This is a genomic window from Micromonospora sp. NPDC053740, assembly GCF_040677775.1.
Lineage (GTDB): Bacteria > Actinomycetota > Actinomycetes > Mycobacteriales > Micromonosporaceae > Micromonospora > Micromonospora alfalfae.
The window spans coordinates 1-57,671 of the sequence record NZ_JBFASO010000008.1 but is presented as its reverse complement, the minus strand read 5'-3'; the positions used below and the strand labels follow the sequence as shown (position 1 = coordinate 57,671).

The following is a 57,671-nucleotide window of genomic DNA, read 5'->3' as shown; positions in this document are numbered from 1 at the left end:
GCCAGGGCCAGGGTGTGGAGCCGGACGGGAACGGCCGGCACGGCGTGCCGGGCGAAGCCGAGCGGACTGCCGACGTACCCCTTGTCGCGTCGGCCGAGGTGCGCGGCGGTGACGGGGCGGCGCTGCCCACCGGCGCCCCGGCCGAGGGTGCGCTGCCCACCGCGGCGTCGGACCGGTCCGCGCCAGCGACGGACCCGGCGCCGACGCTCGCCCCGGCGCCACCGGGAGCGACAAGGTGGTGGCCACGGCGTCGGCGCACCGACGCGGAGCTGGTGCACTCCGATGAGCTGATCAACCGGATCGCCACCGGAGCCGACCCCATCCGGGGCCGCAACGCCCGTGCCACTGTCGCCGGCACCCGTTCCGGCTCGGCCCGGGAGCGGCGCGCCGGCGGCGGGGTCGGTCGGCGGTCCCCGAACGGGAGCGCTGTGGGCAGGGGCCGGACCGGGGGACGGCGGGACGTCGGGCCGGCACTGGAACCGACCGGGTGGGCGCACGCGGACGATGAGCCGGCCGACGACGCCGGGGAAATCACCATGTACTACCAGCCGCAGATCGCCATCGCGACCGGCGAGGTGGTCGGCGTCGAGGCGCTGCTGCGGTGGCGGCACCCCCGGCGGGGCATGGTCGACCCGGAGGAACTCATCCGGGTCGCCGAGCAGAGCGCCGTGATGCGACTGCTCACCCGTCGTGTCGTCGACGACGTGGTGGAACAGCTCGCCAAGTGGTCGGCGGCCGGCATCGGCCTGCGCGCCGCGCTGAACGTGAGCGTGCGCGACCTGCACACCGGCGAGATCGCCGACCAGATCGCCGATCGGCTGGCCCGCTACGGGGTGCCGGCCGAGCGCCTTCAGGTCGAGATCACCGAGGGCGCGTTGATGGCCGACCCGCGTCGGGTGCTGGCCACCATCTCCCGGCTGCACCGGATCGGGGTGGCCATCGCGCTCGACGACTTCGGCACCGGCTACTCCTCGCTCCAGCACCTGCGCCGCCTGCCGCTGTCCGAGGTGAAGGTGGACCGGTCGTTCGTTCTCGGCATGGCCGACGACGCCGACGACGCGGCGATCGTCCGATCCATGATCGAGCTGGCCGGCGCGCTGGGGCTGCGGGTGGTCGCCGAGGGTGTCGAGGACGAGCGGACCTGGCGGATGCTGCACGCCGCCGGCTGCGATGCCGCTCAGGGTTGGTTCTACGCCCGGCCGATGCCGGCCGAGGAGTTGGTCACCTGGCTGGCCCGGTACCGGCCGGTGCGCCCGACCGGCGGGCTCCCACAGCCGGATGTCGCTCGCCGCCCCACCCGCTGACCCCGCACGAGGGCCGCCGGAGGGGGAGTCGGGGACGCGGCACCGGAGCGGAACAATAGACTCGCTCCGGTCACCGCGTGTCACGCTCCACCTGTCGCGCGGCCGGCACACCGCCCGACCAGCAGGAATTCAGAAGGGGGCACTGATGGCCGCCATCTCCCGCGAGGAGGTCGCGCACCTGGCGCGCCTGTCGCGGCTCGCCGTCACCGAGGAGGAGCTGGACACGTTCGCCGGTCAGCTCGACGTGATCCTCAAGGCGGTCGCCCAGGTCGGCGAGGTCGCCGCCGCGGACATCCCGCCGACCTCGCACTCGGTGCCGCTGACCAACATCTTCCGCGAGGACGTCGTCACGCCGTGCCTGACCCCGGAGGAAGCGCTGTCGGGCGCGCCCGACGCCGAGGACCAGCGGTTCCGCGTACCGCGGATCCTGACCGAGGATGTGGCCTCATGAGCGGGCGGCAGCGAGCGAATCAGCAGTGCAGCGCCGTGGTGCCTCATGGCGTCGCGGAGCGAAGCGGAGTGACGGCATGAGCGAGCGGCAGCGAGCGAATCAGCAGTGCAGCGCCGTGGTGCCTCATGGCGTCGCGGAGCGAAGCGGAGTGACGGCATGAGCGACTTGATCAGAATGACCGCGACGGAGATCGCGGCCCTGGTCGCCGAGGGCGAGACCTCCGCTGTCGAGGTGACCCAGGCGCACCTGGACCGGATCGCCGCTGTCGACGACCGGGTGCACGCCTTCCTGCACGTCGACACCGAGGGCGCGCTCGCCGCGGCCCGCGCGGTGGACGAGCGCCGGGCCGCCGGCGAGGAGTTGGGCCCGCTCGCGGGTGTGCCGGTCGCGGTCAAGGACGTGCTCGCCACCCGTGGCGTGCCGACCACTGTGGGGTCGAAGATCCTGGAGGGCTGGCGCCCGCCGTACGACGCGACGATCGTGCAGCGGCTGCGGGACGCCGGCACTGTGATGCTCGGCAAGACCAACATGGACGAGTTCGCGATGGGCTCCTCCACCGAATACTCGGCGTACGGCCCGACGCACAACCCGTGGGACCTGAGCCGGATCCCGGGTGGTTCGGGTGGTGGCAGCGCCGCCGCGCTGGCCGCGTACGAGGCGCCGCTGGCGATCGGCTCGGACACCGGCGGCTCGATCCGCCAGCCCGGTGCGGTCACCGGCACCGTGGGCGCCAAGCCCACCTACGGCGGCACCTCCCGTTACGGGCTGGTGGCGTTCTCCTCGTCGCTCGACACCCCCGGCCCGTGTGCCCGGACGGTGCTCGACGCGGCCCTGCTGCACCAGGTGATCGGCGGGCACGACCCGCGCGACTCCACTTCCATCCCGCAGCCGGTGCCGGACGTGGTGGCGGCGGCGAAGCTCGGCGCTACCGGCGACCTGACGGGTGTGCGGCTCGGCATCGTGAGCGAGTTCGTCGGCGAGGGCGCCGAGCCGGGCGTGATGGCCGCGTTCCGTGAGTCGGTGGACGCGCTGACCAAGATGGGTGCCGAGGTCGTCGAGGTGTCCTGCCCGACGTTCGGGTACGCGCTGCCGGCGTACTACCTGATCGCCCCGAGTGAGTGCTCCTCCAACCTGGCCCGGTTCGACGGCGTCCGGTTCGGCCTGCGGGTCGGCGACGACGGCAACCGGTCGCTGGAGGAGGTCATGTCGCTGACCCGGGAGGCCGGCTTCGGCCCGGAGGTCAAGCGCCGCATCATGATCGGCACGTACGCGCTGTCGTCGGGTTACTACGACGCGTACTACGGGCAGGCGCAGAAGGTCCGGACGCTCATCACCCGGGACTTCACCGCCGCGTTCGAGCGGGTCGACGCGCTGATCTCGCCGACCACCCCGTCGGTGGCGTTCCCGATCGGCGCGCGGACCGCCGACCCGTACCAGATGTACCTGGCCGACCTGTACACGATTCCGACAAACCTGTACGGCGGGCCGGGCATCTCGGTGCCCTGTGGGCTCTCCGAGGGGCTGCCGGTCGGTCTGCAGGTGATGGCCCCGACGATGGCCGACGACCGGATGTACCGGGTCGCCGCCGCGTTGGAGTCCGCCGTCGGCACGCTCACCCCGCCGACGCTCTAGACCGGAACCGCATCGGCGCCGAGGGACATGTCCCTCGGCGCCGATCGCGCGTCCGGGCAGGTGGGGTGTCGATCAGGGCTGGCTCGGCGGCCCGGCGAGGTAGCGGCGGGCCTCCCGCAGGCCACGCCAGCGATACCAGATGGACCCGGCCCAGAGCAGGAGCAGCAACACGGCCAGCACCCGGGTGAACGAGCTGTCGGCGCTCACCAGGACCAGCACCTGGGTGCCGGCGCCCGCCGCGAACAACGGCGGCGGTGCCCAGCGCGGCGAAGAGGACCACGACCAACGCGGCGACGACGTACGTGTTGCGGTGGTGCCGCCCCTGCGAAACCTGCTCGTCGGCGGCGACACTCTCTTCGGTTGTCACTGCCGCTCCCGATCCCGACGCCACCGTCCCAGCAGGTGCACCACTGCGTACGCGATCACCACCGCCACCACCCCGGGCAGCAGCATCCCGATCACCAACTCGGCTGTGGTGTCCGGCTGGCGGTCCTCCCCGGAGGCGAACCAGCTGATCAGTGTCACCACGACGGCCACCGCCCACACCGCGACCACCCCGACGAGCACCGGCCGGGCCTGCATTCCTCGCTCTCTCCCCGTATTCGTCATTGTCGCTCCGTACCCCGCTGTCGGTAACGCCACGCACGCCGGACGAAACCCGGCCGAGGATTGATCGGGCAACCCCATTAGGCTGGACAGGTTCTGTCCCGGATCGCGCCTGGAGCGTCTCATGACCACGACACTGCCCGCGTACGACGAGGTCGTTGCGCGCTTCGAACCGGTGATCGGCCTGGAGACCCACGTCGAGCTGGGCACGAACACCAAGATGTTCTGTGGTTGCCCGACCGACTTCGGTGGCGAGCCGAACACCCGGGTCTGCCCGGTGTGCCTGGGCCTGCCCGGCTCCCTGCCGGTGGCCAACAAGGCGGCCATCGAGGCGATCATCCGGATCGGCCTGGCGCTGAACTGCTCGATCGCCGAGTGGTGCCGGTTCGCCCGGAAGAACTACTTCTACCCGGACATGCCGAAGAACTTCCAGATCAGCCAGTACGACGAGCCGATCTGCGTCGACGGTTACCTGGACGTCGAGGTGGGCGGCGAGACGGTGCGGATCGAGATCGAGCGGGTGCACCTCGAGGAGGACACCGGCAAGACGCTGCACGTCGGCGGTGCCACCGGCCGCATCCACGGCGCGACGGAGTCGCTGGTCGACTACAACCGGGCCGGCATCCCGCTGGTCGAGATCGTCACCAAGCCGATCACGGGCACCGGCGCGCTCGCCCCCGACGTGGCCAAGGCGTACGTCGCCGAGCTGCGCGACGTGATCCGCACCCTCGGCGTCTCCGACGTGCGGATGGAGGAGGGTTCGCTGCGCTGCGACGTGAACACCTCGCTCAACCTGCCGGGCGCGGAGTGGGGCACCCGTACCGAGACCAAGAACGTCAACTCGCTGCGGTCGGTGGAGCGGGCGGTCCGCTCGGAGATGCTGCGGCAGGCGTCGGTGCTCGACGCGGGCGGCCGGATCACCCAGGAGACGCGGCACTTCCACGAGGACACCGGTGACACCACGCCGGGTCGCTCGAAGGAGACGGCCACCGACTACCGGTACTTCCCCGAGCCGGATCTGGTGCCGATCGCCCCGGACCCGGCCTGGGTCGCTGAGCTGAAGGCCGCCCTGCCGGAGCTGCCCCGGGTGCACCGGCGTCGGCTCCAGGAGCAGTGGGGCCTCTCTGACCTGGACATGCAGTCGGTGCTGAACGCCGGCGCGGTCGAGCTGATCGAGGCGACGGTGGCCGCCGGCACCACCCCGGCCGCGGCCCGCAAGTGGTGGCTGGGTGAGCTGTCGCGCCGGGCCAACGAGAGCGGCGTGGAGCTGGCCGAGATCGGAGCCACGCCCGCCCAGGTCGCCGAGCTTCAGGGTCTTGTCGACGCCGGCAAGCTCAACGACAAGATGGCCCGCACGGTGCTGGAGGGCGTTGTCGACGGTGAGGGCTCGCCCACCGAGATCATGACCAGCCGGGGCCTGGAGGTCGTGTCGGACACCGGCGCGCTCACCGCCGCCGTGGACGAGGCGATCGCCGCGAACCCGGGCATCGCCGACAAGATCCGCAGCGGCAAGGTCGCCGCGGTCGGCGCGCTGGTCGGCGCGGTCATGAAGACCACCCGTGGGCAGGCCGACGCGAAGACCCTGCGTGAGCTGATCCTGGAGCGCCTCGGCGTCCAGGGCTGAGAGACCCACCCGGAGCAGGCCGCCGCCGCGACCCGGCGGCGGCCTTCGGCCACCCCCTGTCGACCCACGCGGCCACCCCGCACCCCTCGCGAGGGCGTCAACGACGACGCCTGGATGGAGCCACCGTGACCGAGCACGACCTCGATGTCCTCGACGAGATCCAGCGGCGGGTGCTCTGGCTCGCCACCCGGATCGTGGACGCCGCCAACCATGACCGGGCCACCGGCGACGGTGTGAAGGTCGGCGGCCACCAGGCGTCCAGCGCCTCGCTGGTCACGGCGATGACAGCGCTCTGGTTCGCGCACCTGGACGCCGAGGACCGGGTCGCCGTGAAGCCGCACGCGTCACCGGTGTTCCACGCCATCCAGTACCTGCTCGGCAACCTGGACCGCTCCTACCTGCCCCGGCTGCGGGCCCGTGGCGGTCTCCAGTCGTACCCGTCGCGCACCAAGGACCCGGACGCTGTGGACTTCTCCACCGGTTCGGTCGGCCTGGGCGCGGCGGCGCCGCTCTTCGCCGCAGCCACCCGGCGGTACGTCGACGCGCACTTCGGGGCCCGCCCGCACTCCCGGTTCGTGGCGTTGATCGGCGACGCCGAGCTGGACGAGGGAAACATCTGGGAGGCGGTCGCCGACCCGGCGACCACCGGGCTGGGCAACGTCATGTGGCTCGTCGACTTCAACCGCCAGTCGCTGGACCGGGTGGTCCCCGGCATCCGGATCAACCAGTGGCGGGGCCAGTTCGAGGCGGCCGGCTGGCACGTCGTGGAGGTCAAGTACGGCCGTCGGCTCGCCGAGGCGTACGCCCGGCCGGGCGGTGAGGCGCTGCGCGACTGGATCGACGCGATGCCGAACGAGCAGTACCAGTCGCTGTTCGGGCTGGTCGGGCCGGCACTGCGCAAGCAGTTCCTGGACGGCGCTCCGGCCGGCATCGCCGAGCTGATCGCCGATGTCTCCGACGAGGAGCTGGGCCCGCTCGTCACCGACCTGGGCGGGCACGACCTTCAGGCGATGCTTGACGCGTACGCCCAGTGCGACGCGGTCACCGACCGGCCCAGCGTCGTCTTCGCGTACACGGTGAAGGGTTGGGGGTTGCCCATCGCCGGCAATCCGCGCAACCATTCCGCGCTGCTCAGCTCGGAGCAGGTCGACACGCTGCGCGCCGCGCAGGGGTTGACCGCCGAGACCGAGTGGGACCGCCTCGACCCGGCATCACCCGCCGGGATCCAGGCCGGCGCCCGCCGGGAGGCGCTGTCCCGCGCGCCGCGCGAGCGCGCGCTCGGGGTCACCGTCCCGGAGAGCACTGGAGTACGCGCAACCAAGCCGATCTCCACCCAGGAGGTCTTCGGTCGGGTGCTGGTGGACCTGGCGCGGGACCGGGAGGTGGGCCGCTATCTGGTCACCACCGCCCCGGACGTGGCCACCTCCACCAACCTGGCCGGGTTCATCAACAAGACCGGGGTGTTCGCCCCCACCGAGCAGCGTTCCTGGACCGAGGACCGGATGCTGCGCTGGACGGAGAGCCCTGCCGGGCAGCACATCGAGCTGGGCATCTCGGAGATGAACCTGTTCCTGCTGCTCGGCCAGCTCGGGCTGTCCTGGGACCTGTCCGGGCAGCCGCTGCTGCCGGTGGGCACCGTCTACGACCCGTTCGTGCTGCGCGGCCTCGACGCGTTCCTGTACGGCACCTACTCCGGCTCCCGGTTCGTGGTTGCCGGCACCCCGTCCGGTATCACCCTCGCCCCGGAGGGCGGCGCCCACCAGTCCACGATCACCGCGTCGGTCGGCCTGGAGCTGCCCGGGGTGACGTTCGTCGAGCCGGCGTACGCGGCCACCCTCGACTGGCTTCTCTGCGACGCGCTCGGTCAGATCGCCGGTGGGTCGGCTCCGGCCGCGACGGCAGCACCCGCCGAGGACGGCGCGTACTACTTCCGGTTGAGCACCCGACCGCTGGATCAGGCGCCGTTCGAGGCGGCCCGGGCACGGCTCGGGGACGCGGTGCTGCGCCGGCAGGTCGTCGCCGGGGCGTACCGGCTGGTCGACGCGCACCAGGCGTACCCGCACCTGGTCGACGCCCCGGTGGTGCAGCTGGCCGCCTCCGGCGCGGTGCTGCCCGAGGTGCTGGCCGCGGCGGCGGAGCTGGCCGACGAGGGCGTCGCCGCGCACGTTGTCGACGTGACGAGTCTCGACCGGCTCTACCGGGCCTGGCAGCGCACCCTTCGCCAGGGCGTACGGACGGCCACGGTGCCCAGCGTGCCGGGGGCGCTGCGGTCCGCGTTCGCCGATCGGGTGCCGGTGGTGACGGTGCACGACGCCGCGTCGCACGCGATGGCCTGGCTCGGTTCGGCGGTCGGCGCACCGGCGGTGCCACTCGGCGTGGACGAGTTCGGCCAGTCCGGCAGCGTCGCCGAGCTGTACGAACTGCACGACCTGCTGCCCGGCAGCATCGTCAACGCCGCGCTGGCCGCCATCGCCCTGCGCTGAGCCGTCGACCGCCCGCCGGTCCGCCGGCGGGCGTCGACGTCGGCTCAGCCGGTCGGCGTGGGCGTGGGTGTGGCGGGGACACCGCCGCTCGGCGTGGGTGTGGGTGTGGCGGGGACGCCGGCGCTCGGGTTCTCCACCAGGCGTCGTTCCAGGTTGACCTGGGCCTGCCCGGTGCCGCCGACAGTGATGGTGTCGTACGCCTGGAGCAGCTTCTGCTGGTCGAAGTAGAGGACGCTCATCGACAGCGGGGTGGGCTTCTCACCCTCCAGGCCGCGCAGCCCGGCGCCGCCGGTGGAGCCCTCCACCATCAGCGTGGTGCGCTGCTGCCCGGGCGCCTGCGGCAGCTCGGAGACCTGCCGGGAGTGGGTGTGCCCGGCCAGCACCAGCGGGCAGGTGCCGGCGAGCGGCCCGGCCGACGCCGGGTCGTGCACGAGCGCGATGTTTACCGGTCGCGGTGAGCTGCGGACCGTCGCGGCGAGCTGGTTGCCGGCCGCGATCACCTGGTCGGCCACCTGCTGGGTCAACCCGCTGCCGGCCGGGGAGGTGTTCTTGTCCGGGGTGAAGCGCGGGTCGCCGATGCCGGCGATGGTCAGCCCGGCGACGGTGGTGGTCGTGTTGTTCAAGACGATCGCGTTCGGCTGACGGGCCACCGCGGCGGCGGTCTTGCCGGAGTCGTGGTTGCCCCGGATGAAGACGTACGGCTTCTTCAGCAGGCCGATCGAGGCCACGAAGGAGGCCTCCGGTTCGCTGCCCCAGTCGGTGATGTCCCCGGTGTCGATCACCACGTCGATGCCGAACTGCTCCACCACCGTCCGGATCAGCTGCCAGCCGGTCGGGTTGAGGTGCATGTCGGAGACGTGCAGCACCCGGGTGGTGCCCGGGGTCGGCTCCAACAGCGGAAGCGCCGACACTGTGGTGTAGAGCTGGCTGACGTTGCCGACCAGGCGCTGCAACTGCTCCGCGTACTTCGTGTAGTCGTTGGCGATCCGTCGGGCGTCACCGACGATGGCCGGCGCGTTGACCAGAAGCCCCTCGTAGCGGGGTTCCTCGATGGCCTGCGGGCGAAGGGTCGCCGCCGCCGTGCCGAGGCTGCCGGCGGTGACCAGCAGCGCCAACCCTCCCGCCCAGGCGGTCCGCCGGACGTTGCGGAAGATCAGCCCGGCCAGGATCAACGTGACGAGCACCGACGCGCCGAGGGTACGCAGGCCGAGGCGCATCACCCCGGAGCGGACGTCCTCCACGGCGCTCTGACTGGCCCGGCTGATGCTGGCCGGGTCGTCGATCAACGCCTCGGTGCGCCCCTGGTCGAGGGCGCCCAGCCGGACGGTGAGATGGGTCGGCCCGTCGTGGCTGTCGAGCAGCAGCGCGCCGAGCGGCGGGATGTCGACGGTGGTGCCGCCGTCCCGGGCGGGGGAGATGCTGAGATTGGCCCGGAACGGGCCGATGTCGGTGCTCACCTGGCCGCCGGCCAGCACCCCGAGCACCGCCCCGGCCAGGGCCACGGCGAGGACGGCGACGACCAGCCCGAGGCGGCGCAGTGGGCCGGCGGCGCCGACCCACCAAGCCGTCCGGCGCGGCCGATCGCCGCCGGTCACCGGGTCGTCCCGGTCATCGGCGTCGTCGTGCCGCTCGTCGCGTTGCCCGTCCATGCTGAAAGTCTGACCTGCCCGTCGGAGGATCTTGGCAAACCTGAACGGATGGTGACGCAGTCAGCTGCGTCCGCCGTCACCACCCGCGAAGACCACCCGCAGGAGCCGGTCGTCGTCGCCCGCCGGGTCGCCCCGGCCGTCGTGGTTGGAGGTGCTCACCCAGAGCGACCCGTCCGGTGCCGCGGCCACCGCACGCAGTCGACCGTAGCGGTTGGTGAGCAGCTCACTGGGCTGACCGAGCAGGGTGCCGGTGTCGGTCAGCTCCATCACCCAGAGGCGCTTGCCGCGCAGGCAGCCGGTGACCAGCAGCCGGTCCGTGGCGGCCAGACCCGAGCAGGACGCGTCCGACGTCGCCCACTGCGCGATCGGATCGGTGAACCGTTTGTCGCCGGCCTGGCCCTCGACCTCCGGCCAGCCGTAGTTGCCGCCCTTGGTGATCTGGTTGATCTCGTCCCAGGTGTTCTGGCCGAACTCGACGGCGTACATCCGCTTCGCGGCGTCCCAGGCGAAACCCTGCACGTTGCGGTGCCCCAGGGACCAGACCGGGGAGTTGGGGTACGGGTTGCCGGCGGCGGGCCTGCCGTCCGGGGTGATCCGGAGGATCTTGCCGCCGAGGCTCTTCACGTCCTGGGAGAGGGGGCGCTGACCGGCGTCTCCGGTGCTGACGTAGAGCTGCTTGTCCGGGCCGAAGCCCAGCCCGCCGCCGTTGTGCACATTGGCTTTGGGGATGCCGGTGAGGATCGGGGTGGGCTGCCCGCCGAGTTGCAGCCGGGCGACCCGGTTGTCCCGCTCGGTGGTGTAGTAGACGAACACCGTCCGGTCTCGGGCGTAGTCGGGGGAGACGGCGATGCCGAGCAGGCCACCCTCGCCCGCCGCCGCCACGTCCGGGACGGTCTGCACCGGGCGGACACGCAGCCCGTCCGGGCCGGACTCGGGGCCGACCTGGAGGATCCGGCCGTTGTCCCGTTCGGTGACCAACGCACCGCCGTCCGGCAGGAAAGCGATCGCCCACGGCACCCGCAGACCCTTGGCGAGCACTGTCGCCACCGCCTGCTGGCCGGCGCCGCCGGGGCTCGCCGACGCGGACGGGGTAGGCAGGTTGGGCGGTTCGCCGGCCGGGTCGGGTTCCGGCTCGCCGAAGCTGCAACCGGCCGTGAACAGCAGCGCCGCGCAGGACGCCGCGAGGGCCACCCGGAGGCGGCGGATGCGAGGGTACGGGGGACGGGCGTTCACCCGGCCCAGGGTAGCCCGCCGCGCGACCCGGCCGGGCCCGTCGAGATGCACCCGGTACCGATGGTCTCCGGTGGACCGGCTCAGCGGGCCCGTACGGCCAGCAGCGCGGTGTCGTCCTCGCGGTGCCGGATCGAGGCGAGCAGCAGGTCGCACAGGTCGTCGAGGGGCAGCGTGTCGGCGCCGGTGAGCCGGCCCACCAGCTCGGCCAACCCCTCGTCGATGGAGCGGTCCCGCCGTTCGATCAGCCCGTCGGTGTAGAGCAGCAGGGTGTCGCCGGTGGCCAGGCTTGTCGACCGACTGCTCCGCGGCGACGGGCGGGCCAGACCGAGCAGCGGCTCCGGCGTCGCCTCCAGGACCTCCACCGCCCCGCCGACCCGGACCACCAGGGCCGGCGGGTGCCCGGCGTTGGACCAGGTCACCTCGTGCACACCGGCGCGCTGCGGGCAGATCCGCACCAGCGTCGCGGTGGCGGCGATCGGCAGCCGCAGGCCACGGATGGCGCCATCCAGGTCGCTCATCAGGGACCCGACCGCGTCCGGCCGACCGAAGGCGTTGCCCCGCACCAGGTTGCGCAGTTGGCCCATGGTCGCCGCCGCCTCGATGTCGTGCCCGGCCACGTCCCCGATCGCCGCGATCACGTCGCCGTCGGGCTGCACGAAGGCGTCGTACCAGTCGCCGCCCACCTCGACCCGGTCGGCCGCCGGCTGGTATCGGGCCGCCAGTTCCAGTTCCGCCACCACCGGTAGTCGGGGCAGCATGCTGTGTTGCAGGACCTCGGCGACGTGCCGCTGCTCGCCGTACATCGAGCTGTTGCCGACGGCCTGACCGGCCCGCCGGCCGATGTCGACGGCGGTGAGCAGGTCCCGGTCGTCGAACTGCTGACGTTGGCCGCCGTTGACGAGGGTGATCGCCCCCAGCACCGTGCCGCCGACGCCGCGCACCGGCACTGCCAGGTAGGAGGCGATGCCCAGCCGGCTGGCGATGAGCGCCATCTCCGGGTGGGTGGTGCCCCGGGTCACGTCTGCCAGGGACGCCACGCTGCCGAGCCGGGGCTGGCCGGTCCGGAGCACCGCACGGATGATCGACTCGGGGCTCAGCCCGGTGCGCAGCAGCTCGCCGAAGCGGTCGACGTCCGCCGTGCGGGCCGGGTCCCGGTGCACCGAGACCACCTCGCGGGGCAGGCCGGTCGGCCCGATCAGGGTGAGCAGGCACCAGTCGGCGAGCAGCGGCACCATGGTGGCGGCGAGCCGGCGCAGCGCGGTGCCCACGTCCAGGGTGCCAGCGAGGGTCTCGCTGACCCCGGCCAGCAGTTCCAGCCGCTCGTGCGCCTGCACGACCCGCCGCCGAGCCTCCTGTGCGCCGTCGAGCGCGATCCGCAGTCGCAGCTCCGACGAGCAGGCGGCGGCCAGGTCGGCGAGGGTCCGCAGCTGCGCGGCAGTCCAGGCGCGAGGTTTGCTGTCCATGGCGCAGAGCGAGCCGAGCACCCGGCCGGAGAGGTCGGTCAGCGGCATCCCGGCGTACGCGACCACGCCGAGGTCGTCGATGGCCAGGTTGTCCCGGACGCGGGGGTAGAGCCGGGCGTCCGGCAGCACCATCGGCACCTGGATGTCCACCACGTGCTGACAGAACGAGTGGCTCAGCGGGGTCTGCCGGCGCTGCGACCAGGGCTCCGGCAACCCGACAGCGCCCGGGAAGAACTGCCGGTCGGCGGAGACCAACGAGACCAGCGCGACAGGCACGTCCAGCAGGTCGCTGACCAGCCGGGCGAACCTGTCGAACGCCTCGTCCGGGGCGGCGTCCAGCCCGGTGACGGCGAGCGAGCGCAATCGTTCTGGGTCGCCGAGCGCCATCGGTGGCGCGATCGGACGCCGGGGGGAGGCGGGGGAGCCGTCGGTCATCGTGCACCTGTCTGCCAGGCGGAGGCGGACGGCCCTCCGACCCTTCCTTATACCTCGCCAGGGCCCGGGTCGAACCTCGGTGTGCTGAGTCTCGCCCGCCGCGGCCCTGTGCGCCAGCGCTCGGTATGCCGGTTCACCGCCGTGCCCTCACCGGCTGCGGCGGCGGGGACTATCGTCAGCGGACGTGAAGGTATGGATTCCGCACCCGGCCGGCGTGAACCTCCTGGGCGAGCTGCCCGCGGACGTGACGGTGGAGGTCTTCGAGCACACCGACCGGATGCCGTCCGAGGCGGCCGACGTCCGCTTCTGGGTGCCGCCGTTCCTGGGTGGCTCGGACGCGACGGCGGTGCTGCGGGAGCTGCCCGACCTGGCGGTGGTGCAGTTGCTCTCCGCCGGAGCGGACGCCTGGGCCGGCCGGACACCGCCTGCTGTCACGCTCTGCGATGCCCGGGGTGTGCACGACCCGTCCACCGCCGAGTGGGTGGTCACCGCGATCCTCACCCAGCTGCGGGCGTTTCCGGCGTTCGTCCGCGCGCAGGCCGAGCGGCGCTGGGCGTACGCGGGGAACGCCCCGACCGACGAGCTGACCGGTAAGCGGGTGCTCATCATCGGCGCCGGCTCGATCGGCACCGCGGTACGCGACCGGCTCGCCCCGTTCGACGTGAGTTTCACACTGGTCGCCAGGACGGCCCGCCCGGAGCAGGGGGTGCACGCCGTCGAGGAGCTGCCCCGGCTGCTGCCCGACGCGGACGTGGTGGTGGTGCTGGTGCCGCTCACCGACCAGACCCGTGGCCTGATCGACAAGGCGTTCCTGGCCGCGATGCCGGACGGGGCGCTGCTGGTGAACGCCGCCCGGGGCCCGGTGGCGGACACCGAGGCGCTCGTCGCCGAGCTGGGCACCGGTCGGATCATGGCGGCGTTGGACGTCACCGACCCGGAGCCGCTGCCCGCGGACTCGCCGCTGTGGGTCATGCCGAACGTGCTGCTCACCCCACACGTGGCTGGGTCGGTGCGCGGGTTGTTGCCCCGGGCCTACCGGCTGGTGGGCGATCAGGTCCGTCGGTTCGCCGCCGGGCAACCTCTGATCAACACGGTGGTCGACGGCTACTGACCGGGGGTCTCCGCCGGAGCGTCAGGCAGCTGCTGGCCGGTTGCCGCGACCAGTCGGGGCAGATCCGCCCCACGGACCGCCGGCAGGGTGACCTGGTGGCCGCCGTCAAGTCGGGCCACTGCGCGCCCGCGCTGGTCGGTGGTCAGCTCGACGACCTGGTCCCAGTCGATCCGACGCTGCCCGACCAGCGCCCGGATGCGTAGCTCCCGCGCGTCGGCGTCGGTGCCGGCCCGCCAGGCCCACACCGCGACGGCGAGCGGGACGAGCAGCACCGGCAGCAGGTAGTCCCGGGCGTTTGCCAGCGGCAGGGCGCCGACGAAGGCGATGATCGCGGCCACCAGGATGGCTTGGTTGTACCGGAAGCGGACCGTGTCGGGCTTACTCACCCTCCGATGATCCCACTTCGTGTTGTTTCGGCTCGCGGCGGGCGGTGCCGGCGGCCTGCGGTACGCCGTACAGTGACACAGGTCGTTGTATCCCCTGAGTGACCGGCAAGTAACCAATTCGGCCGTCCATCGTTGCCAATCGTGGGTAGCGGACTCGCAACGTCCGATGTCCCGCACCGCCGCACCGCCCCCGTGCCCCCTCACGAAGGCGACCGCCGTGCTCCTCGCGTACCCGTTCCGCGTTCTCGTCCCCCGCCGTGCGGCACCGGAGGCCGCCACGTCCGTGGCGGTGGCGCTGCTCCTCCTCGCCGGTGTCGTCGACCTGGTCCCGCCGGCCGTGGTGACAGCGCTGGCCGCCGGTGCCGGTGCCACGCTCGCCGGGCTGCGACTGTCCCGGCTGGCCTACCGACGCGGCACCGATCCGACACCGCGTGCGGCGGGGGTGCTGCTCGACGCGGCGGTGGTGGCGGCGGGTCTCACCGCCGTCGTGGTGCCCCTGGCCGGCATCGGGCACACCGTCGCCGTGCTGATCGGGTCGCTGGTCGTGGCGGTCCTCTCGACGGCCGGTCTGAACCGGCTGCCCGGCCGATCGCGGCCGGCGGCCTCGGTCCGGTTGCGGTGGCTGGTCGAGTCGACCGGCCCGGCCGTCGGTCTGGCCCTCGCCGGCTGGTTGCTGCTGCCCACCGACGGCCTACCGGTCCCGGTTCGGCTGGTCGCCGCGTTGACGCTCGGCGGGTTGGGCATGGCCTCGTTGAACGCGTTCGCGGGGCCACGACGGCGCTCGGGTGCGTCGGTCTGCCGGGGCGGCGTCCTGCTCACAGTGGGCGGGCTGGTGCTGCTGGCCACGTTGCCGTCCGCGCCGGCCGGTCGGGCGGCGCTGCTGGCCGTACCCCCGTTGGTGTTCGGGATGTTGCTCGTCGCGGTCGGCGCGGCGGATGCGGCGGACGACACGGAGCCGGTGGAGCGGGTCGCCGCGGCCTGGCCCAGGGCGGTGCTCCCGGCGGCGGTGCTGCTGCTGGCGTCGGGTCTGCACCTGGGCGCCGGCCGCGCACCGGACCGGACGAGCGTGCTGTTGGCCCTGGCGGCGGTGCCGCCCCTGGTGTTGCGCGAGCTGCTGCGGGCGAATGACGCGGCCACGTCCGGTCGACGGGCCGCCCATCGGCGACCGACCGGTCGGGCGCTGCAGCACCGCCGCGCGGCACCGGGACGCTGGCCGGGCACCCCGGAGCCGCCGCCAGAGGGAGCCCTCGGCGTCCCGGACGGCGCGGCCACCGCGACGGGTGCCGGGTCGACCTGGTCGCCTGACCACGGTTCCGCGTGGTCGGGGCTCAACCGGCGACCCGCGTCGGCGAGCGGTACCCCGGGCGACCGGGCCGCCCTGCTGGACGCCCTGGCCGCGATCGGCGACGTTCCGGCGCCGGCCGGTGCGCTGCTGCTGGTGGACCTGCACGGCACCGAGGCGTTCGGCCCGACGGCCCGGGAGGACGTGTTGGTCGAGGCGGTGCACCGGGCACGCGCTGTCATCGCCCCCGACGATCTGGTCACCGGCTGCACGGGTACCGGCTTCGCTGTGGTCACCGCCGCCGGCCCTGTGCTGGCGTACGCGCTGGGCACCCGACTGTTGAGCGCGCTCAGCCCGCCCTACCGGTTGGCCGGCGCGATGCTGCGCGTGCAGACGAGCATCGGGTTGGCCGAGGTGAGTGGCGCCGGGCCGGCGGATGTGCTCCGGCAGGCCGAGCTGGCCCGACGACGGGCCGTGCAGCTGGGCCGGGACCGGGTGGAGTGGTACGACGCGTTCCTTGAGGAACAACTGGTGCGCCGGCTCGACCTGGAGCGGGAGCTGCCGGGTGCGGTGGCGCGCGGCGAGCTGGACCTCGTCTACCAGCCGGTGGTCGACCTGGCCGACGGGCAGCCGGTGGGTGCGGAGGCGCTGTTGCGGTGGCGCAGCCCGGTGCTCGGCACCGTGCTTCCGGCCGAGTTGCTGCCGGTCGCCGAGGATCTGGACCTGGTGGGCGAGTTGGAGTGGTGGGTGCTGGACCGGGCCTGCCGGCAGTTGTCCGACTGGTCGGTGGGTGTCCGGGAGCTGTGGATGGCTGTCAACGTCACCACCCGGGAGCTGACCACTCCCGACTTCGTCCAGCGGCTCGCGGCCGTGCTGGCCGCGTACGGGGTGCCGCCGGAGCGGTTGGTGGTGGAGGTGAGTGAGCCGAGGGTCGCCGGTGACCTGTCGACAGTGGTGGCCCGACTGGCCGGGCTGCGGTCGTTGGGCGTACGCACCGCGTTGGACGACTTCCGGGCCGAGCACGCCTCGCTGGCCCAGCTTCGCCGCCTGCCGATCGACCTACTCAAGGTGGGCCCGGAGTTGGTGGGCGCTCGGCCGGACGGGCAACCGCCGCTGATCGACGTGGTGGTCAACGTGGGCGAGCGGTTGGGCGTCGAGATCGTCGCCGAGGAGTTGGAGTCGTCGACCCAGGTCGAGGGGGCGCGCCGGGGTGGTTGCCGGTACGGGCAGGGGTTCGCGCTGGCCCGGCCGGCGACTGCCGAACGGGTCGAGGCGTACTTCGAGGAGTTTCCCTCAGCGTCCCGCTGAACCGGTTCATCTGTCCCGGGGCGGTGCGGTGCTGCCGCGCGGCGTGAGGTGGGGTGTCTCGTCCTGCACCCGGCCGGCCGGTTGCCCGGCGACGACGGCGAGCAGTTGCCGGGCGGCGTGCGCCCCGTACGCCGGGATGTCCCGGCCCAGCGCGGTCAGCGGCGGGTGCACCAGGCGGCACAACGGCGAGTCGTCCCAGGCCACGATGGACAGATCACCGGGCACTGTCAGACCCATCTCCTGGGCGACGGAGAGCCCGGCGATGGCCATCACGTCGTTGTCGTAGATGACAGCTGTGGGCCGGCTGGCCGAACTGAGCAACCGGCGGGTGGCCCGACCGCCCTCCTCGCCGGTGTAGTCGGACCAGACGGTGACAGCGTCGACCAGGCCGAGCCGCTCGCGGACCGCCGCGAAGGCGTCGGTGCGGATCTCGGTGTGCCGCAGGTCGGGCAGGCCGGCGACCCGCGCGATCCGCCGGTGCCCGAGCGCGACCAGGTATTCCACCGTCTCGGTCAACGCGGCAGCGTCGTCGGACCAGAGACTCGCCAGCTCACCGGTGCCGCCGGGGCCGCCGATCACCACCGCCGGCAGTTGTAGCTGTTCGAGTGCGGGGATGCGCCTGTCGTCGGTGCGCAGGTCGCAGACGAGCACCCCATCCACCCGTCGTTCGCCCCACCAGCGCCGGTAGACAGCGATCTCGGCGTCCGGGTCGGCCACCACCTGGAGGGTCAGCGCGTACGAGCGGGCGGAGAGTTCGGCCTCGACGCCACTGATCAGCGCCATGAAGAACGGCTCGACGCCGAGGGTCCGCGCCGGTCGGCACAGGGCCAGGCCGATCGCGCCGGCAGTGGCGGCCGAGAGGGCGCGGGCGGCGCTGCTGCGGCTGAACCCGATTTCGGTGGCGATGGCCAGGATGCGCTGCCGGGTGGCCTCGGAGACGCCGGGCTGCCCGTTCAGCGCGTACGACACGGCGCCCTTGGACACCCCGGCGCGTTGGGCGACGTCGGCGATTGTCGGCCGCTTCACCGGCGTGCTCCTTCGCTCTCTGGCCGTTGACAGCCCGGATTTCCGGACCGTACGGTGGCTCAGCTTATCCGGTTCAGTTCGGCATCTTTCGATGCGGGAAGGTGCGGTGAAATCGTGAGCCGACAGGCACTCTACGACGGTTGGACGGTGCGAGCGGCCCCCGGAGCACAGGTGCCCGAGGAGGTCGCCGACCGGTCCGTGCCGGCGACAGTGCCGGGCTGCGTGCACACCGATCTGCTCGACGCCGGGCTGATTCCCGACCCGTACCTCGACGACAACGAGCGGGCGCTGGCCTGGATCGGGCGCACCGACTGGGTCTACCAGACCACATTCCTCCACCGGGCGGGCGACGACGAGCGCGTCGACCTGGTCTGCGCCGGCCTGGACACTGTCGCCACGCTCACAGTCAACGGTGTCGAGGTCGGCCGCACCGCGAACATGCACCGCGGCTACCGCTTCGACGTCCGACCACTGCTGCGCGACGGGGACAACGACCTGGTCGTCACGTTCGACTCCGCGTACCGCTACGCCGAGGCACAGCAGGAGCGGCTCGGCGACCGGCCGAACGCCTACCCGGAGCCGTTCCACTTCATCCGCAAGATGGCCTGCAACTTCGGCTGGGACTGGGGGCCGACACTGGTCACCGCCGGCATCTGGCAGGAGATCAGCCTGCACGCCTGGTCGACAGCTCGACTGGCGACCGTCCGTCCACTTGTCACGATGGACGGACGCGACGGGCGGGTCGAGGTGCACGTCGAGGTCGAGCGGGTCGCTGACGTCCCGCTGACCGTGCGCGCCGCCGTGGCCGGCGTCCGCGCCGAGGTGATCGTCCCGGCCGGGCAGCGCACAGCCGTGCTGACCCTCACCGTCCGCGATCCCGCGCTGTGGTGGCCCCGGGGGTACGGCGAGCAGACCCGTCACCCGATCGCTGTGACACTGCACGCACCGAACGGCGACACAGTGGACGACTGGTCGCACCGCATCGGCTTCCGCTCGGTACGGCTGAACACCACACCCGACGAGCACGGCACCCCGTTCGCGTTGTCGGTCAACGACGTCCCGGTCTTCGTCCGCGGGGTCAACTGGATCCCGGACGACACGTTCCCCACCCGGATCACCCGGACCCGGCTGGCCGAGCGCTTCGACCAGGCGATCGACGCCAACGTCAACCTGCTGCGGGTCTGGGGCGGCGGCCGGTACGAGTCGGCCGACTTCTACGACCTCGCCGACGAGCGCGGTCTCCTCGTCCAGCAGGACTTCCTCTTCGCCTGCGCCGCGTACCCGGAGGAGGAGCCGTTCGGCACCGAGGTGGCCGCCGAGGCCGCCGAGCAGGTGACCCGGCTCGCGCCGTACCCGTCGCTGGTGCTCTGGACCGGCAACAACGAGAACATCTGGGGCTGGCACGACTGGGACTGGCAGCAGGCCCTCGCCGGGCGCACCTGGGGGCGCGGCTACTACCTTGACGTGTTGCCCCGGATCGTCGGCGAGCTGGACCCGACCCGCCCGTACTGGCCGGGCAGCCCCTGGTCGGGAACGGAGGCGATCCACCCCAACGACCCGGCGCACGGCACCACCCACATCTGGGACGTGTGGAACACCGACGACTACACCAGATACCGGGAGTACGTCCCGCGCTTCGTCGCCGAGTTCGGCTACCAGGCCCCACCGGCGTACGCCACGCTGCGTCGCGCGTTGAGCGACGAACCCCTGGCCCACGACTCACCGGGCATGGCGCACCACCAGAAGGCGGCCGGCGGTGACGCCAAGCTCCAGCGGGGCCTCGACGCGCACCTGCCCGCCCCGGCGGACTTCGACGACTGGCACTACCTGACGCAGCTCAACCAGGCCCGGGCGATCCAGCTCGGCGTCGAGCACTTCCGCTCCCACCGGGACGTCTGCGCGGGCACGATCGTCTGGCAGCTCAACGACTGCTGGCCGGTGACCTCCTGGTCGGCAGTCGACGGCGACGGCCGCCGCAAACCCCTGTGGTTCGCGCTGCGCGGCGCGTACGCCGACCGGCTGCTCACCGTGCAGCCCCGCGACGGCGGGCTGGCAGTGGTCGCGGTCAACGAGACCGCCGAGGCGTGGACCGCGACAGCCGCTGTCACCCGGTTCACGCTCACCGGGGAGCCGAGGGCGAAGACCTCGGTCGACCTCGACGTCCCGGCGTACTCCTCGGTGGTGGTGGCGCTGCCGGCGGACCTGGCACGGCCGGAGGATGCCCGGCGCGAGGTGCTGGTCGCGGAGGCCGGTGGCACCGCGGAGCGCGCCCTGTGGTTCTTCGCCGAGGACCGGGAGGTGGACTGGCCGGCGGCGGCGTGGGACGCGACCGTCGAGCCTGTCGACGGTGGGCAGCGGGTCCGGGTCACGGCCCGCACGGTGCTGCGCGACCTGACGCTGTTCGCGGACCGGCTGGACGGCACCGCCACCGTGGACAAGGCCCTGGTCACCCTGTTGCCGGGCGAGTCGACGACCTTCACAGTGCGCGCCGACACGGCGTTGGACCCGGCGGCCCTGGCCAGCCGTCCGGTGCTGCGCTGCGTCAACGACATCGCGTCGAGTCAGCTCACGGTCCCATAATCGTGCTCGATCTATGAAGTCAAAACCGTTGCCGTAGACGGCGTGGCTGTCCGCCTACCCCGCCCCGCCCCGCCCCGCCCCGCCCCGCCCCGCCCCGCCCCGCCCCGCCCTGCACCGCCTCGCCTCGCCTCGTCGATCATGGAGTTGTGGTGGGTGACAAAGTGCCCGCATAGCACCAAACCAGGCACCACAACTCCATGATCGGCGGGGCGGGACCGCCCCTGCTCCGCGACCTTGCACCTTCTGTCCCGACGCAAGGGGCATCCCACCCATATCGACAACCGAAACTGCAAGATCGGCGCGATCTTCTCACCCGACACACGTTGATCTACCAGGAGTCCAGAGATCCAGCACGGGTTGACCCGCCACCCGGCTGGTGGTGCGTGGGACGACGTCTCGGCATCGAGTTGAAGATTTGTTCAAGTGCTAAAGTCTTCGTGTCGAGGGGAGGAACCTCATGTCGGTCCCGCTGTACCAGGCGAAGGCGGAACTCTTCCGCACCCTCGGGCACCCGGTGCGCATCCGGGTCCTCGAACTGCTCCAGGACGGACCGAAGCCGGTCCGCGACCTGCTCGCCGTCATCGAGGTCGAGGCCTCCAACCTCTCCCAGCAACTCGCGGTGCTGCGCCGCGCCGGAATGGTCACCTCACACCGCGACGGTCCCCTCGTCATGTACGCGCTCAGCACCCCGGACGTGGCCGACCTGCTGGCCGCCGGGCGGCGGATCCTCGGCGCGGTCCTCACCGACCGCGACGGCCTCCTCGGGGAGCTGCGCGCCACCGGCGCGGACAGGTGAGCGACGCCATCCCGGTGGTCCGAGAGCGACTCCTCGGGCTGCTACCCGGGCGGGCCGACTGGGCCGCGGTCCACCGCTCACCGCGCCGGGACCTGCTGGCCGGGCTCACCGTGGCGGTCGTGGCGCTGCCGTTGGCCCTGGCGTTCGGTGTCACCTCCGGGCTGGGCGCCCAGGCCGGGTTGATCACCGCCGTGATCGCCGGTGCGGTGGCCGCTGTCTTCGGGGGCTCCAACCTCCAGGTCTCCGGGCCGACCGGAGCGATGACAGTGGTGCTGGTGCCGGTGGTGCAGCAGTTCGGAGCCACCGGCGTGCTGATGGTCGGGGCGATGGCTGGCCTGGTGCTGATCCCGCTCGCCGTGGCCCGCCTGGGCCGGTACGTCCGCTACCTGCCCACCCCGGTGCTGGAGGGTTTCACCGCCGGCATCGCCGTGGTCATCGCGCTGCAACAGGTGCCCGCCGCACTCGGCGTCAGCGACGCGCACGGGGAGAAGGTCTGGGCCGTCGCCTTCGACGCGGTCGCCCGTTTCGTCGTACACCCGCGGCCGGCCGCGCTCGCGGTGGCCGTCGCCGTCGCGGCGCTGATGCTGCTGGGTGCCCGGTGGCGACCCGGCCTGCCGTTCTCGCTGCTCGGCGTGGGGGCCGCCACCGTCGTCGCCGAGGTCGTCCCGGTCGATCTGGTCCGGATCGGCGCGTTGCCGCAGGGCCTGCCCGCGCCCTCGCTCGGCTTCCTCGACCTCGGCGCGCTGGGCGTGCTGCTGCCCAGCGCTCTCGCCGTCGCCGCGCTCGCCGCCCTGGAGAGCCTGCTGTCCGCCACCGTCGCCGATGGCATGACCGTCGGCGAGCGGCACGACCCGGACCGGGAACTCTTCGGTCAGGGGATGGCCAACCTCGCCGCCCCCCTCTTCGGCGGCATCCCGGCGACCGCCGCCATCGCCCGGACAGCTGTCAACGTCCGCGCCGGGGCGGCCTCGAAACTGGCGGCCCTCACCCACGCCGTCGCCCTCGCCGCCATCGTGCTGGCCGCCGCGCCGTTGGTCGGCCGGATCCCACTCGCCGCCCTGGCCGGGGTGCTGCTGGCCACCACCGTCCGCATGGTGGAGGCTGGTTCGCTGTGGGCGCTGGCCCGGGCCACCCGGGGTGATGCCGTCGTGCTGGTACTCACCTTCGCCGTCACGGTGATCTGGGACCTCGTCACCGCCGTCGCGGTCGGCGTCGGCGTCGCCGTGGTGCTCGCCCTGCGCGCGGTGGCCCGCAGCGCCCGGCTGGAACAGGTGCCCCTCGACCCAGGCGAACACAGCGCCGAGGAGTACGCGCTGCTCACTGAACACATCGTCGCGTACCGGCTGGACGGGCCGCTCTTCTTCGCTGCGGCCCACACCTTCCTCCTCGAACTCTCCGAGGTCACCGACGTCCGTGTCGTCATCCTGCGAATGTCCCGGGTGACCACCATGGACGCCACCGGCGCGCACGTCCTCGGCGATGCGATCCGGCGGCTACGCGGACGCGGGATCACCGTCCTGCTCTCCGGCATCACCCCCGCACACGACCAGGTGCTGGCGACACTGGGTGTGGCTGACGACCTGCGCCGCGAGGAACTGCTCTTCCCGGACACGCCCGCCGCCATCCGGTACGCCCGCACGGTCGCGCTCCCCGCGGCGGACCACCCGACGGTCGTACCCGCCGACTGAGCGGTAGGCCGCCCCTGTGTCGCCTTCTGGTCAGCAGGGGCTTCGCCGAGACGGTACGACCGGTTCAATGACAGGTATGCGGGGATTCAACGGCACGGCGACGGCGAAGGTACTCATCCTGGCCGCCATTCCCATCGGTGGTGTCGGCTTCTTCGTCGCCAAGCCGTGGGCGGTCGCCGCGATCGTCGCCAACCTCCTTCTGCTTGCTGGCGGCGGTGCTCTGTGGTGGCTGGACTTCCACCGGAAACGCCGTTGGCTCGGCCTCAGGCGCAGCGGCGTGCCCGGCACCCTGACGCCGGGCAGCGGTGTCACGAGCCCCAGCGCTGACTACTGCGGTGAGGTGCCGCCGGTCTTCGTCGAACAGCGTCGCCGGCATCGGCTGATGTTGTCGGCGACCAGCCGGGTGCGGCGCTCCGGCGGGCGCAGGCACCTCGCGGGCGAGCCGTCGCCTGACGCTGATCAGCTGACCATGGTGGCGGCCAACGTGGCCCAGATTCAGCATCTGATCGATACGGGGCAGCAGCGATCCCGGCGTGAGCAGTTGTGGTGGCTGGTCGCGGGTCTGGCGGCGTCGGTCCCGATCGGCGTCGCGATCAACCTCGTCACCGGATAGCGGGCCGCGGCGTGAGCGACCGCAACCCCACGCGCTCCTCGAACACACCTGTCAGGGCAGTATTACCGCGTCGTGGCCGGTGGTGACAGCGCCCCCGACAGCGGCGAAGTCCGACGTCGAACCAGTGGTATCGCGGGGAGCGCAATGATCACCGAACATGTCCGGGATGCGGCGGCGACGGCGTTCGTCTTCGGCTTCTTCGCCACCAGTTGGTTCGGTTGGGCGCAGGAGGCACCCCCGAAGCGATGGCGGCCGGTGCTCATCGCTGGTTCGGTTCTGTCCCTGCTCACGGCGGCCGCTGGGGCCCTGCTCGCCTGGCGTCACTGGTCGGACGGTACGGCGTTCGACGCCGACACCAGCCCTACCTTCGGCATCGTCGTCGGCATCGAGTTCGGCGCCGCCGCGGTCGGTGCCGGGCTGCTCGCTCTGCTGCGGCGTAATGAGCTGGCAGCCCCTTGGATCGCCCTCGTCGTGGGCGTGCACCTCTTCCCAGTTGCGGCGCTGATCGACTACCCGTTGATTCATCTGGTCGCCGCGCTCGTCACCGTGGTGGCCCTCGCGGCGGTGCCGGTGGCCCGGGCTCGTGCCGTGGCGGTGAGCGCGGTGGTCGGGCTCGGTACTGGCGGAGTGCTCCTGGTCGCCGCGGTGTCCTCGCTGCTCATCGCCCTGTTGGGCTACTGAGGACGGTCGCCGTCATCCCGGGGTGACATCGCGGCGCTGGTCCATCGGCTGACACCCGCGAGCGGCGGGCCTGAAGGCAACTCCTCCAGGCCCCACCGCTGGTCAGGGCGCGCTTCCGGTCAGGCGCGGGCGGCGGCGAGCACCTGGCCGACCAGGGCGCCCGAGGTGCCCGAACGCTCGTACTCGGGCCGGTTCAGGCTGCCACCCATCAGCGGCGCGGGGTTGCGGTGCACGGCCGGGCTGTCCGAGCTGACCAGTGCCGCGAAGTGGTACTCGTCGGCGCCGGTCGCCTCGACGATCCGGGCGATGTTGCGCGGGGTGATGCCACCGCCCGGCATGATGACGATCCGGCCGGCGGCCCGGCGCACCAGGTCGGCGATGAGCGGAGCACCCTCCAGCACGCTGACCTCCTGCCCCGAGGTGAGCACCCGGTGCACGCCCAGCTCGATCAGCTGCTCCAGCGCCGCGTGCGGGTCACGGGTCATGTCGAACGCCCTGTGGAAGGTGATGCTGGCGTCGCCCGCGGCGGCGATCAGCCGGCGGGTGGTCGGGACGTCGACGTCACCCTCGGCGGTCAACGCGCCGATCACGATGCCGTGCGCGCCGGCTGCCACCGCGGCCCGGACGTCCCGCTCCATGGCCTCGACCTCGAACGGCGAGTAGATGAAGTCGCCGGCCCGGGGACGGACGATCACGTGTACCCGGATCCGGCTGACCGCCCGCATCGTCGTCTCGATGGTGCCCAGGCTGGGGGTCAGCCCGCCGTCGAAGAGCGCTGAGCACAACTCCACCCGGTCGGCGCCGGCCTCCTCTGCGGCGACCGCTCCCTCGACGCTGTCGATGCAGATCTCGAATGTGTTCATGATTCTTCCTTTTCCGTGCGAGGCGATGCCGCTTCGGTCCGAGACGGTGCTGTGGTCCAGTCGATGACGGCCGTGACGGCACCAACGGGTACGCCGCCGCCGAGCACCGGCACCTGGCGCAGCGCGTCGGCCCCACCAACCGGTACGCCCACGGCGGCGAGGGCGGCGAGGGCGATGGCGGTGGTGGCGCGGGGCGAACCGTCGATCGCCTTCACCGCCACCGCGTGACCGTCCGGTGCGGCCACCGCGAGCACGCCTTCGGCCCCACCCTTGGCGAGGACGCCGGGCAGCGCCCGCATGAGTTCGGTGTTCGGGTGCCCGTTCCAACCACCGACGTACTCAGGGTGTTGGCGCATTGCCTGCGCGACCAGCGCCTCGTCGCTGCCGGCGGGCGCGGTGACCAACGCCTGGAAGGTGCGGGCCAGGCCGGTCAGCGACAGGCCGAACAGCGGTGCCCCACAGCCGTCGACCGCGTGGTGCGCGATCGGCGAGCCGGCCAGCCGGGCGACGGCGGCGGCGGTTTCCCGCTGGAGCGGGTGCTCCGGGTCGAGGTAGTCGTCTGTGCTCCAGGACCGGGCGACGCAGGCGACCAGCATCGCGGCGTGCTTGCCGGAGCAGTTCATCCGGATCCGGTCGCGCTGTCCGTCGGCGCGGATCAACCGGTCCCGGGTCGGTTCGTCCTCCGGCCAGTCCTCCGGGCAGCCGAGCGCGTCCTCGGTCAGGCCGGCCCCGGCCAGCATCGCCCGAACCACCTCGACGTGCCTGTCGTCGCCGGTGTGGCTGCCAGCGGCGAGGGCCAGCGCCGGCCCGATCAGCTCGTCACCCGCCGCGATCCGGCAGGCCAGCGCCTGCACCGGCTTGAGGGTGGAGCGGGGCAGCACCGGCTCGTCGGGTACGCCGGCGGCGAGGGCGACAGTCCCGTCCGGGGCGAGCACCACGACGCTGCCGTAGTGCCGGCTCTCGACGAAGCCGTTGCGCACGACCCGGCCCAGTTCGGCGTAACGGAAGATGGTCACCGGGGGGTGTTCCCTTCGAGGAGTGGTGGGGGCAGTTCGGCGGTCCGCCGTCCGCGCCGTCCGCCGAAGCGGCCGTTGCGGGCCTGGAGTACGCGGGCGAACTTCGACAGCGAGGCGTTGACCACCAGATAGATCAGCGCCACCACCAGGAATGTCTGGATCAGCAGGTGGGTGTACGAGGAGAGCACCTGCCCGCTGTAGAGCAGCTCGGTGTAGCTGACCACGAAGCCGAGCGAGGTGTCCTTGAGCAGCCCGACCAGCTGGCTGACCAGGGACGGGGCGAGTTGGAGTAGCGCCTGCGGCAGCACCACCAGTGCCATCACCTGCCCGCGGCGCAGCCCGACCGCGAGGCCGGCCTCGGTCTGCCCTCGGTCCAGTGCCAGGATGCCGGATCGGAAGATCTCCGCGAACGCCGCCGAGTTGGAGACCACCAGCGGCACCACGAGCTTCCAGAACAGCGGGAAGTTCAGCCCGTACTGCGGCAGCGCGAACAGCGTCACGTAGATCAGCAGCAGGGTGGGTACGGTCCGGAAGATCTCCACGTACGCGCCGGCCAGCCAGCGCAGCGGTCGGTGCGTCGACAGCCGGCCGAGCGCCAGCAGCAGTCCGAGCGCGGCGCTGAGCACCGCTGTCGCGGCGGCGGCGCGCACCGTTGCCCAGAGGCCGTTGAGCAGGTACCGCCAGATGGGCCAGGTGGTGAACGGCTCCCACCGGGCGGCGGCCAACTCGCCGTGGCTGGCGAACTGGTAGACCGCCGCGACCACTGCACCGGCCAGGAGAACGGCGCCCAGCACTGTGGCGATCCGGATCCGCCGTTGGGCGCGCGGACCGGGCTCGTCGAAGAGGATCTGTTGCGTCTTGTTCATCGGACGATCGCCAGCCTTCGTTCGAGCAGGCCGGTGACCTGACCGATGATCAGCGCCAGCAGCATGTAGGCGAGGCCCGCGCCGGTGAACACAGCGATCGGTTGAGCCTCGACCAGGTTGACGGTGTTGGCCGCCTGGGTCAGCTCGACCACGCCGACGGCGGCGGCCAGCGAGGTGTTCATCAGCAGCGCGATGCAGATGTTGCCGATCGGCTGGATCACCGCCCGGAGTCCCTGCGGCAGGATCACGTGCCGCAGGGACTGGCCGAAGGTGAGGCCGATGGCTCGGGCTGCCTCAGCCTGGCCCACACCAACCGTGTTGATCCCGGCGCGGATCGCCTCGGCCAGGTACGCCCCCTCGTACACCGCGATGACGATCGCGGCGGAGGTGAACAGCGGGAACGTGATGCCGATGGTCGGCAGCGCGAACACGAAGAGGACCAGCAACGCCAGCAGCGGCAGGTTCTGGAACACCTCCACGTACGCGGTGCCGATGGCGCGCAGCAGCGGGACGGGGGCGATGCGCAGGGTGGCCACGACGATGCCCAGCAGCATCGCGCCGACGGTGGTCACGACCGTCAGTTCGACAGTCGTGACCAGGCCGTGGCCAAGCTCGCTCAGGTGGGCGGTGAGGGCTTCCATCGGTACGAGAGGCTGCTCAGGAGCCGTCGGCGGAACCGAGGGCGGGCGGAGTGGGCGCCCCACCCTCCACCACCGAGCCGAGGGTGCCTTCCCAGACCTTCGCCCACGTGCCGTCGGCCTGGATCTTCTTCAGCCAGTTGTTGACGAACTCCTTGAACTGCGCGTCCTCCTTGTTGAGGCCGATGCCGTAGGCCTCGGTGGTGAACGGCTCGCCCACCACCTTCATCCCCGGGTTCGCCTTGGCGCCCGAGGCGAGCAGCGTGAAGTCCTGCACGTACGCGTCGCCGCGCTTCTGCAGCAGCGCCTGCAACGCCTGCGGGTCGGTGCCGAAGGCGATCTGCTTCGAGCCGGGCGCGGCGGAGGGCAGCGCGGTGACGGCGGGGGTGTTCGCCCCGACGATCACGGTCTTGCCGGCGAGGTCCTTGACGCTCTTGATCGAGGTGTCGTCCTTGCGGACCCCGACGGCGAGGCCGGAGGTGAGGTACGGCCCGGCGAAGGCGACCTGGGTGGCCCGCTCCGGGGTGATCGTGTACGTCTGGAAGACCGCGTCCACCGACTTGGCCTGGAGCATGGCCTCCCGGGTCTGGGTGCCGATGGTCGTCGTCTTCACCTCGGGCTTGCCGGTGATGTACTTCGCCAGCAACTTCGCCATGTCGGCGTCGAAGCCCTCGATGGTGCCGCTGACCGGGTTCTGCTGGGCGAGCAGCGGCGCGTCCAGCGATCCGCCGATGTTCAGGTAGCCGCGCTTGCGGATCGCGTCCATGGTCGAACCGGCCGGGATGTCCGCGTCGGTGGCCACCGGGGCGGCGTCGTACACCGACTGGGCGACCACGCCGTCGCCGCCCAGGCCGGGGTTGCCGGGCAGCGCCGGAGCACTGCCGCCGCTGTCGCCGCCACAGCCGGTGGCGGCGAGGGCCACCGCTACCGCGGTGGCGGTGAGGGCGAGCGACCGCCGCCCGGTGAAGCTCATCTTGAGGATTGACATGACACCCTCCCGTTGGGGGCTAGTGCTGGAGGATCTTGGATAGGAAGTCGCGGGCCCGCTCGGTGCGCGGAGCTGCGAAGAAGTCGTCGGGTGCGCCGGATTCGACGATCCGACCGTCGTCCATGAAGACCACCCGGTCGGCGGCGCGACGGGCGAAGCCCATCTCGTGGGTCACCACGATCATGGTCATCCCCTCGGCGGCGAGAGAGACCATCACGTCGAGCACCTCGTTGACCATTTCCGGGTCGAGGGCCGAGGTCGGCTCGTCGAAGAGCAGCACCTTCGGTTGCATCGCCAGGGCTCGGGCGATCGCGGCCCGCTGCTGCTGCCCGCCGGAGAGTTGGGCCGGGTGGTGGTCCGCCTTGTCGGCGATGCCGACGCGCTCCAGCAGGGCCATCGCCTGCTGCCGCGCCTCGGGTCGGGGGATCCGACGGACCCGGGTGGGGCCGAGGGTGATGTTGTCCAGCACCGTCTTGTGGCCGAAGAGGTTGAAGGACTGGAAGACCATCCCGACATCGGCGCGCAGCCGGGCCAGCGCGCGGCCCTCGGCGGGCAGCGGCTCACCGTCGATCTCGACGCTGCCCTGCCCGGCGGTCTCCAGCCGGTTGAGGCAGCGGCACAGTGTCGACTTGCCGGAGCCGGAGGGCCCCACCACGACGACCACCTCGCCAGCGGCCACAGTGAGGTCGATGTCCTTGAGCACGTGCAGCGGACCGAACCACTTGTTCAGGCCGCGTACCGACACCATCGGTCGGTTCGCACCCGTCGTCTCCGGTGCCACCAGACGGCCTCACTTCCTTCGACTACAAAACTAAGTCAGCTTCATATCGAACCAACAGCGTCATCTAAAGGTAGCCAGCAAACTAAGTCAACCGGTTGCTTGAACAAACTCCGGGTGCTAAGAAGCTGACGTGACGATTGACGACGCGCCACGCGATGCCCTCCGGGGCGGCCCCCGGGAGCTACTGCGCTGGGTGGCCACCGGTGCGGCCGTCAGTCGGGCCGACCTGTCCCGCCTCTCCGGGCTCTCCCCGTCGACGGTCTCCCAGCGGGTCGAGGCGTTGATCAGTCAGGGGCTGCTGGAGGAGGCCGGCGCCGGGCGGTCCCGGGGTGGCAGGCGACCCCGCCAACTCGCCGTGCCCACCGGCGGCGCAGTGGTCGGTGCCATCGACCTCGGCGCGCATCACGCCCGCGTCGGCACCCTGGATCTCTCCGGGCGGGTGGTCAAGGCCCGCACCCTGCCGGTCCGCATCGAGGACGGCCCGGAGGCGGTGCTCGGCGCGCTGCTCGCCGAGGTCGCCACGCTGGTGGGCAGCGCTCCGGCGGCCGGCGACGGGGCGGTGGCCGGTGGCTCCGCGGGAGGCGCGCTCCGCGGCGTCGGCATCGGGATTCCCGGTCCGGTGCAGCACTCCACCGGACGGATCGTCAGCCCATCGCGGATGCCCGGCTGGAACGGCTTCGACGTTGCCGCGTTCTGCGCCGGCCGTGTCGACGTGCCGGTCATCGTGGACAACGACGCCAACCTGATGGCGCTCGGCGCGCACCGCACCGCGCATTCCGAGTTGGACCACGCCGTCTACATCAAGGCTGGCACCGGAATCGGCTCCGGTGTGATCGCCAGTGGACGGTTGCACCGGGGCGCGCAGGGATCGGCCGGGGACATCAGCCACTGTCGGGTGGTGGCCGATCCCGCGCCACCGTGCACCTGCGGCAACGCCGGTTGCCTGGAGGCGGTGGCCAGCGGCGCCGCACTGGTCACCGCGCTCCGGGAGCAGGGTGTGCCGGTCTCCGACCTGACCGGTGTGATCCGCCTGATCGACGACGGTGACCGGCAGGCCACCGCCCTCGCCCGGCAGGCCGGCCGCGCCGTCGGCGAGATCCTGGCCGTGGTGGTCAACTTCTTCAACCCGCAGGTGGTGGCGATCGGTGGTCGGCTCGCCGACTGCGAGCCCCTGCTGGCCAGCATGCGGGCCACCCTCTACGAGCGGTGCCTCCCACTGGCCACCCAGACCCTGCTCATCGAACGCGTGGCCGCCGGCCAGGACGTCGGCATCACCGGTGCCGCCCACCTGGTGATCGACCACGTCGTAGCGGCCGCCTGACCTCGCTCAAACCGACTGCGACGATCACGTAGGGCAGTTTTCTACTGACAATTTCCTTACCCGCAGTCACGTAGCCTCCCGGTGTTCCTCACTTCACCGTGATCGCTCCTGGAGGTTTCGACGTGCGGATCAGCCGACAGTTGCTCGTGCCGATCTCGTTGGCAGCGGTGCTGACGACCGCCGCCTGTGGCCTGTCCACACCGGCGTCCGGGCAGGCCGAAGTCCCACGCTCCGGCCCGATTGCGCAGAGCTCAGCTCCGAGCCGCAGCGATACGCCGACCTCCAGCCCGACTCCGGAGATCCCGACCGACGCGCAGATCCCCACCAGGGCCGCCGGCACCTTCACCACCGCCAGCGGCAACGGTCGCGTGATCGGCAAGGGTAAGAAGCGGGTGCGCTACAGCGTCTCGGTGGAGAAGGGCATCAAATGGGGTGACATCCCCGCCTGGAAACCGGACCGGTTCGCCGCGAGCATCGAGCAGGTGTTGGCGGCCCCGAACGGGTGGGCCACGTCGGCACAGCACCCGGTCACCAACGCGGCGGTGAACCTGACCCGGGCGTCGTGGTCCTTCCAGCGGGTCGGCACCTCCACCGTCGACGTCGACGTGCGGCTCGCGACGCCGAGGACGGTGGACAGGCTCTGCGGCGCGAGCGGCGTCGACACCGAGGGCGTCTACTCCTGCAAGTACGGCAAGACAATCATGATCAACCTGCGGCGGTGGCTCCAGGGCTCACCGGGATACCCGGTCAGCATCGACGAGTACCACGCCGGCGTGATCAATCACGAGTTCGGTCACTTCCTCGGCTTCGCCCACATGAAGTGCGGCGGTCGCGGCAAGCCGGCCCCGGTCATGATGACGCAGACGATGGGCCTGAGCGGGTGCGTGCCGAACGTCAGCCCGTTCGTCGGCAACGGACAGTTCGTCAGCGGACCGTGGGCGCCATCCTGACTTGGCTTCTCTGTCTCAACGAAGCGCAGCAATTATGTGCCCGACGGAGGTAGGCGGATTGCCATCCGGGGGCGGGTCGAGTCGATCAGCCCGCTGACAGGCGTCCTCAACCCGGTCGCGGAAGTTGCCGAAGTCAAGCCTGGTCTTGTCCCAAGCGGGGTCGTGCTCCCGCAGCAGGTCGCGGGCTCGCTTGGCGTTGTCCACAAAACGGGTGCAGTTGCCGTAGTGGAGCAGGAGCCACACCTCGAAGCAGGGATTGGACCAGGCCAGATTGACATCGGCGTCTACAGCTTCGCGGGACGCCGGCTCGGTGGCGAAGTCATCGACGTCGCAGACGGCCCACGCTTCGTCGAAGTCGTCGCGCTGGCGGCGCCGCGCCGCACCTCGTACCACGTTGACCGGCGAGCCGCGTTCTGCCACTACGACCACCCGAGGACGCACCCACGCCTCCTGCTTGAGACTGCTGCTGGCGGCGCTTTTGGTCACGGGGTGTCGGCCGCGCTGGATGAGCCGGAGCGGGTGCCCGAGTGGGGAAACCGGCTCCGGGCGCTCGCCCTCGCCCCGGCGGAGCGCGATCAGGTGCGCGAAGCCGTCGCCGATCCGAGCGCCCTCGACTCCTGGCTGCCCGACGCCCCCGGCCGTCCCCCACACTGAGTCCGTCAGCTGCGTCGTGCGGGCGGAATCGACGAGCGCCTGCCTTATTGCTTACAGAACACGGACGGGCCAGCGGGTGACGCGTAGCGTCTTGGGACAGAGCTGCGGAAACAATTCCCGTCGACCTCAGCGACCCCAGTGAAACGGAGACCCCGTGCCCTTCGAAAAGGGTTGGACCGCCCACCCTCAACCATTCGCGTTGAACGGCGCGCCGCTGAAGAAGTACGACGAGATCCCGACCTATGCGGCGGGCGACACCGACCAGGTCGGCGCACGACTAACCGAACAGATCGACTACCTGATGCCAGTCATCATGAGCAGCACCGGTGTCGACGATGCGGTGTGGGAGACGGCCCCTGACGGTCAGGCACTTGTGCTCGCGCTGGCACCCGGTGAGGTACGGGTGTGGGCCGCCCGCGAGTTCCTGCGGGACGGTGCCTACCGGGTAACCGAACTGGAAATCGAACTCCTTGCGGAACAGTCGCGGCAGCAACTTCTCAAAACGTTCTGGGCCGGGAAGCGTAAGCACTACGCGGAACTCGCCGAGATCGTGTTGAAGACGGAGATCAACGGCACCACCGTGACAGCTGCGCCTGACGTGGTCACTGTCCCGGCGGGCCGGTACACCAAGCAGATCGTCGTCGACGGCGAGACCTGGCAGGATCAACTCGCGCCCTTCTCCATCCTGCTGCCCATCGACGACGTGCTCGTCTCCGTCTCCCCCGACGACGTCGAAGGCGTCGACGACTCGCATGTGGTCGCGGCTCAGGAAGAGGGCAGGGCGACCCGCTTGCCGGCCGCCACAGTCAGGGCCCGCTTCGCCACCACCGCCACGATCGTCAGGCCCTACGTCCCTGCCTCCGACTGGCTCACCGACACGCAACTCCACTATCCGACACCGACTCAGATGGGGGCGGTATTCGTGCTTCGCCGGATGCCGGCCGACGAGGGCGAGATCGAGCAGACACGCCAGAACGACCCCGAACTCTTCCAACAGGGATTGACAAGTCCCGGAGTGCGGCTCGACGATCACATCTACGTACGCATCGACCATCTCGGCACCGGCACCGAGTACCACGAGGCCATGCACAAGCTTTCCCATCGCACGTTCCGGGCCGTCATGGGCTGGGACTTCAATGAGGGAGCCACCGAGTACTTCACCCGGCTACTGCTGGCGGAGTCGGAGGACGTCGTCCGCAACGACGCGCAGTACGCCAGCCAACGGTCGGGAGTCGAGTTTCTGATCGACCGTGGACTGATCACCAGCCAGGACCTGGCGACCGCATACTTCCGTGGCCTGCTGGAGCCGCTGTTCCGCAAGGTACGAGAGGCCACCCGGGGTACTAAGTTGGTGAGCCTCCAGGCGTACGCACATGCCCTCGGCCCGAGGTCCTACGATGCACAGAGCTTCCTCGGCCAGGTGCTCGATCGGGGGGTCTGAGGCAGGCCCTGGCCATCGCGCACAAGTCAAGGCCGCAACCGGCGTCTCCACGGGTTGCGGGCTTGATCGTTTCTATTGGTTGACCTAACCGGTAATGAGCGGCCAGGCATAGGCCAGCAGGGCGCACGCCGCTCCGAGCAGGGCGAGCGAGATTCCCCGAGTGGGGACCGGCAACGAGGCGAGCACGAGCAGGATGACCGCGACGACATAGAGGAACGCCTGCACCGACATGGCAGTCGGCAGCCTCACGGAGGGCCTTCCGGGACTGCTTCGCCTCGCCTCGCCGCGTTCGCTGTCGTGCAGGGCTGCGATTGCCAAAGCGGTCGCGTCGGCGAGCTTGGCGTTGGCCTTCTCGATGCTCATCCGAGCGTTGTCGAGTGCTTGATCGCCCTTCCGGATCGTCACCTTGACATTGCCGATGGTCACTGCCGCACGTTAACCGAACTCGGTCGTCGAGCGCAGCCCCCGCGGCGGGTGGGTGTCCCAGGAGACTCCGAGACACCCACCGAAAAGCCTCAGCGGGAGAAGTGGGTCGAGCGCACGAAGCTTGCCCAGGCGGTGGGGGAGAAGGTGAGGGCTGGGCCGTGCGGGTCTTTGCTGTCGCGTACGGCGACGATGCCGGGCAGGTTGTCGGCAACCTCGACGCACTCACCGCCGTTGCCCGCGCTGCGGGTGCTCTTGCGCCAGGAAGCGCCCGTCAGGTCAACCATGGTGAACCTCCCCGATGATCTTGTTGATCAGTTGGAACGATTGTCCCTCATCGAGGGCGAGTGACAGCAGGCTCGACCAGACCTTCTCATAGGTCGCGAACTCGTTGGGACGCTCGAGGTAGAGAGCGCCAGTGATCGCCTCGCTGTAGACCAACGGCGGCTCAGGCGTGCTTCGGTTGCCGAGCGGAAAATCAAGGAGCACGAACTCACCCGCAACGGTCCCGTGGTGAGGCCCTGCGATCAGGGGTAACACGCGAATCGAGATGTTCGGTAGGCGGGTCAGCCGTAGCAGGTTGTGGAGTTGATCCGCCATGGTCTCGGGGCCACCCACCGGCCGGAGGATCACCGACTCGCAGAGCACCACCTGCACCTGAGGAGCCCGTGGCAGGCGACGGGTCAGCAGTGACTGCCGTTGCAGTCGAAGCTCGACCGCGCGCTCCCGGTCGTCCTCGCTCATGTCGGGCTGATCGATGCGGTAGATGCCTCGGGCGTAGTCGCGGCTCTGCAAGATGCCGGGCACGAGACTGTTCTTGTAGAAGCGGAGCTTTGAGGCTGCGGATTCGAGGCCCACGTACAGCTCGAACCATTCCGGGACGGCATCGCCGTACGCGTGCCACCAGCCCTTCGCTTTCGTCTCGCCGGCTAGAGAGATCAGCGCCCGGGTCAGCTCGCCCGTCGCCCCGTACAGCTCGCACATCGCGCGAACGTCGACGCCGCGCACCGAGCCGAGCCCGCTCTCGATTCGCCACACCTTCTGGCGGCTGCACTCCAGCGCCTCGGCGACCGCGTCGAGGGTCGCCCCCGCCTCGGTGCGCAGGTCACGTAGCGCCCTGCCGAGCTGGCGTCGGGGCACCGTCGAGCCCATGTCATCGGCCACCCGGCTCTCCTTCCTGTTGAGTTTTGCAACATCCCAACAGCCGTTCTGCAACAGGGGAATGTTGCCCAAAAATAGCGGAACAGTGTGAGTCGACATTCATTGCGATGGTGCTTCCGACCTTACAAGATTGGTCCGACATCAGCGATGGACGCGCAATTACCGCGCCGGTGATCGTCGATCAAATATGAGGAAGGGTGGTGCTGCTTCGTGCGCGCGTTTCTCCGTCATCTCCGGGCCGAGCCACCCCGGCCGGCGCCCTATCGGGCGGCCAACTACGTACCCCTGAAGCCCTGGCAGGTCCGTGAGCGCACCTTCACCAGACGCGGCCGGCGTGGCGTGGACGCCGCAGAGGTCGCCGAGTTCCTCGACCGCGTCGCCCACGATCTGGCCGAGGTGTACGCGGCGTTGGGCAGCAGCCGGCGGGAGACCGAGCGGATCAAGGATGCGCTGAAGTGCTGGCAGTCACGGCGGGCCCGCGAGGATCTGGCGGCCCGCCGGTGAGCGCCCGTTGGGTGGCGCACCTGCCGTTCACCGCCGCCGACCTGCCGGCCGCCCAGCACTTCGCCGGCACCCTGGCCCGCTCCCTGACCTTCCTCACCGAAGTGGACGCCGGTGAGACCACGGTGTCCGCCGAGGACGCGCAGGGCGTACGCCATCGGGTGTTCTGCGACCTACCGCTCGACGGCGGTCGGCGGTGCGTGCGACGCGTCGAGCACGACGGCGACTGCGCGGCCCGGCGGTGTCGGTGACCGCCGTGCCCGTCGTCGTCTGCCCGGACTGCGACGGGATGACCTTCACGTTGGAACCGTGCCGGTGCACCACCTACGGCGACCGGTTCCTCGCCGACGCCGACGTGCTCGGGCCGCGCCGGGAGGCGTACCGGAGGTGCGAGCAGTGTCGCGGCGCGGGCAGCGTCGCGTACCCCTGTTATCGCTGCGGCCGGCGCGGCCGGCGGCGGACGCAGCTCGTGGTCACCGTCGCGAACCTGGACACCGGCGCTGTCGCCTCCCTCCAGGTCGTGCCCGGCGGCCTCGACCCCCACCGCGACCCGGCGGGCCACTGGGTGGTCGACCTTTCTTTCCGGGTACGCGAACTCGCCGCCACCGTCGGCGCGGTCCCGGACGAGGCCGACGCGCCTTCGCTGTGGCTGGACCGGCAGTGGCGGCCCGACCTGCCCGCAGCGCTTCGGTACGAGCTGGAGGCCCACGCCATTCTGCGCGCCGATCACGCTCCCTGGCGGCTGGTGCTGGGCCGATCCACCGCCCCGACGAGCGTCGACCCGACCGCACGGCTGGCCCGGCTGTGCGCGCTGGCCGACCTGCTGCTGCTCGACCTGGTCGTCGAGGCCCGTCGGCAGGGCGCGGGGTTTTGCTGGGCCATCCGGTACGAGGTGCCCGGCTCCCCGGTGCTACTCGGGTCGCCCGGCTGGTGCCGGGACCTGCCGGAGGTGTTGGCCTGCACCGACGTGGCCGAGGCGCTCAGCGGCCTTGCCGAGCGTGGCCTGGCCGCTCCCGCCCGGCTGCTGCGCCCCGACTCGCCGCGCCCACCCGCCGCCCCGGCCGTGGACGTCGACCAACTCGAACGACGTGTCCTCGCCGACTGCGTCGACCCGGCCCACGGCGACGAGTTGCCCGGCGCGCAGGCCCTGTGGCGCGACGGCCGTTGGTGGCACACGACGCTGCGCGCCGGCGAGCCGGTGGAGGCCCTCGCGGAACAGCCCACCGGCCAGGTCGTCCGCCGTGTGCGGGTGCCGGTGAGCCGCGGCTACGAGCCACCTGACCCGCCCTGGCTGGGTGGACCGGTCGACTGGCGGCCCTGCCCGGACTGCCGACCGCACAGCCGGCTACGTGCCTGCGACTGCCGGCTCGGCGGTAGCGCGGCCGACCCCGACTGCCCGCACTGCTGCGGCGCCGGCCTGCGCCCGTCCGCGCTGCACTGCTTCACCTGCGGCGACACCCACCGTCTGCACCGGACGGTGGTGGTCACGATCACCGACCTGCGGCACCGGGTGGTGCACCTGGCCTGGCAGGCCGGTACGCCCGAAGTCGCTCCGCTGGTCGCCACCCAACCGGGCGGCAAGCCCGTCGTCCGGCTTCCGGACCGTTACCGGCTCGGCTCCTGGGCCGCCGTGCTAGGCGCGCGGCCCGACGACCTGGCCGACGCCGATGGCGGGCAGCAGATCAGCAAAGACCTCCGCGACGGTTACGTCACAGTGCCCTGGGTCGGGGCCGACCCGGTCGGGGAGTACGTGCGTAGCGCGGCGAGGGGTGTGCCGGCTGGCCGGCTGATCGTCGTGGCGACGCCTCCCGACGCGCCGCCGCTGGCCGAGTTGCTGCGGCTCGCCCTCGGCCTCGACCTGGCCCTCGTGGTGGCCGTGTGCGACCTGCGGCGCAACGCCGCAGACCCACTGCTGGCCGACGGATTGCGCTGGTCGGTCGAGGTGAAGCCGCTTCACGCACCTGTCCGCCCGGACGACTTCCCCTACCGGCCGAGTCTGGCCGCCGCGCTCTCCTGGTGCGTCGAGTGCCTGACCGACGCCGTCGCCGGGCCGCCCGAACCGACCCGACGGCGCCCATCCCGCTGCCCTGATCCGGGTCGCGTCACGTCGCCGATCCCGAGCCGGAACTGCTACGCCTGGCGGCCCAGCACGCCGGGCATGTGGTCACCGTTCGCTTCACCCGCGCCGGCTGCACCGTGCACCTGCACGACGACGACGGCGTACGCCTCCTCGCCGAGGCCCTCGACCTGCGCGACCTCGGCTGACCCGGAGTCGGCTGTCAGCCAAGCGCGACGAGCGGGCGGACACGGCGCTGCCCGGCGGGCGCGTCTTCGCGCCGGCCGGGCAGCCTTGCTGTCCTGATCAGCTGTCGGCGGTCAGGCCCTTCAGCATCTCGGCGAAATCGGCGGTCTCCGACGGCGGCGGCGGCTCAATGGCCACTGCCTTGCCGTAGTCGGTGTAGTCGATCACCATGTCGCCCATCGTGCCCATCACCAGGCCGGCCCGACGCGGGCGGTACTGCTCGTCGACCCACAGGTCGATCTTCAACTCCTTGACGCCCTGGCTGGTCAGCGTCTGCTCGGTGGCGTCACGGCGCGCGGCGTCGATCTGCGCGAGATAGGTCGCCACTGGAGTGGTGACCGTGTAGTGGACAGTCGGCACCCCGTTCACCGTCTCCTGCCCCACCACCGTCGTGCCCTCCAGGGCGAGCAACGTCTTGACCTGCTTGACCGGGTCGGCGTCCTCGAACTGCTTGCTGAAATCCGTGCCTGTCATCCCACTCAGACCGGTCAGGTCCATCTTCATCCAGCGCTTCCCGCCGGTGGCGGTGCGGGCTTCGGCTGGCATCTCGGTGAAGATCACGGCGCCGATCATCCGAAGGGTGGTGACGCCCTTTTTGTTGGTCATCTTCATCTCGGCCTTGAGCGGATCACCCAGGTCCAGGACGCCCTGCATCGAGATCTTCTCGCCGCCCATCGTGCCCGTCATCGTCACGGTCACCGAGTCGGTCTTGTCGGTGGTCTCGGCCGCCTTCAGCAGCGACCCCTTGAGATCACTGGCCAGCAGTTCCAGGACGCTGGGCTGCTTCGGCGCCTCGGACGCGCCGGACGTCACGCCGCAGGCGGAGACAGCGAACGCAGCGAGCGCCGAGACCGCCACCAGAGCGGACTTCTTCCAAGATGACACGTACACGCCTTCCCCCGTATGAATCTGGGGCGATCCCCAGTAGACCGACGACACGCTAGCCCACGTTGTCGATTCGTGGGCACCGCGTTTCCATCGATGCGCGCCTGATCGAGACGCGATCGTTGATGTCGGGGTATCCGGGTCGACAGGACACCCCGACATCGCGGACGTCGCCGGTGCGGGGCAGGGCCGGGTGGTTACTCCGGGACGCGGCGGTAGGCGCCGTCGCTGGCCGAGGTGGCCATCGAGGCGTACGCGCGTAGCGCCGCGGACACCGGCCGCTGCCGATCGGTCGGGGTGTACGGCTTGTCGCGCTTCTCCTCGGCCACCCGGCGAGCCTCCAGCTCCTCGGCGGGCACGTTCAGCTCGATCGACCGGCTCGGGATGTCGATGACGACCTCGTCGCCGTCGCGGACCAGGGCGATCAGCCCGCCGGAGGCCGCCTCGGGGGAGACGTGCCCGATGGAGAGCCCGGAGGTGCCGCCGGAGAACCGGCCGTCGGTGAGCAGCGCACAGGAGCGGCCCAGCCCGCGGCCCTTGAGGAACGAGGTGGGGTAGAGCATCTCCTGCATGCCGGGGCCGCCCTTGGGCCCCTCGTACCGGATCACCACGACGTCCCCGGCGACCACCTGCTTGGCGAGGATCGCTGTCACCGCGTCGTCCTGCGACTCGTAGACCTTTGCCGGGCCACGGAAGGTCAGGCAGTCGTCGGGCACGCCGGCGGTCTTCACCACGCTGCCCTCGGGTGCCAGGTTGCCGTGCAGGATGGCCAGCCCACCGTCGGCGGAGTAGGCGTGCTCGCGGTCCCGGATGCAGCCGCCGGCCGCGTCGGTGTCCAGCGACGACCACCGGTTGGTGGTGGAGAACGGCTCGACTGTGCGCACCCCGCCGGGGGCGGCGTGGAACAGCTCGACAGCCGTCGGGGTGGGGGAGCCTCCGCGCACGTCCCAGTCGGTCAGCCACTGCGCGAGAGAGGGGGAGTGCACGGCGTGCACGTTCCGGTTGAGCTGCCCGGCCCGGTCCAGTTCGCCGAGGATCGCCGGGATGCCGCCGGCCCGGTGCACGTCTTCCATGTGGTAGTTCGGCGAGTTCGGCGCGACCTTTGCCAGGCACGGCACCCGCCGGGAGATCGCGTCGATGTCGGTGACGCCGAAGTCCATCTCCGCCTCGCGGGCGGCGGCGAGCAGGTGCAGCACGGTGTTTGTGGAGCCGCCCATCGCCACGTCCAGGGCGACAGCGTTCTCGAAGGCGGCCTTGGAGGAGACATTACGCGGCAGCACCGAGTCGTCGTCGCCGTCGTACCACCGCTTGGAGATTTCCACGATGGTCCGGCCTGCCTCGACGAAGAGCGACCGGCGGGCGGCGTGGGTGGCCAGCGTCGAACCGTTGCCGGGCAGCGCGAGCCCGATCGCCTCGGTGAGGCAGTTCATCGAGTTGGCGGTGAACATGCCGGAGCAGGAGCCGCACGTCGGGCAGGCGGAACGTTCGATCTCACCGAGCTGCTCGTCGGTGACCGCCTCGTTCGAGGAGGCGATCATCGCGTCGATCAGGTCGATCTTGCTGTGCACGACGCCCTCGATCGCCATCGTCTTGCCGGCCTCCATCGGGCCGCCGGAGACGAAGACGGTCGGGATGTTGAGCCGCAACGCGGCCAGCAGCATCCCGGGGGTGATCTTGTCGCAGTTGGAGATGCAGACCAGGGCGTCCGCGCAGTGCGCGTTGACCATGTATTCGACAGCGTCGGCGATCAGCTCACGGCTGGGCAGCGAGTAGAGCATGCCGCCGTGGCCCATCGCGATGCCGTCGTCGACAGCGATGGTGTTGAACTCCCGGCCCACCCCGCCGGCCTCGGCGACCGCGTCGGCGACCAGGCCACCCATGTCCTTGAGGTGTACGTGACCAGGCACGAACTGGGTGAAACTGTTGGCGATGGCGACGATCGGCTTGCCGAAATCGTCGTCGGTCATCCCGGTGGCCCGCCAGAGGGCCCGGGCGCCGGCCATCGTCCGACCGTGTGTGGAGGTCCTCGACCGCAGCTCAGGCATGCATACCAGCATGACACCGTCGGCGCGCGGACCCACCCGGGTATCTGCCGTGTCCCAACAGATGCACACTCAGCCCCCCATGACGTGCGCCCATCCGGCACTCTTGGAGGCGTGCATCTTCCACCGGGCATGGTCGCTGTCGCGGCGCTCAGCGGGCTCGTCGCCGCGGTGGCCACCGTGCTGCTGACCCTCGTCGCCCGGCGGCGGACGGTGCCGCGTCGGCCGGCACACGTGCTGCTCGCGGCGGCCGCCGGTGTGGCAGTGCTCAGCCTCCTGGCCGGGGTCGTCGCCGCGCTCAGCGCGAACGACCACTGGGCCCACGAGCAGGGGCAGCGCACCGGTTGGGCGACAGTGGTGGCGATCGGCACGGCGGTGAGCGGGCTGGCCTTCGCCGCTGGTCTGCTCCGGCTGCCGGGGGTGGCCGCCACAGCGGCCGGAACTGCTCGACTCGCCCTGGACGGGTTGGTCATGGCGGCGGCGCTGTGGTTCGTCGGTTGGGTGCTCTTCTCCGAGCCCACCCGGTTGCTCGGTGCCGCCACCCCGATGGCCTGCCCGGCGATCCTGGTGGCCACTGTGAGTGCGGCGCTCGGTGCCGGGCTCGTCGTGATCGTCGTCTTCCGGGCCGCCGCGCCACGTCGACGGCTCGCCGCGCTGGGCGCCGGCATCAGCGCGGTGACCTGCGGCGGGCTGGGGCTCAGCGCCGGGCTCTGCCAGGCCGGACCGACCATGGCGTTGACCGGTGCGGCGGTGCTCGCCGCCGGTCTGCTGACCATCGCGCTCGCTGTGTACCGGGCCGACCGGCCGGGGCAGATCGACCTGGACCTGGTCGGTAGCGACGGCGAGTACGCGATCGCCCCGATGTTGGCGATGGCCGCCTCGGCCATGTACCACCTCGCCCAGGACGGCCGGTTCACAGCGCCAGGCATCGTGGCCGGCAGCGTGGAGGGCTTCGCCCTGGTGGCACGGCAGTACCTCACCCTTCGCGACGTCAGGGGTTACGCGAGCCGGCTGGTCGAGCGGGAGGCGCACTTCCGGGAGCTGGCGCACACCGATCCGCTGACGTCGTTGGCCAACCGGCGCGGGCTGCTCCGGGCGCTGCACCGCAACGCCGCCGACCACAACCCGTGTGTGCTGCTCGGTCTGGACCTGGACGGCTTCAAGAACGTCAACGACATGCGGGGCCACGACGTGGGCGACGCCGTGCTGGCCGAGGTGGGCCGGCGGCTGCGCGGCAACCTGCGCCCCGGCGACGTGGCCGCCCGGCTGGGTGGCGACGAGTTCGCCGTACTCATGCAGGGCCGGCCGGTCGAGGCGGACCGCGTCGCCGAACGGCTCCTCGGGGTGCTCAACCGACCCTACGACCAGCCGGAGGGGCCGGTCTTCCTGTCGGTGAGCATCGGGGTGGCCGACTGGGCCGACGAGCCCGACGTGGAGTTGCTGCTGCGCCACGCCGACCTGGCGTTGCGCTACGCCAAGCAGCGTGGCAAGAACCGGATCGAGCGGTACGACGCCGCGTACGACAAACTGCTGCGCCGTCGTACGACTGTCGAGCACGAGCTACGCGGGGCGATCGACCGCGACGAGCTGCGGTTGGCGTTCCAGCCGGTGGCGTCGCTGCCGTCGGTGCGGCCGGTCGGCGCCGAGGCGCTGCTCCGCTGGCACCATCCCGAGCTGGGCAACGTGCGTCCGGACGAGTTCATCCCGCTCGCCGAGGAGTGCGGCATGATCGCCCCGCTCGGCGCCTGGGTGCTGCACCAGGCCTGTTACCAGCTCTCCCGGTGGCTGGCGGACGGGCACGACGTCTGGGTGTCGGTGAACGTCTCCCCGCGCGAGCTGCACGCCCCGGAGTACGTGGTCCAGGTCGCCGAGGCGCTGCGCGCCCACCACGTGCCGCCGCAGCGGCTGGTGCTGGAGGTCACCGAGCACGCTGTCGCCACCGACCTGGACGAGCTGATCCGACGGCTCACCGCGCTGCGGTTGACAGGTGTCCGGATCGCGCTGGACGACTTCGGGGCCGGCTACTCGTCGCTGGGGCAGCTGCGCCGGTTGCCGATCGACATCCTCAAGATCGACCACAGTCTGGTCGCCGAGCACGAGCCGGTCCGCCCGGTCGGCCAGGACGGCCCGGCGTTCGCCCCGATGGTCGACATCGTGATGCGCCTGGGTCACCAGTTGGGGCTGGAGGTGATCGCCGAGGGGGTGACCACCCCGACCGAGTTGGCCGCGGTGGTGGCGGCCGGTTGCCGCTTCGGCCAGGGCGCGCTCTTCGGTTGGGGAGTGCCGGCCGAGCACCTGGAGGCGATGCTGGAGGCGGCCACGTCACCAGGCGCGCGTCCCGCTCCGGTGCCCGCGCCACGGCGTGCTGCGGGTGGGTCCGAGCAGCTCACCCCCGCCTGGCGATGGCGCGTCGCAGGCCGACGCGCCGACCCCCGTTAACCAACATGTGGGATCAGTTGACTCATCGCGTGAGATGCGTCAGGCTTAGCCGCATGTCGTCGTACCGGTCGCTGCGAGTACTTACCTGAGCGCACTCTCCCTCACCGAGAGTGCGCTGGCCCCGTGCATCTGCACGAGGGCCGTTTTTATTGCCATCGGAACCTGGCGAGGCGGGCCCCGCCCGCGTCGCATCGCTTGACTAGCCACCAGCCACTCCAGCCGAAGGCCAGAACCGCCATGACGAGACCCACGCCCGAGACCCTCGCCCACACCGCCCGCCGGGCCCGCGCGGCCGCCGACCCGACCCTCGACGTCGACCAGGCCGCCACACGCACGGCCACCCCGGCCGCCCCGGCGGTACGGCCCGCCGCCGCGACCCCGATCTCCGGGGCCGGCTCGCTCGTGCGGTCCCTTGAGGCGCTCGAGGTCGACGTCGTCTTCGGCATTCCGGGCGGCGCGATCCTGCCGGCGTACGACCCGCTCTACGACTCGACGGTCCGGCACATCCTGGTCCGGCACGAGCAGGGCGCGGGGCACGCGGCGACCGGCTACGCGCAGGCCACCGGCAAGGTCGGCGTCTGCATCGCCACCTCCGGCCCGGGCGCGACGAACCTGGTCACCCCGATCGCCGACGCGTACATGGACTCGGTGGCGATGGTGGCGATCACCGGGCAGGTGGCCAGCCCGTTGATCGGCACCGACGGCTTCCAGGAAGCGGACATCCAGGGCATCACCCTGCCGATCACCAAGCACAACTTCCTCGTGCAGAACGCCGAGGAGATCCCCCGGGTGCTGGCTGAGGCGTTCCACCTGGCCAGCAGCGGGCGACCCGGCCCGGTGCTGGTCGACATCCCCAAGGACGTGCTCCAGGCGCCGACCACCTTCTCCTGGCCGCCCACCCTGGACCTGCCCGGCTACCGGCCCACCCTGCACCCGCACGGCAAGCAGATCCGGGAGGCGGCGCGGCTGATGGCCGCGGCCCGACGGCCGGTTCTCTACGTCGGCGGCGGGGTGCTCAAGGCCGGTGCCACCGACGGGCTGCGCCGGCTGGCCGAGCTGACCGGCATCCCGGTCGTCACCACGCTGATGGCGCTCGGGGCGTTCCCCGACTCGCATCAGCAGCACCTGGGGATGCCCGGCATGCACGGCACTGTCGCCGCTGTCTACGGTCTGCAGAAGGCGGATCTGATCGTCGCGCTGGGCGCACGCTTCGACGACCGGGTCACCGGCAAACTGGATTCGTTCGCCCCGGACGCGGCAGTGGTGCACGCGGACATCGACCCCGCCGAGATCGGCAAGAACCGGCACGTGGACGTCCCGATCGTCGGCGACGCCAAGCACGTCATCGACGAGCTGATCGCCGCGGTGACCGCCGAGCGGGCGGCGGGGCGCACCGCCGACCTCGGTGACTGGTGGACGCAGCTGAACGACCTGCGCACCCGTTACCCGCTGGGCTACGACGAGCCGGTCGACGGGACCCTGTCCCCGCAGTACGTGATCAAGCGGCTGGGCGAGATCGTCGGCCCGGACGCGATCTTCGTGGCCGGGGTGGGCCAGCACCAGATGTGGGCGTCGCAGTTCATCTCCTACGAGAAGCCGTACACCTGGTTGAATTCCGGCGGCCTCGGCACCATGGGCTACGCGGTGCCCGCGGCGATGGGCGCCAAGGTCGGCAAGCCGGACTCTGTGGTCTGGGCGGTGGACGGGGACGGCTGCTTCCAGATGACCAACCAGGAGTTGGCCACCTGCGCGTTGGAGGGCATCCCGGTCAAGATCGCCGTCATCAACAACGGCAATCTCGGCATGGTCCGGCAGTGGCAGACGCTCTTCTACAACGAGCGTTACTCCAACACCGAACTCGGCACCCACAAGCACCGCATCCCCGACTTCGTCAAGCTCGCCGAGGCCCTGGGCTGCATCGGGCTGCGCTGCGAGAGCGCGGATGACGTGGACAAGACCATCGCCGCCGCCATGGAGATCAACGACGCGCCCGTGGTGATCGACTTCGTGGTCGGCAAGGACGCGATGGTCTGGCCGATGGTCGCCGCCGGCACCAGCAACGACGAGATCATGTTCGCCCGTGGCGTCCGCCCGGCCTTCGACGAGGATGACATTTAATGACGATGCACACGCTGTCCGTGCTTGTGGAGAATAAGCCGGGCGTGCTCGCCCGGGTCTCCGGCCTGTTCTCCCGGCGCGGGTTCAACATCGACAGCCTCGCCGTCGGCGAGACCGAGAACCCGGACGTCTCCCGGATCACCATCGTGGTCAACGCGGAGTCGTCCCCGCTGGAGCAGGTCACCAAGCAGCTGAACAAGCTTGTCAACGTGCTCAAGATCGTTGAGCTGGACCCCCAGGTCTCGGTCGCCCGGGAGTTGCTGCTGGTGAAGGTTCGCGCCGACCGGTCCGCGCGGTCACAGGTGCTGGAGACCGTCAACCTGTTCCGCGCCCGGGTGGTCGACGTCGCACCGGACACGCTGACCATCGAGGCCACCGGCACTCCTGACAAGCTCGACGCGCTGCTACGCGACCTCGAGGCCTTCGGCATCAAGGAAATGGTGCAGTCCGGGCTGGTGGCCATCGGGCGCGGTTCGCGTTCGATCACCGCCGGTCCCGCGCTACGGGCCGCCTGACCCGCCGCTGGTCGGCCCTCGGCCGGCCGTCCGGCGAATTCATCCGCACAGACCACGACGGGCCGCCCCGGCCGTCGTACGAAAGGGAAGTTCTCATGAGCGTTGAGGTGTACTACGACGACGATGCCGACCTCGGCCTGATCCAGGCCAAGAAGGTCGCGGTTATCGGTTACGGCAGCCAGGGCCACGCCCACGCGCTGTCGCTGCGCGACTCCGGCGTCGACGTGGTGATCGGTCTGCCGGAGGGCTCGAAGAGCCGTCCCAAGGCTGAGGAGCAGGGCCTGCGGGTGGTCACGCCCGCACAGGCCGCCGCCGAGGCCGATGTGATCATGGTGCTCGCACCGGACACCGCCCAGCGCGGGATCTACGCGGAGTCGATCGCCCCGCACCTCGCCCCGGGCAAGGCGATCTTCTTCGGCCACGGCTTCAACATCCGGTACGGCCTGATCAAGCCGCCGGCCGAGGTGGACGTGGCGATGGTCGCGCCCAAGGGCCCCGGCCACCTGGTCCGCCGCCAGTACAGCGACGGCAAGGGCGTGCCCTGTCTCGTCGCCGTCGAGCAGGACGCCAGCGGCAACGCTCTCGCGCTCGCTCTCGCGTACGCCAAGGGGATCGGCGGCACCCGGGCCGGCGCGATCAAGACCACCTTCACCGAGGAGACCGAGACCGACCTCTTCGGCGAGCAGGCGGTGCTCTGCGGCGGCGCCTCGGCGCTGGTGCAGACCGGGTTCGAGGTGCTCACCGAGGCGGGCTACGCCCCGGAGGTCGCCTACTTCGAGTGCCTGCACGAGCTGAAGCTGATCGTCGACCTCATGTACGAGGGCGGCATCGCGAAGATGCGCTACAGCATCTCCGACACCGCCGAGTACGGCGACCTCTCCCGTGGCTCGCGCATCATCGACTCCCGGGTCAAGGACGAGATGCGCAAGATCCTGGGTGAGATCCAGTCCGGCGAGTTCGCCCGCGAGTGGGTCGCCGAGGACGAGGCCGGCCGGCCCAACTTCACCAAGTGGCAGGCCGAGGGTGCGGCGCACCCGATCGAGGAGACCGGCAAGAAGCTGCGCGGCATGATGAGCTGGGTCGACCGTCCGATCACCGAGACCGCCTGACCCGTCCGAACGACGATCCACCGACAGCCCTCGGGCCGGCGCTCTCCCCAGCGCCGCCCCGGGGCTGCCCGGCATGCTGCCGCCCGTCGATACGTCGGGCGGCAGTGCTCGTGCGCCACGACTCTCCCGCAGTGACCGGGTGACCGACGCCGCCGGGTGCTCGGCGCGGCCGGAGCAACAGTGTCGGTGCGGTGAACGACCGATGTCCGTCGCCCGACCGGGCGTGTGAGGGCACTCACCCCGAAGACCGGAACACGCCGACCAGCGCGGCCCCTACGATCGCCTGTAGGTGCAGCAGCCGGCACCTGACGGCCACGGCACGGATCAGCGCAGGGCGCAGTGCGGCGCCCGGCCGCCCGGGCCGATCGCAAACACGACCTCTACGAGGACCGATGAATCCTGTCGTACTGATCGCCGAAGAACTCGCCCCCGCCGCCATCGAGGTGCTCGCCCACGACTTCGACGTCCGTCACGTCGACGGCACCGACCGTCCGGCCCTGCTCTCGGCGCTCTCCGAGGCCAACGCCGTCATCGTGCGCAGCGCGACCCAGATCGACGCCGAGGCGATTGCCGCCGCGCCGCGACTGAAGGTGGTCGCCCGGGCGGGCATCGGACTGGACAACGTCGAGGTGCCGGCCGCCACCGCGCGGGGCGTCATGGTCGTCAACGCGCCCACCTCCAACATCGTCTCCGCAGCCGAGCAGGCCGTCGCGCTGCTGCTGGCCGTCGCCCGCAACACCGCGAGCGCCAGTTCCGCGCTCAAGGCGGGGGAGTGGAAGCGGTCGAAGTACACCGGCGTCGAGGTGCAGGGCAAGACCGTCGGCGTGGTCGGGCTCGGTCGGATCGGGGTGCTCTTCGCACAGCGCATCGCCGCGTTCGGCACCCGGCTGATCGCGTACGACCCGTACATCCAGCCGGCCCGTGCGGCGCAGCTCGGCGTCCGCCTTGTCGGCCTGGAGGAGCTGCTGCGGGAGAGCGACTTCATCTCCATCCACCTGCCGAAGACGCCGGAGACGGTGGGTCTGATCGGTGAGAAGGAGCTGGCGCTCGTCAAGCCCGGTGTCCGCATCATCAACGCCGCCCGTGGTGGGCTGGTCGACGAGCAGGCGCTCGCGGACGCGATCGCCGAGGGCCGGGTCGCCGGCGCCGGTGTCGACGTGTACAGCAAGGAGCCGTGCACCTCGTCGCCGCTGTTCGCCTTCGACAACGTGGTGGCGACCCCGCACCTGGGCGCCTCCACCCACGAGGCGCAGGACAAGGCCGGCCTGGCCGTGGCGAAGAGCGTCAAGCTGGCGTTGCAGGGCGAGTTCGTCCCGGATGCGGTGAACGTGCAGGCCGGCGGTGTGGTCGCCGAGGACGTTCGGCCGCTGCTGCCGCTGGCGGAGAAGCTGGGTCGGGCGTTCACCGCTGTCGCCGGTGGGGTCGCCGCCAGCGTCACTGTCGAGGTTCGCGGTGGGATCGTCAGCCACGACGTGTCGGTGCTCAAGCTCGCCGCCACCAAGGGCCTGTTCAGCTCCGTGGTCGAGGAGCAGGTCACCTACGTCAACGCCCCGCACCTGGCCGCCGAGCGTGGCGTCGAGGTCGCCCTGGCCACTCTGGCCGAGACTGCCGAGCAGCCGACCCTGGTCACTGTGCGCGGCGCGTTGCCGGACGGCCGGACGGTCAGTGTCTCCGGCACTGTCACCCACTCCGGCGCTCGGGACGTGCTGAAGCTGACCGAGGTGGACGGCTTCGACGTGGAGATCGGCGCGGAGGGCATCCTGCTCTTCCTGCGCTACGCCGACCGGCCCGGTGTGGTCGGCACTGTCGGTACCCTGCTCGGCGAGTCGGGCATCAACATCGCCGCCATGCAGGTGGCTCGTCGGGAGGCGGGCGGTGAGACGCTGATGACGCTCACCGTCGACCAGGCGCTCGGCGCCGACCTGCTCACCTCGGCCGCCGAGTCGATCGGCGCCACGGCGGCCAGCGCCGCCGACCTGCGCGACGAGTAGTAGACGACAAACACCGTGGGGGGCCTGGCGATTCGCCGGGCCCCTCGTCATTTCCCGTCCGTGCCGCCGGTCAGGTCAGCCGTGCAGCCGCGCCGGCGGCGGGTAGACCGAGCCGTCCTGCGGGTCGAAGAGCATCAGCCCGTGCTCGCCGGCCAGCCGCTCGATGTCCAGTAGCACCTGGTCCGCGCAGGTCGGGTGCAGGTTCAGCTCGACGTGGTCGTGGGCCGCGTGCAGCGGCGCCACCGCCCACGGGCTGTTCGGGCCGGGGTGACGGTCCGGATAGGAGGCGGTGATCGCCCGGTAGAAGCTGACCACCCGGGGATCGGGGTAGCGGTCCACGTGCCGCCCCTGCCGGCAACCGTTGACCGCTGTCCGCACGTCCTCGGGCGTCGCCCCGTCCTCCAGGGCCCACACGCTCAGATCGAAACTCACGGCGGATAGCGTGCCATCCGCCGTTCAGCATGTCGAAACTGCCTCGCCGCCGGTCAACCACCGATCGCCGCAGTCTCCGGCCACGACGGTCCGGTGTGGAGACTCTTGCGTCGAGTTGCGTCGATTCGCTAGCGTACGCACTGCGGTCACTGGCCGAGTTCGAGGCGCCGGCCCGTCTTCGGGTGGCGCGGTCGACGTCCGGCCCGACCGGTCCGCACCCCTCGGTTGTGCGAGCCACGCGCACTCGTCGCTGACCGGCCCCCACTGTCGTTGCCGAGACCGTGGGGGCCGACCGGCTCAGCGACGGTGCGCGAAGAGCGCGCGATAGTCGGAGTTGCCCCGGAACCACGCCAGGCCGGTAGGGCCGGCGGCGTAGAGCGCCGTGGCGTAGGCGTCGGCGATCGTCAGGTCGGGGCCGACCACTGTGGCGGCGACGAGGTGATCGGCCGGCTCGCCGGTGTGCGGGTCCACCACGTGCCCCTGCCGCCCGGTCACCCCGGAGGTGCCGATCGCGCCGGCGGTCATCTCCAGCACCAGCGGCGCGCGCTCGGGTGCTGTCGGGTGGTGTACCGCGACCCGCCAGGGTCCGCCGTGTGGCGCGCGGCCCCTGACGACGAGGTCGGCGCCGGCGAGTACCGCATAGTCGTGGATGCCGGCGGCGCGCAGCCGCTCCGCGGCGCGTTCCACGGCCCAACCGCCGAGCAGGCCGCCCGGGTCGAAGCCGCCGGGCACCGCCCAGGCGTCGAACCACCCGTCGGTGGCCGCGCGCATCGCGGCGCAGCGGTCGACCAGATCGGCGAGCGGCGGGTACGACTCCGGGCTGATCTCCCCCCGACGTAGCCGGGAGACCAGGCTCTCCGGTCGGTTGGGGCCGTAGGTGATGTCGATGGCGCGCAGCTCGGCGACGCTGTCCCGCAGCGCCTCGCCCACGCCCCGGCGGCCGAGCCACTCGGGGGCGTTGAGCAGCAGTGTGTACTCGGCGGTCGCGGTACGTACGGTGTGCTGCACCGCGATCCGGCCCTCGGTGGCGGCGGTGGGGTCGATCCGGTGCCGACGGCTGCCGAGTCGGAGGTCGGGCCGACGGTTGCGGAACGCCGACGGGTCCGGCCAGCGGGTCCGCGGCTGCTCGTCGATGCGCATCGCATCTGCCCCCTCGCGCTCGGTGCCGAGTCGTCACGACCCGGCGATCAGTAGGGCCCCGTGACCCACCGACCACCACCCTAGGCAGCGGACATGACCGCCTCATGAGTCCCAGCTGAGAGGGTGCTGTGCATTGCAAATCCCACAATTTGGACGTCACGTACCGGGAGGCGGGACGGCGACGTACCGTTGCCCGAACGGACCCGTTGAGCAGAGGAGTGCGGTCGTGGCGCGGATCGCGGTGGTGGCCGGAGACGGCATCGGGCCCGAGGTGGTCGCGCAGGCCCGCAAGGTCCTCGACGCGGTGCTGCCCGACGTGCAGGCCACCGAGTACGACCTCGGCGCCGCCCGCTGGCACCGTACCGGAGAGGTGCTGCCCGACTCGGTGCTGACCGAGCTGGCCGGGCACGACGCGATCCTGCTCGGCGCTGTCGGTGACCCGACGGTCCCGCCGGGTGTGCTGGAGCGAGGGCTGCTGCTCAAGCTCCGTTTCGCCTTCGACCAGTACGTCAACCTGCGCCCGTCCCGGCTCTGGCCCGGGGTCGCCGGCCCGCTGGGCAATGTGAAGCCGGGCGAGGTCGACCTCGTGGTGGTGCGCGAGGGCACCGAGGGGCTCTACGCCGGTGCCGGTGGTTCCCTGCACCGGGACACCCCGGCCGAGGTCGCCACCGAGGAGAGCCTGAACACCCGGCACGGCGTGGAGCGGGTGATCCGCGACGCGTTCGCCCGCGCCGGCCGCCGGGAGCGGCGCAAGGTCACCCTCGTGCACAAGACCAACGTGCTCACCCACGCCGGGTCGCTCTGGGCGCGCACGTTCGACGCGGTCGCCGCCGAGCACCCGGACATCGAAACCGAGTACCAGCACGTCGACGCGGCGGCCATGTTCCTGGTCACCCAGCCGCAGCGCTACGACGTGGTGGTCACCGACAACCTCTTCGGCGACATCCTCACCGACATCGCCGCGGCCGTCACCGGCGGCATCGGGCTGGCCGCCAGCGGCTGCATCAACCCCGAGGGGGCGTACCCCTCGATGTTCGAGCCGGTGCACGGCTCCGCGCCGGACATCGCCGGGCAGGGCATCGCCGACCCGGTCGCCGCGGTGCTCTCCGCCGCGTTGCTGCTGGAGCAGCTCGGGCACAGCGAGTCGGCCGCTCGGGTCAACGATGCGGTCGCCGCCGAGCTGGCCAGCCGGGTTCCGGGCGTAACGCTGCGTACCGAAGAGGTCGGCGACCGGCTCGCCGCCCACGCCGTAGCCTGATCACCCGGCCCGAGTGACGACCGGCCCCGGGGCCGGTCTGCCACGGGCAGCCCGACCGGCGCTACCCGCTTAACGACCGTTCGGGGTAAGTTTCTGGCACAGCCATGTCGGTGTGCGGTCCCGCATGCCGTTGTTCCGCAGGGAGGTCAGCGCGATGAGCGGTGGTGACAAGCTCGACTTCGAGATCCGTCCGAATCTCGCGCCGGTATCCGCCGCCGACCGGGCAGCACTGCTGACCAACCCGGGGTTCGGCCGGGTCTTCACCGACCACATGGTCACCGTCCGCTACGCCGACGGCAAGGGTTGGTACGACGCCCGGGTGGAAGCCCGTGCCCCGATCCCGATGGACCCGGCCAGCGCGGTGCTGCACTACGCGCAGGAGATCTTCGAGGGGCTCAAGGCGTACCGCACCGCCGACGGCGGCGTGACGATGTTCCGGCCGGACGCCAACGCGGCCCGCTTCGCCACCTCCGCGCAGCGGATGGCGATGCCGGTGCTGCCGCCGGAGGTGTTCGTCGACTCGCTGCACAAGCTCATCGAGATCGACCGGGAGTGGATCCCCACCGGCGAGGACGGCAGCCTCTACCTGCGGCCGTTCATGTTCGCCAGCGAGGTCTTCCTCGGCGTCCGCCCGGCCAACGAGTACCTCTACATGGTGATCGCCTCACCGGTCGGGGCGTACTTCACCGGTGGCGTCAAGCCGGTCACCGTCTGGGTGTCCCCGGACTACACCCGGGCCGCGCCCGGTGGCACCGGCGCGGCAAAGTGCGGTGGCAACTACGCCGCGTCGCTAGCGGCGCAGGCGGAGGCCATCGAGGCCGGCTGTGACCAGGTCGTCTTCCTGGACGCGGTGGAGCGCCGGTTCGTCGACGAACTGGGCGGCATGAACGTCTTCTTCGTCTACGACGACGGCACTGTGGTCACCCCACCGTTGACCGGCACGATCCTGCCGGGCATCACCCGCGACGCCGTCCTCACGTTGGCCGGCGCTGCCGGGCACCGGGTCGAGGAGCGGCCGGTCAGCTTCGCCGACTGGCAGGCCGACGCCGCCAGCGGACGCCTGAAGGAGGTGTTCGCCTGCGGCACCGCCGCGGTGGTCACCCCGATCGGTGGGGTCCGCTTCCCGGACGGCGAGTTCCTTATCGGTGGTGGCGAGCCCGGTCAGGTCACGATGGCGCTGCGTCAGCAGCTGGTCGACATCCAGCGGGGCAAGGCGGCCGACCCGCACGGCTGGGTGCAGCGGGTCTTCTGATCTTCGTCGCTGCGCCGGCCCGTCCACCCGGGACGGGCCGGCGCAGTCGGCCCTACGCGTCGGTGGGCCGCGCCTCGGTGGGCGCGTCGAGCAGGTGGTCGCGGAGCGCGGCGAGCTGCTCGTCGGTCACCCCGGCGTGGCGCAGGTACGCCTCGACCGAACCGTGCCCCGCGCGCAGCTCGTCCAGGAAGATCTGCATCGCCTCCGCGGGTGAGCTCAGGAACGGCGCCGGCACGTCCACGCCGCCCGGGGTGACCGAAGCCAACCAGGCGCTGTACCGGGCTGACGCCGCACTGCTCAACGCGTAGTCCGCTGTGATGTCCGCGTCGTCGACGCCGAGAAGGGCGAGGGTCAGCGCGCACACGATGCCGGTGCGGTCCTTGCCGGCGACGCAGTGCACCACGACCGGGGCATTGGCGGAGTCGGCGATCAGTCCGACCGCCTCGGCCAGCCCGGCGGTGCCGGTCTGGGCCAGGTCGGCGTACCGGTCCGCGAGGTACCGGGCCAGGTCGGCGCCCTCCTCGTGCGGCGTACCCGCCCAGTCGGCGTGCTCCGGGTGGATGTGCCGGTAGGTCAGCCCCTGGTACTCCGGCACCCGGCCGTCGCGCTCCACCTCGGTGGGGCGGCGCAGGTCGATGACGGTGCGGATCCCGATCGCGGCGAACGCGTCCCGGTCCTGCTCGGTGAGGCGGTGCAGTGAGTCGGAGCGGTAGAGCCGACCTCGGCGTACCGACCGGTCGTCGTGGCCGAGGTAGCCACCGACGTCGCGGAAGTTGAAGGTGGCGGGGAGCGAGAGCTGGGGGTTGTTCCCGGTGGCGTCCACGTTCACACGGTAACGGCCGGTGGGGCAGTGCCCCACCGGCCGTCGGGTCGATCGCTCACCGTGCGGTGCCGGGCGGGAGCGCGCCGTACGTCTCGTCGTAGTAGCCACCCAGCTGATCCCGGTAGCTCGGGTCGCTGTGGCTGGTCTCGTCGTACTCCGGGGCGGCCTTGATCTGGTCCCGGGTCCGGTCGACGGAGACGACGCGCTCGTCGTGGTCGACCTGGTTGACGGTGCCGGCCGGCAACATCACCTTCTTGCCGAAGATCCACGGCCCGGTGTCCACCACCAGGTAGCTGCCGCCGACCTCGTGACTGGCGCTGTCGATCTTGCCGATTCCACCGTCGGTGGCCTCGACCTTGTAGCCGACCAGGTCGACGTCGGCCACGCCGGCCTGGTCCCGGTAGCGCCAGGGGTCGAACGTGCCGGCCGGCGCGCCGCCGGGCACCGTGCCCTGGTCGCCGCCGCGCAGCGGGTCCGGCCCGGCGTGGGTGGCGTGCGGATCGATCCTGTCCATGCCGTTCACTCCTGACTGTCGCCGATCGTCTCGGCGTAGGTGGGTGCTTCCCCGCAGGAGCTACCCGGCCGTCGGGGGCCGGAAACGGCGACAGGCCGCGCTACGGCGACAGGCCGCGCTACGGCGACAGGCCGCGCTACGGCGACAGGCCGCGCTACGGCGACGGGCCGCTGCGCGGTACGGGAGGGGTCGAGGCCGCGAGGTGCGGCGTCTGCCCGTGGGGGCGTACGCGTTCAGGCCAGTGCGGCCTCGGCGTCCAGGGTGACCGCCGCGGCGTGCACCACTGCGGAGATCCGCAGGGCCTCGTGCAGCTGCTCCCGGGTGTAGCCACTGCCGCGCAGCTTCTTGTCGTGCAACTCCAGGCACACCCCGCAGCCGGCGATGGCCGACACGGCGAAGCACCAGAGCTCGAAGTCGCCCTTGTCCACCCCCGGCCTCGCGATGATCTGCATACGCAGTCGGGCCGGCATCGAGGCGTACTGCTCGTCGCCGATCAGGTGCTTGGCCCGGTAGTAGATGTTGTTCATCGCCATGATCGCCGCAGCGCCCTTGGCCGCCTCGACCCCCTCCGGCCCGAGGTGCCCGAGCGCCTCTGCTGCGATCTCCCGCAACACCAGCGGGTTGCGAGCGGTCACCGCGCAGGCCAGCGCTGTGCCCCAGGTCTGCGTCGGGGTCAACGCAGCGGAACCGACGGTGGAGCCGAGGTTGAGCTTGATGTCCCTGGCGTACTCCGGCAGGGCTGCCCTGATCGCGTCCAGGCCCATGGTCAGACTTCGGAGGCGGGGGTCTCGTCGGCGATCTCCGCCGGGCTGATGGAGGTGAAATCCATCGGCCCGACGAAGACCACACACCACGTGCCCTCGTGGGACGTGTGGTCGATCGTCTCGGACGCGTTGTTGGCGCCCAGCGATACGCAGGCGGCGAGTCCGTGCTCACGTAAGCGGTCACTGACGGTGAGCACAGGTCCTCCTTGCAGACGGCACGGTGGCCATCATCGGATCCGTTCAGATGCTTCCGCATGGCTGTTTTCACCGATGAGTGGCCTGGTGGCTTGTGAAGCCGATCACGAGCAGCGGTTCGAGGCGACCGAACCCTCCGTCACCATCCCGCGATGTGGATTGTTCCTCCCAAATTTGGGGGAGAGGTGGCAGAGTGGCCATCGTGACCAGCACCGCCCTGATTATTGCGACCTAGCGCGCCGGCTCTCCCCTCTGCCGAGCGCGCAGACCTCCCGCATCCGCGGGAGGTCTTTTTGTTGCTCCGAGAAAGGATCCTGATGACGTTCCAGGTCTTCGACACCACGTTGCGCGACGGCGCTCAGCGCGAGGGGCTCACCTACTCGGTGGTCGACAAGCTGGCAGTGGCCCGGCTGCTCGACGAGTTCGGCGTCGGCTTCATCGAGGGCGGCTGGCCGGGCGCGGTGCCCAAGGACACCGAGTTCTTCCGTCGCGCCCGCACCGAGCTGGACCTGCGGCACGCCGTACTCGTCGCGTTCGGCGCCACCCGCAAGGCCGGCGTCGCGGTAGCGGACGACCCCCAGGTGCGCGCCCTGCTGGACGCGCAGACCCCGGCCGTGGCCCTGGTCGCCAAGGCCGACACCCGGCACGTCGAGCGCGCGCTGCGTACCACCGGCGCGGAAAACCTCGCGATGATCCACGACACCGTCAACCACCTCGTCCGCGAGGGGCGACGGGTCTTCGTCGACGGCGAACACTTCTTCGACGGCTACCGGCACGACCCCGCGTACGGCGCTGCCGTGGTGCAGACCGCGCTCGCCGCCGGCGCCGAGCGGATGGTGCTCTGCGACACCAACGGCGGCATGCTGCCGTCCCAGGTGAGCGCCGTGATCAACGACCTGACGAACAGGCTGGGGATCGACGCCGGGCTGCTCGGTATGCACGCCCAGAACGACACCGCCTGCGCGGTGGCCAACACGATCGCCGCCGTGGAGGCGGGCGTCCGCCACGTGCAGGGCACCGCCAACGGGTACGGCGAACGCCCGGGCAACGCCGACATCTTCGCGGTCGTCGCCAACCTCCAACTCAAGCTCGGCATGCCCGTCCTACCGGAGGGCTGCCTGGCGCAGATGGTGCGGGTCTCGCACGCCATCGCCGAGATCGCCAACATCGCCCCCGACACCCACCAGGCGTACGCCGGGGCCGCTGCCTTCGCCCACAAGGCGGGGTTGCATGCGAGCGCGATCAAGGTCGACCCGTTGCTCTACAACCACGTGGACCCGTCGGTGGTAGGCAACGACATGCGGATCCTAATCACCGAGATGGCCGGTCGGGCCAGCGTCGAGCTCAAGAGTCGTGAGCTCGGCCTGGACCTGGCCGCCAGCCCGGACGCCCTGACCCGGGTCACCAAGCGGGTCAAGGAACTGGAGGCGGATGGCTGGTCCTTCGAGGCTGCCGATGCGTCCTTCGAGTTGCTGGTCCGCTCCGAGCTGCCGGAGGGCAGCCCGGCCCGACCGTTCACCCTGGAGTCGTACCGGGTGTTGGTCGAGCACCGCGAGGACGGCGCTGTGGTCTCCGAGGCGACCGTCAAGATCCGGGTTCGCGGTGAGCGGGTGATCGCCACCGCCGAGGGCAACGGCCCGGTCAACGCCCTCGACGAGGCGCTGCGGGTGGGGCTGGCGCGGCACTATCCGCAGCTGCGCGACTTCGAGTTGGCCGACTACAAGGTGCGCATCCTGGAGGGCAGCCACGGCACCGGCGCGGTCACCCGGGTCCTGCTGGAGACCTCCGACGACAACGGCCGGGACTGGACCACTGTCGGCGTCCACCCCAACGTGGTCGAGGCCAGTTGGCACGCCCTGGTGGACGCCCTCACCTACGGCCTGGCCCCCACCCCCGTCTAACCCCAACCCCCACCCCCACCCCCACCCCCACCCCCAC

At 71.3% G+C, this 57,671-nt stretch carries 52 protein-coding genes (1 of these 52 running past the window's edge); 27 read left to right on the top strand and 25 right to left on the bottom strand.

All coding sequences use genetic code 11. The features are described from left to right. The 3 genes from AB0K35_RS21210 to gatA form a co-directional block, all read left to right on the top strand. Positions 1-1,304: the end of a bifunctional diguanylate cyclase/phosphodiesterase gene (locus AB0K35_RS21210; RefSeq protein WP_363887028.1), read on the top strand. The gene continues 1,354 nt to the left of window position 1, outside the view; the window shows 1,304 of its 2,658 coding nt (coding positions 1,355-2,658); its start codon lies off the left edge, out of view; its stop codon occupies positions 1,302-1,304. A 145-nt stretch (positions 1,305-1,449) separates the two neighbouring features. Then, on the top strand, positions 1,450-1,755 hold the full coding sequence (gene gatC, locus AB0K35_RS21205; protein ID WP_238670989.1) for an Asp-tRNA(Asn)/Glu-tRNA(Gln) amidotransferase subunit GatC: 306 nt from the start codon (positions 1,450-1,452) through the stop codon (positions 1,753-1,755). A gap of 156 nt (positions 1,756-1,911) precedes the next feature. Continuing rightward, positions 1,912-3,387, top strand: a complete 1,476-nt coding sequence (gene gatA / locus AB0K35_RS21200) for an Asp-tRNA(Asn)/Glu-tRNA(Gln) amidotransferase subunit GatA (protein WP_363887025.1) — start codon at positions 1,912-1,914, stop codon at positions 3,385-3,387. 72 nt (positions 3,388-3,459) lie between these two features. Here the strand turns inward: gatA and AB0K35_RS21195 are convergent, their stop codons facing one another. Further along, the gene (locus AB0K35_RS21195) at positions 3,460-3,594 is read right to left on the bottom strand and encodes a hypothetical protein (protein WP_274526208.1); all 135 of its coding nucleotides are present in this window, start codon (positions 3,592-3,594) and stop codon (positions 3,460-3,462) included. Positions 3,595-3,750: 156 nt separating this feature from the next. Further along, positions 3,751-3,996 carry a hypothetical protein gene (locus AB0K35_RS21190; RefSeq protein WP_238670991.1) on the bottom strand — a complete coding sequence of 82 codons (246 nt, stop codon included), beginning with the start codon at positions 3,994-3,996 and terminating at the stop codon, positions 3,751-3,753. A 121-nt stretch (positions 3,997-4,117) separates the two neighbouring features. Between AB0K35_RS21190 and gatB the strand changes: the two genes are divergently transcribed. Both gatB and AB0K35_RS21180 read left to right on the top strand, forming a co-directional pair. After that, positions 4,118-5,617, top strand: a complete 1,500-nt coding sequence (gene gatB, locus AB0K35_RS21185; protein ID WP_238670992.1) for an Asp-tRNA(Asn)/Glu-tRNA(Gln) amidotransferase subunit GatB — start codon at positions 4,118-4,120, stop codon at positions 5,615-5,617. Positions 5,618-5,742: 125 nt separating this feature from the next. After that, positions 5,743-8,100 (top strand): pyruvate dehydrogenase, encoded by a 2,358-nt coding sequence (locus AB0K35_RS21180; protein ID WP_238670993.1) that lies wholly within the window; start codon positions 5,743-5,745, stop codon positions 8,098-8,100. A 44-nt stretch (positions 8,101-8,144) separates the two neighbouring features. Here AB0K35_RS21180 and AB0K35_RS21175 read toward each other — a convergent pair whose 3' ends face one another. The 3 genes from AB0K35_RS21175 to AB0K35_RS21165 form a co-directional block, all read right to left on the bottom strand. Beyond that, a complete protein-coding gene (locus AB0K35_RS21175; protein WP_363887021.1) occupies positions 8,145-9,749 on the bottom strand; it encodes a metallophosphoesterase in 1,605 nt (534 codons plus the stop codon). A gap of 60 nt (positions 9,750-9,809) precedes the next feature. After that, entirely contained in the window at positions 9,810-10,982 is a 1,173-nt protein-coding gene (locus AB0K35_RS21170) for a PQQ-dependent sugar dehydrogenase (protein ID WP_238670995.1), read from the bottom strand. Between the two features lie 80 nt (positions 10,983-11,062). After that, complete coding sequence (locus AB0K35_RS21165; protein ID WP_238670996.1) at positions 11,063-12,880, bottom strand: GAF domain-containing SpoIIE family protein phosphatase; 1,818 nt, start codon at positions 12,878-12,880, stop codon at positions 11,063-11,065. A gap of 184 nt (positions 12,881-13,064) precedes the next feature. Here AB0K35_RS21165 and AB0K35_RS21160 point away from each other — a divergent pair, with 184 nt between their 5' ends. Further along, positions 13,065-13,991 carry a 2-hydroxyacid dehydrogenase gene (locus tag AB0K35_RS21160; protein WP_357270142.1) on the top strand — a complete coding sequence of 309 codons (927 nt, stop codon included), beginning with the start codon at positions 13,065-13,067 and terminating at the stop codon, positions 13,989-13,991. Here AB0K35_RS21160 and AB0K35_RS21155 read toward each other — a convergent pair. Further along, positions 13,985-14,377, bottom strand: coding sequence for a PH domain-containing protein (locus tag AB0K35_RS21155; RefSeq protein WP_363887017.1), 393 nt, complete (start codon positions 14,375-14,377; stop codon positions 13,985-13,987). The genes AB0K35_RS21160 and AB0K35_RS21155 overlap by 7 nt on opposite strands. Before the next feature lie 217 nt (positions 14,378-14,594). On the opposite strand from AB0K35_RS21155, the gene AB0K35_RS21150 reads away from it, so the two are divergent. After that, on the top strand, positions 14,595-16,967 hold the full coding sequence (locus AB0K35_RS21150; protein ID WP_363887014.1) for a GGDEF domain-containing phosphodiesterase: 2,373 nt from the start codon (positions 14,595-14,597) through the stop codon (positions 16,965-16,967). Between the two features lie 6 nt (positions 16,968-16,973). On the opposite strand, the gene AB0K35_RS21145 is transcribed toward AB0K35_RS21150, so the two are convergent. Beyond that, positions 16,974-17,993, bottom strand: a complete 1,020-nt coding sequence (locus AB0K35_RS21145; protein WP_238671000.1) for a LacI family DNA-binding transcriptional regulator — start codon at positions 17,991-17,993, stop codon at positions 16,974-16,976. Between the two features lie 114 nt (positions 17,994-18,107). Here AB0K35_RS21145 and AB0K35_RS21140 point away from each other — a divergent pair, with 114 nt between their 5' ends. The 5 genes from AB0K35_RS21140 (at position 18,108) to AB0K35_RS21120 (ending at position 24,351) form a co-directional block, all read left to right on the top strand. Then, entirely contained in the window at positions 18,108-20,573 is a 2,466-nt protein-coding gene (locus AB0K35_RS21140; RefSeq protein WP_363887011.1) for a glycoside hydrolase family 2 protein, read from the top strand. A gap of 457 nt (positions 20,574-21,030) precedes the next feature. Then, on the top strand, positions 21,031-21,369 hold the full coding sequence (locus AB0K35_RS21135; protein WP_112604395.1) for a metalloregulator ArsR/SmtB family transcription factor: 339 nt from the start codon (positions 21,031-21,033) through the stop codon (positions 21,367-21,369). Further along, entirely contained in the window at positions 21,366-23,057 is a 1,692-nt protein-coding gene (locus tag AB0K35_RS21130; RefSeq protein ID WP_363887008.1) for a SulP family inorganic anion transporter, read from the top strand. The genes AB0K35_RS21135 and AB0K35_RS21130 overlap by 4 nt, the downstream gene beginning before the upstream one ends. A gap of 76 nt (positions 23,058-23,133) precedes the next feature. Further along, a complete protein-coding gene (locus tag AB0K35_RS21125; protein WP_363887006.1) occupies positions 23,134-23,670 on the top strand; it encodes a hypothetical protein in 537 nt (178 codons plus the stop codon). 144 nt (positions 23,671-23,814) lie between these two features. Continuing rightward, a complete protein-coding gene (locus AB0K35_RS21120) occupies positions 23,815-24,351 on the top strand; it encodes a hypothetical protein (protein WP_238671004.1) in 537 nt (178 codons plus the stop codon). Positions 24,352-24,470: 119 nt separating this feature from the next. Here the strand turns inward: AB0K35_RS21120 and AB0K35_RS21115 are convergent, their stop codons facing one another. The 6 genes from AB0K35_RS21115 to AB0K35_RS21090 are packed head-to-tail and all read right to left on the bottom strand — an operon-like array spanning position 24,471 to position 29,470. Beyond that, complete coding sequence (locus tag AB0K35_RS21115; RefSeq protein ID WP_363887003.1) at positions 24,471-25,214, bottom strand: copper homeostasis protein CutC; 744 nt, start codon at positions 25,212-25,214, stop codon at positions 24,471-24,473. Next, a complete protein-coding gene (locus AB0K35_RS21110; RefSeq protein WP_363887000.1) occupies positions 25,211-26,230 on the bottom strand; it encodes an asparaginase in 1,020 nt (339 codons plus the stop codon). Before AB0K35_RS21110 ends, AB0K35_RS21115 begins: the two co-directional genes overlap by 4 nt. Next, positions 26,227-27,096, bottom strand: a complete 870-nt coding sequence (locus AB0K35_RS21105; RefSeq protein ID WP_238671010.1) for an amino acid ABC transporter permease — start codon at positions 27,094-27,096, stop codon at positions 26,227-26,229. The genes AB0K35_RS21110 and AB0K35_RS21105 overlap by 4 nt, the downstream gene beginning before the upstream one ends. Then, positions 27,093-27,737, bottom strand: a complete 645-nt coding sequence (locus tag AB0K35_RS21100) for an amino acid ABC transporter permease (protein ID WP_112582064.1) — start codon at positions 27,735-27,737, stop codon at positions 27,093-27,095. Before AB0K35_RS21100 ends, AB0K35_RS21105 begins: the two co-directional genes overlap by 4 nt. A 16-nt stretch (positions 27,738-27,753) precedes the next feature. Then, positions 27,754-28,722 carry a glutamate ABC transporter substrate-binding protein gene (locus AB0K35_RS21095; RefSeq protein ID WP_363886997.1) on the bottom strand — a complete coding sequence of 323 codons (969 nt, stop codon included), beginning with the start codon at positions 28,720-28,722 and terminating at the stop codon, positions 27,754-27,756. A gap of 19 nt (positions 28,723-28,741) precedes the next feature. After that, entirely contained in the window at positions 28,742-29,470 is a 729-nt protein-coding gene (locus tag AB0K35_RS21090; protein ID WP_210781094.1) for an amino acid ABC transporter ATP-binding protein, read from the bottom strand. 163 nt (positions 29,471-29,633) lie between these two features. On the opposite strand from AB0K35_RS21090, the gene AB0K35_RS21085 reads away from it, so the two are divergent. Next, positions 29,634-30,824, top strand: a complete 1,191-nt coding sequence (locus AB0K35_RS21085; RefSeq protein ID WP_238671012.1) for an ROK family transcriptional regulator — start codon at positions 29,634-29,636, stop codon at positions 30,822-30,824. 122 nt (positions 30,825-30,946) lie between these two features. After that, on the top strand, positions 30,947-31,774 hold the full coding sequence (locus AB0K35_RS21080) for a DUF3152 domain-containing protein (protein WP_363886994.1): 828 nt from the start codon (positions 30,947-30,949) through the stop codon (positions 31,772-31,774). A 15-nt stretch (positions 31,775-31,789) separates the two neighbouring features. Here AB0K35_RS21080 and AB0K35_RS21075 read toward each other — a convergent pair whose 3' ends face one another. After that, the gene (locus tag AB0K35_RS21075) at positions 31,790-32,260 is read right to left on the bottom strand and encodes an RloB family protein (protein ID WP_238671014.1); all 471 of its coding nucleotides are present in this window, start codon (positions 32,258-32,260) and stop codon (positions 31,790-31,792) included. Between the two features lie 3 nt (positions 32,261-32,263). Here AB0K35_RS21075 and AB0K35_RS21070 point away from each other — a divergent pair, with 3 nt between their 5' ends. Beyond that, the gene (locus AB0K35_RS21070; RefSeq protein ID WP_238671015.1) at positions 32,264-32,428 is read left to right on the top strand and encodes a hypothetical protein; all 165 of its coding nucleotides are present in this window, start codon (positions 32,264-32,266) and stop codon (positions 32,426-32,428) included. Between the two features lie 154 nt (positions 32,429-32,582). Further along, a complete protein-coding gene (locus AB0K35_RS21065; protein ID WP_363886992.1) occupies positions 32,583-33,869 on the top strand; it encodes a hypothetical protein in 1,287 nt (428 codons plus the stop codon). A gap of 84 nt (positions 33,870-33,953) precedes the next feature. Here the strand turns inward: AB0K35_RS21065 and AB0K35_RS21060 are convergent, their stop codons facing one another. From AB0K35_RS21060 to AB0K35_RS21050, 3 genes are all read right to left on the bottom strand, one after another. Then, positions 33,954-34,295, bottom strand: a complete 342-nt coding sequence (locus tag AB0K35_RS21060; RefSeq protein WP_238671017.1) for a hypothetical protein — start codon at positions 34,293-34,295, stop codon at positions 33,954-33,956. 89 nt (positions 34,296-34,384) lie between these two features. Next, positions 34,385-34,579, bottom strand: coding sequence for a DUF397 domain-containing protein (locus tag AB0K35_RS21055; protein WP_363886989.1), 195 nt, complete (start codon positions 34,577-34,579; stop codon positions 34,385-34,387). Beyond that, positions 34,572-35,456 carry a helix-turn-helix transcriptional regulator gene (locus tag AB0K35_RS21050; protein ID WP_363886986.1) on the bottom strand — a complete coding sequence of 295 codons (885 nt, stop codon included), beginning with the start codon at positions 35,454-35,456 and terminating at the stop codon, positions 34,572-34,574. Before AB0K35_RS21050 ends, AB0K35_RS21055 begins: the two co-directional genes overlap by 8 nt. Positions 35,457-35,663: 207 nt before the next feature. Here AB0K35_RS21050 and AB0K35_RS21045 point away from each other — a divergent pair, with 207 nt between their 5' ends. Genes AB0K35_RS21045 through AB0K35_RS21035 form a run of 3 tightly spaced genes read left to right on the top strand, consistent with a single transcriptional unit; the run spans position 35,664 to position 38,316 of the window. Then, positions 35,664-35,957, top strand: a complete 294-nt coding sequence (locus AB0K35_RS21045; RefSeq protein ID WP_238671019.1) for a DivIVA domain-containing protein — start codon at positions 35,664-35,666, stop codon at positions 35,955-35,957. Continuing rightward, the gene (locus tag AB0K35_RS21040; protein ID WP_204943698.1) at positions 35,954-36,205 is read left to right on the top strand and encodes a hypothetical protein; all 252 of its coding nucleotides are present in this window, start codon (positions 35,954-35,956) and stop codon (positions 36,203-36,205) included. The genes AB0K35_RS21045 and AB0K35_RS21040 overlap by 4 nt, the downstream gene beginning before the upstream one ends. Next, on the top strand, positions 36,202-38,316 hold the full coding sequence (locus tag AB0K35_RS21035; protein WP_363886983.1) for a hypothetical protein: 2,115 nt from the start codon (positions 36,202-36,204) through the stop codon (positions 38,314-38,316). The genes AB0K35_RS21040 and AB0K35_RS21035 overlap by 4 nt, the downstream gene beginning before the upstream one ends. Here the strand turns inward: AB0K35_RS21035 and AB0K35_RS21030 are convergent, their stop codons facing one another. Together AB0K35_RS21030 and ilvD are read right to left on the bottom strand one after the other, a co-directional pair. Beyond that, entirely contained in the window at positions 38,317-39,195 is an 879-nt protein-coding gene (locus AB0K35_RS21030; RefSeq protein ID WP_363886980.1) for a hypothetical protein, read from the bottom strand. Between the two features lie 143 nt (positions 39,196-39,338). Further along, positions 39,339-41,186, bottom strand: coding sequence for a dihydroxy-acid dehydratase (ilvD, locus tag AB0K35_RS21025; RefSeq protein WP_363886978.1), 1,848 nt, complete (start codon positions 41,184-41,186; stop codon positions 39,339-39,341). Positions 41,187-41,297: 111 nt separating this feature from the next. On the opposite strand from ilvD, the gene AB0K35_RS21020 reads away from it, so the two are divergent. From AB0K35_RS21020 to serA, 5 genes are all read left to right on the top strand, one after another. Continuing rightward, entirely contained in the window at positions 41,298-43,622 is a 2,325-nt protein-coding gene (locus AB0K35_RS21020) for a bifunctional diguanylate cyclase/phosphodiesterase (protein ID WP_363886975.1), read from the top strand. Between the two features lie 237 nt (positions 43,623-43,859). Next, positions 43,860-45,740 (top strand): acetolactate synthase large subunit, encoded by a 1,881-nt coding sequence (locus AB0K35_RS21015; RefSeq protein WP_363886972.1) that lies wholly within the window; start codon positions 43,860-43,862, stop codon positions 45,738-45,740. Beyond that, complete coding sequence (ilvN, locus tag AB0K35_RS21010) at positions 45,740-46,255, top strand: acetolactate synthase small subunit (RefSeq protein WP_088946549.1); 516 nt, start codon at positions 45,740-45,742, stop codon at positions 46,253-46,255. The genes AB0K35_RS21015 and ilvN overlap by 1 nt, the downstream gene beginning before the upstream one ends. A 95-nt stretch (positions 46,256-46,350) precedes the next feature. Then, positions 46,351-47,364: a ketol-acid reductoisomerase gene (gene ilvC / locus AB0K35_RS21005; protein WP_112625850.1), complete on the top strand. Its 1,014-nt coding sequence runs from the start codon at positions 46,351-46,353 to the stop codon at positions 47,362-47,364. Positions 47,365-47,756: 392 nt separating this feature from the next. Further along, positions 47,757-49,355 (top strand): phosphoglycerate dehydrogenase, encoded by a 1,599-nt coding sequence (serA, locus tag AB0K35_RS21000; RefSeq protein ID WP_238671026.1) that lies wholly within the window; start codon positions 47,757-47,759, stop codon positions 49,353-49,355. Positions 49,356-49,430: 75 nt separating this feature from the next. On the opposite strand, the gene AB0K35_RS20995 is transcribed toward serA, so the two are convergent. Together AB0K35_RS20995 and AB0K35_RS20990 are read right to left on the bottom strand one after the other, a co-directional pair. After that, complete coding sequence (locus AB0K35_RS20995) at positions 49,431-49,787, bottom strand: hypothetical protein (protein ID WP_238671028.1); 357 nt, start codon at positions 49,785-49,787, stop codon at positions 49,431-49,433. A 297-nt stretch (positions 49,788-50,084) separates the two neighbouring features. Further along, positions 50,085-50,927, bottom strand: a complete 843-nt coding sequence (locus AB0K35_RS20990) for an FAD:protein FMN transferase (RefSeq protein ID WP_238671029.1) — start codon at positions 50,925-50,927, stop codon at positions 50,085-50,087. 226 nt (positions 50,928-51,153) lie between these two features. On the opposite strand from AB0K35_RS20990, the gene AB0K35_RS20985 reads away from it, so the two are divergent. Further along, positions 51,154-52,185 (top strand): 3-isopropylmalate dehydrogenase, encoded by a 1,032-nt coding sequence (locus tag AB0K35_RS20985; protein ID WP_363886967.1) that lies wholly within the window; start codon positions 51,154-51,156, stop codon positions 52,183-52,185. A gap of 154 nt (positions 52,186-52,339) precedes the next feature. After that, positions 52,340-53,437: a branched-chain amino acid aminotransferase gene (locus AB0K35_RS20980; RefSeq protein ID WP_238671032.1), complete on the top strand. Its 1,098-nt coding sequence runs from the start codon at positions 52,340-52,342 to the stop codon at positions 53,435-53,437. Positions 53,438-53,489: 52 nt separating this feature from the next. On the opposite strand, the gene AB0K35_RS20975 is transcribed toward AB0K35_RS20980, so the two are convergent. The 4 genes from AB0K35_RS20975 to AB0K35_RS20960 all read right to left on the bottom strand — a co-directional run bounded on the left by AB0K35_RS20975 (position 53,490) and on the right by AB0K35_RS20960 (position 55,735). Further along, the gene (locus AB0K35_RS20975) at positions 53,490-54,260 is read right to left on the bottom strand and encodes a tyrosine-protein phosphatase (RefSeq protein WP_238671033.1); all 771 of its coding nucleotides are present in this window, start codon (positions 54,258-54,260) and stop codon (positions 53,490-53,492) included. Positions 54,261-54,315: 55 nt separating this feature from the next. Continuing rightward, positions 54,316-54,774 (bottom strand): PRC-barrel domain containing protein, encoded by a 459-nt coding sequence (locus AB0K35_RS20970; RefSeq protein WP_238671035.1) that lies wholly within the window; start codon positions 54,772-54,774, stop codon positions 54,316-54,318. A gap of 233 nt (positions 54,775-55,007) precedes the next feature. Further along, a complete protein-coding gene (locus AB0K35_RS20965; protein WP_363886962.1) occupies positions 55,008-55,538 on the bottom strand; it encodes a carboxymuconolactone decarboxylase family protein in 531 nt (176 codons plus the stop codon). Positions 55,539-55,540: 2 nt separating this feature from the next. Continuing rightward, the gene (locus tag AB0K35_RS20960) at positions 55,541-55,735 is read right to left on the bottom strand and encodes a hypothetical protein (RefSeq protein ID WP_238671037.1); all 195 of its coding nucleotides are present in this window, start codon (positions 55,733-55,735) and stop codon (positions 55,541-55,543) included. Positions 55,736-56,050: 315 nt separating this feature from the next. On the opposite strand from AB0K35_RS20960, the gene cimA reads away from it, so the two are divergent. Continuing rightward, a complete protein-coding gene (gene cimA, locus AB0K35_RS20955; protein ID WP_238671039.1) occupies positions 56,051-57,634 on the top strand; it encodes a citramalate synthase in 1,584 nt (527 codons plus the stop codon). Positions 57,635-57,671: the final 37 nt, after the last annotated feature.

What these genes read in the sequence shown, in the direction of transcription:
- gatC (WP_238670989.1), top strand. Translation starts at nt 1,450, where the DNA reads ATGGCCGCCATCTCCCGCGAGGAGGTCGCGCACCTGGCGCGCCTGTCG.
- gatA (WP_363887025.1), top strand. Translation starts at nt 1,912, where the DNA reads ATGAGCGACTTGATCAGAATGACCGCGACGGAGATCGCGGCCCTGGTC.
- AB0K35_RS21190 (WP_238670991.1), bottom strand. Translation starts at nt 3,996, where the DNA reads ATGACGAATACGGGGAGAGAGCGAGGAATGCAGGCCCGGCCGGTGCTC.
- gatB (WP_238670992.1), top strand. Translation starts at nt 4,118, where the DNA reads ATGACCACGACACTGCCCGCGTACGACGAGGTCGTTGCGCGCTTCGAA.
- AB0K35_RS21175 (WP_363887021.1), bottom strand. Translation starts at nt 9,749, where the DNA reads ATGGACGGGCAACGCGACGAGCGGCACGACGACGCCGATGACCGGGAC.
- AB0K35_RS21165 (WP_238670996.1), bottom strand. Translation starts at nt 12,880, where the DNA reads ATGACCGACGGCTCCCCCGCCTCCCCCCGGCGTCCGATCGCGCCACCG.
- AB0K35_RS21135 (WP_112604395.1), top strand. Translation starts at nt 21,031, where the DNA reads ATGTCGGTCCCGCTGTACCAGGCGAAGGCGGAACTCTTCCGCACCCTC.
- AB0K35_RS21125 (WP_363887006.1), top strand. Translation starts at nt 23,134, where the DNA reads ATGCGGGGATTCAACGGCACGGCGACGGCGAAGGTACTCATCCTGGCC.
- AB0K35_RS21120 (WP_238671004.1), top strand. Translation starts at nt 23,815, where the DNA reads ATGATCACCGAACATGTCCGGGATGCGGCGGCGACGGCGTTCGTCTTC.
- AB0K35_RS21115 (WP_363887003.1), bottom strand. Translation starts at nt 25,214, where the DNA reads ATGAACACATTCGAGATCTGCATCGACAGCGTCGAGGGAGCGGTCGCC.
- AB0K35_RS21105 (WP_238671010.1), bottom strand. Translation starts at nt 27,096, where the DNA reads ATGAACAAGACGCAACAGATCCTCTTCGACGAGCCCGGTCCGCGCGCC.
- AB0K35_RS21100 (WP_112582064.1), bottom strand. Translation starts at nt 27,737, where the DNA reads ATGGAAGCCCTCACCGCCCACCTGAGCGAGCTTGGCCACGGCCTGGTC.
- AB0K35_RS21095 (WP_363886997.1), bottom strand. Translation starts at nt 28,722, where the DNA reads ATGTCAATCCTCAAGATGAGCTTCACCGGGCGGCGGTCGCTCGCCCTC.
- AB0K35_RS21090 (WP_210781094.1), bottom strand. Translation starts at nt 29,470, where the DNA reads ATGGTGTCGGTACGCGGCCTGAACAAGTGGTTCGGTCCGCTGCACGTG.
- AB0K35_RS21055 (WP_363886989.1), bottom strand. Translation starts at nt 34,579, where the DNA reads ATGGTTGACCTGACGGGCGCTTCCTGGCGCAAGAGCACCCGCAGCGCG.
- ilvD (WP_363886978.1), bottom strand. Translation starts at nt 41,186, where the DNA reads ATGCCTGAGCTGCGGTCGAGGACCTCCACACACGGTCGGACGATGGCC.
- AB0K35_RS21015 (WP_363886972.1), top strand. Translation starts at nt 43,860, where the DNA reads ATGACGAGACCCACGCCCGAGACCCTCGCCCACACCGCCCGCCGGGCC.
- ilvN (WP_088946549.1), top strand. Translation starts at nt 45,740, where the DNA reads ATGACGATGCACACGCTGTCCGTGCTTGTGGAGAATAAGCCGGGCGTG.
- ilvC (WP_112625850.1), top strand. Translation starts at nt 46,351, where the DNA reads ATGAGCGTTGAGGTGTACTACGACGACGATGCCGACCTCGGCCTGATC.
- serA (WP_238671026.1), top strand. Translation starts at nt 47,757, where the DNA reads ATGAATCCTGTCGTACTGATCGCCGAAGAACTCGCCCCCGCCGCCATC.
- AB0K35_RS20990 (WP_238671029.1), bottom strand. Translation starts at nt 50,927, where the DNA reads ATGCGCATCGACGAGCAGCCGCGGACCCGCTGGCCGGACCCGTCGGCG.
- AB0K35_RS20980 (WP_238671032.1), top strand. Translation starts at nt 52,340, where the DNA reads ATGAGCGGTGGTGACAAGCTCGACTTCGAGATCCGTCCGAATCTCGCG.
- AB0K35_RS20970 (WP_238671035.1), bottom strand. Translation starts at nt 54,774, where the DNA reads ATGGACAGGATCGATCCGCACGCCACCCACGCCGGGCCGGACCCGCTG.
- AB0K35_RS20965 (WP_363886962.1), bottom strand. Translation starts at nt 55,538, where the DNA reads ATGGGCCTGGACGCGATCAGGGCAGCCCTGCCGGAGTACGCCAGGGAC.
- cimA (WP_238671039.1), top strand. Translation starts at nt 56,051, where the DNA reads ATGACGTTCCAGGTCTTCGACACCACGTTGCGCGACGGCGCTCAGCGC.